Origin of the sequence: Oceanobacillus sojae, from assembly GCF_007991515.1 — a bacterium.
GTDB classification, from domain to species: domain Bacteria; phylum Bacillota; class Bacilli; order Bacillales; family Amphibacillaceae; genus Oceanobacillus; species Oceanobacillus sojae.
Genome location: NZ_BJYM01000012.1, coordinates 1 through 57671, shown reverse-complemented (window position 1 = coordinate 57671; position 57671 = coordinate 1). Strand labels below are relative to the sequence as shown.

At 36.9% G+C, this 57671-nt stretch carries 61 protein-coding genes and 8 tRNA genes (1 of these 69 running past the window's edge); 52 read left to right on the top strand and 17 right to left on the bottom strand.

The window, feature by feature from the left end:
* Nucleotides 1-971: the 3' end of a Tex family protein gene (locus tag OSO01_RS14390; protein WP_147211134.1), read on the top strand. The gene continues 1189 nt to the left of window position 1, outside the view; the window shows 971 of its 2160 coding nt (coding positions 1190-2160); the start codon falls outside the window, past its left edge; its stop codon occupies nt 969-971.
* 114 nt (nt 972-1085) lie between these two features.
* Here OSO01_RS14390 and OSO01_RS14385 read toward each other — a convergent pair whose 3' ends face one another.
* Entirely contained in the window at nt 1086-2573 is a 1488-nt protein-coding gene (locus OSO01_RS14385; RefSeq protein ID WP_147211133.1) for a catalase, read from the bottom strand.
* 455 nt (nt 2574-3028) lie between these two features.
* Here OSO01_RS14385 and OSO01_RS14380 point away from each other — a divergent pair, with 455 nt between their 5' ends.
* From OSO01_RS14380 to OSO01_RS14340, 9 genes are all read left to right on the top strand, one after another.
* A complete protein-coding gene (locus OSO01_RS14380; protein WP_147211281.1) occupies nt 3029-3481 on the top strand; it encodes a SprT family protein in 453 nt (150 codons plus the stop codon).
* Between the two features lie 253 nt (nt 3482-3734).
* Nucleotides 3735-3806 (top strand) — tRNA-Asn (locus OSO01_RS14375).
* An 8-nt stretch (nt 3807-3814) separates the two neighbouring features.
* Nucleotides 3815-3905, top strand: a tRNA-Ser gene (locus OSO01_RS14370).
* Nucleotides 3906-3921: 16 nt separating this feature from the next.
* Nucleotides 3922-3993, top strand: a tRNA-Glu gene (locus OSO01_RS14365).
* A gap of 28 nt (nt 3994-4021) precedes the next feature.
* Nucleotides 4022-4098, top strand: a tRNA-Asp gene (locus OSO01_RS14360).
* Between the two features lie 7 nt (nt 4099-4105).
* Nucleotides 4106-4180 (top strand) — tRNA-Gln (locus OSO01_RS14355).
* 235 nt (nt 4181-4415) lie between these two features.
* Nucleotides 4416-4491: transfer RNA gene (locus OSO01_RS14350), tRNA-Lys, on the top strand.
* Nucleotides 4492-4502: 11 nt separating this feature from the next.
* Nucleotides 4503-4590 (top strand) — tRNA-Leu (locus tag OSO01_RS14345).
* Nucleotides 4591-4602: 12 nt separating this feature from the next.
* Nucleotides 4603-4686: transfer RNA gene (locus OSO01_RS14340), tRNA-Leu, on the top strand.
* 218 nt (nt 4687-4904) lie between these two features.
* Here the strand turns inward: OSO01_RS14340 and OSO01_RS14335 are convergent.
* The 5 genes from OSO01_RS14335 to OSO01_RS14315 form a co-directional block, all read right to left on the bottom strand.
* Nucleotides 4905-5882 (bottom strand): dimethylarginine dimethylaminohydrolase family protein, encoded by a 978-nt coding sequence (locus OSO01_RS14335; RefSeq protein ID WP_147211132.1) that lies wholly within the window; start codon nt 5880-5882, stop codon nt 4905-4907.
* A 24-nt stretch (nt 5883-5906) separates the two neighbouring features.
* Nucleotides 5907-6506, bottom strand: coding sequence for a TetR/AcrR family transcriptional regulator (locus OSO01_RS14330; RefSeq protein ID WP_186813669.1), 600 nt, complete (start codon nt 6504-6506; stop codon nt 5907-5909).
* A 31-nt stretch (nt 6507-6537) separates the two neighbouring features.
* On the bottom strand, nt 6538-6852 hold the full coding sequence (locus tag OSO01_RS14325; RefSeq protein ID WP_147211130.1) for a DMT family transporter: 315 nt from the start codon (nt 6850-6852) through the stop codon (nt 6538-6540).
* A gap of 1 nt (nt 6853) precedes the next feature.
* The gene (locus tag OSO01_RS14320; RefSeq protein WP_147211129.1) at nt 6854-7207 is read right to left on the bottom strand and encodes a DMT family transporter; all 354 of its coding nucleotides are present in this window, start codon (nt 7205-7207) and stop codon (nt 6854-6856) included.
* Between the two features lie 1329 nt (nt 7208-8536).
* On the bottom strand, nt 8537-8953 hold the full coding sequence (locus tag OSO01_RS14315) for an ester cyclase (RefSeq protein ID WP_147211128.1): 417 nt from the start codon (nt 8951-8953) through the stop codon (nt 8537-8539).
* Between the two features lie 386 nt (nt 8954-9339).
* On the opposite strand from OSO01_RS14315, the gene OSO01_RS23755 reads away from it, so the two are divergent.
* The gene (locus tag OSO01_RS23755; RefSeq protein ID WP_246145172.1) at nt 9340-9516 is read left to right on the top strand and encodes a hypothetical protein; all 177 of its coding nucleotides are present in this window, start codon (nt 9340-9342) and stop codon (nt 9514-9516) included.
* Between the two features lie 38 nt (nt 9517-9554).
* Entirely contained in the window at nt 9555-9905 is a 351-nt protein-coding gene (locus tag OSO01_RS23750; protein WP_246145171.1) for a GNAT family N-acetyltransferase, read from the top strand.
* Nucleotides 9906-10124: 219 nt separating this feature from the next.
* Here the strand turns inward: OSO01_RS23750 and OSO01_RS14305 are convergent, their stop codons facing one another.
* The gene (locus tag OSO01_RS14305; protein ID WP_147211127.1) at nt 10125-10586 is read right to left on the bottom strand and encodes a hypothetical protein; all 462 of its coding nucleotides are present in this window, start codon (nt 10584-10586) and stop codon (nt 10125-10127) included.
* A gap of 255 nt (nt 10587-10841) precedes the next feature.
* Between OSO01_RS14305 and OSO01_RS14300 the strand changes: the two genes are divergently transcribed.
* Nucleotides 10842-11462, top strand: coding sequence for a CGNR zinc finger domain-containing protein (locus OSO01_RS14300; protein ID WP_147211126.1), 621 nt, complete (start codon nt 10842-10844; stop codon nt 11460-11462).
* Between the two features lie 148 nt (nt 11463-11610).
* Here OSO01_RS14300 and OSO01_RS14295 read toward each other — a convergent pair whose 3' ends face one another.
* Nucleotides 11611-12192 carry an NADPH-dependent FMN reductase gene (locus OSO01_RS14295; protein WP_147211125.1) on the bottom strand — a complete coding sequence of 194 codons (582 nt, stop codon included), beginning with the start codon at nt 12190-12192 and terminating at the stop codon, nt 11611-11613.
* A gap of 192 nt (nt 12193-12384) precedes the next feature.
* Here OSO01_RS14295 and OSO01_RS14290 point away from each other — a divergent pair, with 192 nt between their 5' ends.
* The 3 genes from OSO01_RS14290 (at nt 12385) to OSO01_RS23420 (ending at nt 14665) form a co-directional block, all read left to right on the top strand.
* Nucleotides 12385-12774: a winged helix-turn-helix transcriptional regulator gene (locus OSO01_RS14290; RefSeq protein WP_147211124.1), complete on the top strand. Its 390-nt coding sequence runs from the start codon at nt 12385-12387 to the stop codon at nt 12772-12774.
* Between the two features lie 326 nt (nt 12775-13100).
* Nucleotides 13101-14456: an allantoinase AllB gene (gene allB / locus OSO01_RS14285; protein WP_147211123.1), complete on the top strand. Its 1356-nt coding sequence runs from the start codon at nt 13101-13103 to the stop codon at nt 14454-14456.
* A gap of 50 nt (nt 14457-14506) precedes the next feature.
* Nucleotides 14507-14665: a hypothetical protein gene (locus tag OSO01_RS23420; protein ID WP_156985633.1), complete on the top strand. Its 159-nt coding sequence runs from the start codon at nt 14507-14509 to the stop codon at nt 14663-14665.
* 76 nt (nt 14666-14741) lie between these two features.
* Here OSO01_RS23420 and OSO01_RS14280 read toward each other — a convergent pair whose 3' ends face one another.
* Entirely contained in the window at nt 14742-15623 is an 882-nt protein-coding gene (locus OSO01_RS14280) for a putative RNA methyltransferase (protein WP_147211122.1), read from the bottom strand.
* A gap of 570 nt (nt 15624-16193) precedes the next feature.
* On the opposite strand from OSO01_RS14280, the gene OSO01_RS14275 reads away from it, so the two are divergent.
* From OSO01_RS14275 to OSO01_RS14255, 5 genes are all read left to right on the top strand, one after another.
* Entirely contained in the window at nt 16194-17063 is an 870-nt protein-coding gene (locus OSO01_RS14275; RefSeq protein WP_147211121.1) for an SDR family oxidoreductase, read from the top strand.
* 86 nt (nt 17064-17149) lie between these two features.
* Nucleotides 17150-17575 (top strand): DUF6157 family protein, encoded by a 426-nt coding sequence (locus tag OSO01_RS14270; protein WP_147211120.1) that lies wholly within the window; start codon nt 17150-17152, stop codon nt 17573-17575.
* A gap of 529 nt (nt 17576-18104) precedes the next feature.
* The gene (locus OSO01_RS14265) at nt 18105-18872 is read left to right on the top strand and encodes a class I SAM-dependent methyltransferase (RefSeq protein ID WP_147211119.1); all 768 of its coding nucleotides are present in this window, start codon (nt 18105-18107) and stop codon (nt 18870-18872) included.
* Between the two features lie 121 nt (nt 18873-18993).
* Nucleotides 18994-19704 (top strand): DNA alkylation repair protein, encoded by a 711-nt coding sequence (locus OSO01_RS14260; protein ID WP_147211118.1) that lies wholly within the window; start codon nt 18994-18996, stop codon nt 19702-19704.
* 2 nt (nt 19705-19706) lie between these two features.
* A complete protein-coding gene (locus tag OSO01_RS14255) occupies nt 19707-19892 on the top strand; it encodes a hypothetical protein (protein ID WP_147211117.1) in 186 nt (61 codons plus the stop codon).
* A 158-nt stretch (nt 19893-20050) separates the two neighbouring features.
* Here OSO01_RS14255 and OSO01_RS14250 read toward each other — a convergent pair whose 3' ends face one another.
* The gene (locus OSO01_RS14250; RefSeq protein WP_147211116.1) at nt 20051-20452 is read right to left on the bottom strand and encodes a VOC family protein; all 402 of its coding nucleotides are present in this window, start codon (nt 20450-20452) and stop codon (nt 20051-20053) included.
* A gap of 360 nt (nt 20453-20812) precedes the next feature.
* Nucleotides 20813-21907, bottom strand: a complete 1095-nt coding sequence (locus OSO01_RS14245; RefSeq protein WP_147211115.1) for a CdaR family transcriptional regulator — start codon at nt 21905-21907, stop codon at nt 20813-20815.
* 146 nt (nt 21908-22053) lie between these two features.
* On the opposite strand from OSO01_RS14245, the gene OSO01_RS14240 reads away from it, so the two are divergent.
* From OSO01_RS14240 to OSO01_RS14165, 16 genes are all read left to right on the top strand, one after another.
* Nucleotides 22054-23220 (top strand): glycerate kinase, encoded by a 1167-nt coding sequence (locus OSO01_RS14240; protein ID WP_147211114.1) that lies wholly within the window; start codon nt 22054-22056, stop codon nt 23218-23220.
* On the top strand, nt 23210-24334 hold the full coding sequence (locus OSO01_RS14235; protein ID WP_147211113.1) for a 2-keto-3-deoxygluconate permease: 1125 nt from the start codon (nt 23210-23212) through the stop codon (nt 24332-24334). Before OSO01_RS14240 ends, OSO01_RS14235 begins: the two co-directional genes overlap by 11 nt.
* Before the next feature lie 93 nt (nt 24335-24427).
* On the top strand, nt 24428-25702 hold the full coding sequence (gene larA / locus OSO01_RS14230; protein ID WP_147211112.1) for a nickel-dependent lactate racemase: 1275 nt from the start codon (nt 24428-24430) through the stop codon (nt 25700-25702).
* A gap of 161 nt (nt 25703-25863) precedes the next feature.
* Nucleotides 25864-26703 (top strand): ATP-dependent sacrificial sulfur transferase LarE, encoded by an 840-nt coding sequence (gene larE / locus OSO01_RS14225; RefSeq protein ID WP_147211280.1) that lies wholly within the window; start codon nt 25864-25866, stop codon nt 26701-26703.
* A gap of 97 nt (nt 26704-26800) precedes the next feature.
* Complete coding sequence (gene larC, locus OSO01_RS14220) at nt 26801-27631, top strand: nickel pincer cofactor biosynthesis protein LarC (RefSeq protein WP_147211111.1); 831 nt, start codon at nt 26801-26803, stop codon at nt 27629-27631.
* Nucleotides 27632-27665: 34 nt separating this feature from the next.
* Nucleotides 27666-28412 carry a nickel pincer cofactor biosynthesis protein LarB gene (gene larB / locus OSO01_RS14215; RefSeq protein ID WP_147211110.1) on the top strand — a complete coding sequence of 249 codons (747 nt, stop codon included), beginning with the start codon at nt 27666-27668 and terminating at the stop codon, nt 28410-28412.
* A 30-nt stretch (nt 28413-28442) separates the two neighbouring features.
* Nucleotides 28443-28907, top strand: a complete 465-nt coding sequence (gene larC2, locus OSO01_RS14210) for a nickel pincer cofactor biosynthesis protein LarC2 (protein ID WP_147211109.1) — start codon at nt 28443-28445, stop codon at nt 28905-28907.
* A gap of 146 nt (nt 28908-29053) precedes the next feature.
* Complete coding sequence (locus OSO01_RS14205) at nt 29054-29563, top strand: GNAT family N-acetyltransferase (RefSeq protein WP_147211108.1); 510 nt, start codon at nt 29054-29056, stop codon at nt 29561-29563.
* A gap of 60 nt (nt 29564-29623) precedes the next feature.
* Nucleotides 29624-31207, top strand: coding sequence for a nickel ABC transporter substrate-binding protein (nikA, locus tag OSO01_RS14200; RefSeq protein ID WP_147211107.1), 1584 nt, complete (start codon nt 29624-29626; stop codon nt 31205-31207).
* Between the two features lie 63 nt (nt 31208-31270).
* A complete protein-coding gene (gene opp1B, locus OSO01_RS14195; protein WP_147211106.1) occupies nt 31271-32200 on the top strand; it encodes a nickel/cobalt ABC transporter permease in 930 nt (309 codons plus the stop codon).
* A gap of 2 nt (nt 32201-32202) precedes the next feature.
* Entirely contained in the window at nt 32203-33039 is an 837-nt protein-coding gene (opp1C, locus tag OSO01_RS14190) for a nickel/cobalt ABC transporter permease (protein ID WP_147211105.1), read from the top strand.
* 7 nt (nt 33040-33046) lie between these two features.
* A complete protein-coding gene (locus tag OSO01_RS14185) occupies nt 33047-33862 on the top strand; it encodes an ABC transporter ATP-binding protein (protein WP_147211104.1) in 816 nt (271 codons plus the stop codon).
* The gene (locus tag OSO01_RS14180) at nt 33855-34631 is read left to right on the top strand and encodes an ABC transporter ATP-binding protein (protein ID WP_147211103.1); all 777 of its coding nucleotides are present in this window, start codon (nt 33855-33857) and stop codon (nt 34629-34631) included. The genes OSO01_RS14185 and OSO01_RS14180 overlap by 8 nt, the downstream gene beginning before the upstream one ends.
* Before the next feature lie 41 nt (nt 34632-34672).
* Nucleotides 34673-35638: an RNA polymerase sigma factor gene (locus tag OSO01_RS14175; RefSeq protein ID WP_147211102.1), complete on the top strand. Its 966-nt coding sequence runs from the start codon at nt 34673-34675 to the stop codon at nt 35636-35638.
* Between the two features lie 86 nt (nt 35639-35724).
* Entirely contained in the window at nt 35725-36099 is a 375-nt protein-coding gene (locus tag OSO01_RS14170; protein ID WP_147211101.1) for a VOC family protein, read from the top strand.
* A gap of 100 nt (nt 36100-36199) precedes the next feature.
* The gene (locus tag OSO01_RS14165) at nt 36200-36733 is read left to right on the top strand and encodes a GNAT family N-acetyltransferase (protein WP_147211279.1); all 534 of its coding nucleotides are present in this window, start codon (nt 36200-36202) and stop codon (nt 36731-36733) included.
* Between the two features lie 52 nt (nt 36734-36785).
* On the opposite strand, the gene OSO01_RS14160 is transcribed toward OSO01_RS14165, so the two are convergent.
* Together OSO01_RS14160 and OSO01_RS23945 are read right to left on the bottom strand one after the other, a co-directional pair.
* Nucleotides 36786-37424, bottom strand: coding sequence for an RIO1 family regulatory kinase/ATPase (locus OSO01_RS14160; RefSeq protein WP_147211100.1), 639 nt, complete (start codon nt 37422-37424; stop codon nt 36786-36788).
* Nucleotides 37424-37549: a hypothetical protein gene (locus OSO01_RS23945; RefSeq protein ID WP_281289855.1), complete on the bottom strand. Its 126-nt coding sequence runs from the start codon at nt 37547-37549 to the stop codon at nt 37424-37426. The genes OSO01_RS14160 and OSO01_RS23945 overlap by 1 nt, the downstream gene beginning before the upstream one ends.
* 455 nt (nt 37550-38004) lie before the next feature.
* On the opposite strand from OSO01_RS23945, the gene OSO01_RS23415 reads away from it, so the two are divergent.
* The 4 genes from OSO01_RS23415 (at nt 38005) to OSO01_RS14150 (ending at nt 41074) form a co-directional block, all read left to right on the top strand.
* Nucleotides 38005-38151 carry a hypothetical protein gene (locus OSO01_RS23415; protein ID WP_156985618.1) on the top strand — a complete coding sequence of 49 codons (147 nt, stop codon included), beginning with the start codon at nt 38005-38007 and terminating at the stop codon, nt 38149-38151.
* A gap of 124 nt (nt 38152-38275) precedes the next feature.
* On the top strand, nt 38276-40210 hold the full coding sequence (locus tag OSO01_RS14155) for an aconitate hydratase (RefSeq protein ID WP_147211099.1): 1935 nt from the start codon (nt 38276-38278) through the stop codon (nt 40208-40210).
* A gap of 14 nt (nt 40211-40224) precedes the next feature.
* Nucleotides 40225-40392 carry a hypothetical protein gene (locus OSO01_RS23410; RefSeq protein WP_175637143.1) on the top strand — a complete coding sequence of 56 codons (168 nt, stop codon included), beginning with the start codon at nt 40225-40227 and terminating at the stop codon, nt 40390-40392.
* Nucleotides 40393-40573: 181 nt separating this feature from the next.
* A complete protein-coding gene (locus OSO01_RS14150) occupies nt 40574-41074 on the top strand; it encodes a GNAT family N-acetyltransferase (RefSeq protein ID WP_147211098.1) in 501 nt (166 codons plus the stop codon).
* A 303-nt stretch (nt 41075-41377) separates the two neighbouring features.
* Here the strand turns inward: OSO01_RS14150 and OSO01_RS14145 are convergent, their stop codons facing one another.
* Complete coding sequence (locus OSO01_RS14145) at nt 41378-42121, bottom strand: SDR family NAD(P)-dependent oxidoreductase (RefSeq protein WP_147211097.1); 744 nt, start codon at nt 42119-42121, stop codon at nt 41378-41380.
* 260 nt (nt 42122-42381) lie between these two features.
* Between OSO01_RS14145 and OSO01_RS14140 the strand changes: the two genes are divergently transcribed.
* From OSO01_RS14140 to nikC, 11 genes are all read left to right on the top strand, one after another.
* Nucleotides 42382-43287, top strand: a complete 906-nt coding sequence (locus OSO01_RS14140) for a DMT family transporter (RefSeq protein WP_147211096.1) — start codon at nt 42382-42384, stop codon at nt 43285-43287.
* Nucleotides 43288-43348: 61 nt separating this feature from the next.
* Nucleotides 43349-44179, top strand: a complete 831-nt coding sequence (locus OSO01_RS14135) for an SAM-dependent methyltransferase (RefSeq protein WP_246145170.1) — start codon at nt 43349-43351, stop codon at nt 44177-44179.
* A gap of 165 nt (nt 44180-44344) precedes the next feature.
* A complete protein-coding gene (locus tag OSO01_RS14130) occupies nt 44345-45319 on the top strand; it encodes a LacI family DNA-binding transcriptional regulator (RefSeq protein WP_147211094.1) in 975 nt (324 codons plus the stop codon).
* Between the two features lie 13 nt (nt 45320-45332).
* On the top strand, nt 45333-46220 hold the full coding sequence (gene rbsK, locus OSO01_RS14125) for a ribokinase (RefSeq protein ID WP_147211093.1): 888 nt from the start codon (nt 45333-45335) through the stop codon (nt 46218-46220).
* 156 nt (nt 46221-46376) lie between these two features.
* A complete protein-coding gene (rihC, locus tag OSO01_RS14120; RefSeq protein ID WP_147211092.1) occupies nt 46377-47297 on the top strand; it encodes a ribonucleoside hydrolase RihC in 921 nt (306 codons plus the stop codon).
* A 30-nt stretch (nt 47298-47327) separates the two neighbouring features.
* On the top strand, nt 47328-48749 hold the full coding sequence (gene dcuC, locus OSO01_RS14115) for a C4-dicarboxylate transporter DcuC (protein ID WP_147211091.1): 1422 nt from the start codon (nt 47328-47330) through the stop codon (nt 48747-48749).
* A gap of 350 nt (nt 48750-49099) precedes the next feature.
* Complete coding sequence (locus OSO01_RS14110; protein WP_147211090.1) at nt 49100-50116, top strand: ABC transporter ATP-binding protein; 1017 nt, start codon at nt 49100-49102, stop codon at nt 50114-50116.
* Nucleotides 50091-51059 (top strand): ABC transporter ATP-binding protein, encoded by a 969-nt coding sequence (locus tag OSO01_RS14105; RefSeq protein WP_147211089.1) that lies wholly within the window; start codon nt 50091-50093, stop codon nt 51057-51059. Before OSO01_RS14110 ends, OSO01_RS14105 begins: the two co-directional genes overlap by 26 nt.
* Before the next feature lie 51 nt (nt 51060-51110).
* The gene (locus tag OSO01_RS14100) at nt 51111-52787 is read left to right on the top strand and encodes an ABC transporter substrate-binding protein (RefSeq protein ID WP_147211088.1); all 1677 of its coding nucleotides are present in this window, start codon (nt 51111-51113) and stop codon (nt 52785-52787) included.
* A 191-nt stretch (nt 52788-52978) separates the two neighbouring features.
* Complete coding sequence (locus tag OSO01_RS14095; RefSeq protein WP_147211087.1) at nt 52979-53980, top strand: ABC transporter permease; 1002 nt, start codon at nt 52979-52981, stop codon at nt 53978-53980.
* Between the two features lie 12 nt (nt 53981-53992).
* Nucleotides 53993-54928, top strand: coding sequence for a nickel transporter permease (gene nikC / locus OSO01_RS14090; RefSeq protein WP_147211086.1), 936 nt, complete (start codon nt 53993-53995; stop codon nt 54926-54928).
* Between the two features lie 164 nt (nt 54929-55092).
* On the opposite strand, the gene OSO01_RS14085 is transcribed toward nikC, so the two are convergent.
* Genes OSO01_RS14085 through OSO01_RS14075 form a run of 3 tightly spaced genes read right to left on the bottom strand, consistent with a single transcriptional unit; the run spans nt 55093 to nt 56931 of the window.
* On the bottom strand, nt 55093-56064 hold the full coding sequence (locus OSO01_RS14085; RefSeq protein WP_147211085.1) for a DUF4097 family beta strand repeat-containing protein: 972 nt from the start codon (nt 56062-56064) through the stop codon (nt 55093-55095).
* A complete protein-coding gene (locus OSO01_RS14080) occupies nt 56061-56618 on the bottom strand; it encodes a DUF1700 domain-containing protein (RefSeq protein WP_147211084.1) in 558 nt (185 codons plus the stop codon). Before OSO01_RS14080 ends, OSO01_RS14085 begins: the two co-directional genes overlap by 4 nt.
* Nucleotides 56611-56931 (bottom strand): PadR family transcriptional regulator, encoded by a 321-nt coding sequence (locus OSO01_RS14075; protein ID WP_147211083.1) that lies wholly within the window; start codon nt 56929-56931, stop codon nt 56611-56613. Before OSO01_RS14075 ends, OSO01_RS14080 begins: the two co-directional genes overlap by 8 nt.
* Nucleotides 56932-57671: the final 740 nt, after the last annotated feature.

The window sequence follows — 57671 nt, the reverse complement described above, 5'->3', positions numbered from 1 at the left end:
TGTTAACAAATAATAAGTTGGATATGCCGTATATTATTGTGAATGAAGCTGGTGCAAGTGTGTACTCTGCATCTGCTCTGGCAAGAGAAGAATTCCCTGATCTGCAGGTAGAGGAAAGAAGTGCTGTTTCTATTGCAAGAAGGGTGCAGGATCCGTTAGCCGAGCTTGTGAAAATTGATCCAAAGTCTATCGGTGTCGGGCAATATCAGCATGATGTCAGTCAAAAAGAACTGTCCAATTCATTAACATTTGTAGTAGAGACAGCTGTTAACCAGGTCGGTGTAAATGTAAATACAGCCTCTTCTTCCCTTTTACAATATGTATCCGGATTAAGTAAAGCTGTTGCGAATAATGTGATTAAACGGCGGGAAGAGGAAGGGAAGTTTACGAATCGGAAGCAGTTAAAGAAGATTCCGCGGCTTGGTGCAAAAACATATGAGCAGGCAATTGGTTTCCTGAGAATTGTAGACGGAGATACACCGCTTGACCGTACACCTATTCACCCGGAAAGCTATCCACATGTAAAAGCTTTACTAAACAAATTTGATTTAGATGAGCAGGCATTGGGCACAGAGCCTTTACAGCAAAAGATTAAAGAAATGAATAAACAAGCTGCAGCAGAAGAACTGGGGATCGGTTTGCCGACTTTGGAGGATATTCTTGAAGCATTAAGCAAGCCGGAACGCGACCTGCGGGATGATTTTCCACAGCCATTATTGAAGAAAAATGTCATGAATATGGAAGATTTAAAGCCTGGTATGGAGCTGCAGGGAACGGTTCGTAATGTGGTTGATTTTGGAGTATTCGTTGATATCGGTGTGAAACAGGACGGGCTTGTGCATATCTCTAAGATGTCAAAGCAGTTCGTTAAGCACCCGATGGATGTTGCATCTGTAGGTGATGTCGTTACTGTCTGGGTGGACGATGTGAATGTCCAAAAAGGCAGAATTGCGCTTTCTATGATTCAATAAACATAGTAGTTAGTAAAAAGGAAAGGAACTTCAGCAACTTGAAGTTCCTTTTCTAATAAAAAAATGAAGACTCTCGCCTTACATAAGGGAGAAATCCTCATTTTTTACTTGTGATTATTTTACAGATGCTTCGTTTGCTGCTTCCACTTCATCAAGAGAGATGCCAATTGCTTCTGCAACACCTTTACCGTAATCTGGATCTGCTTTATAGCAGTTGTTGATGTGGCGAAGTTTTACTGATTTTGATGCAGGAGCAATATCATCTGCTGTATTTTGGAAAAGCAGTTGTTTCTGCTCATCAGACATTAAACGGAATAACTTACCTGGCTGTTCATAGTAAAGACTATCATCTTCATCAAAGTCATAGTAATCAACATCTGCACCCAGCTGTAATGCAGGCTCCTGATGCTCTTTGCTATCTTCCCACTCACCATATTGGTTCGGGCTGTAGCTGACTTGTCCACCTTGGTAAGGCATCACACGCATTGCTCCATCACGGTGATATGGATGGAAGTTTTTCGCGTTTTTAGGGTAGTTAACCGGAATTTGCCAATGGTTAACACCAAGACGGTAACGCTGTGCATCTCCATAAGAGAATAGACGGCCTTGTAACATTTTATCTGGAGAGAACCCGATTCCAGGTACAATGTTAGTTGGAGCAAATGCAGACTGTTCTACCTCTTCATGGTAGTTTTCAGGATTTTTATTAAGCTCTAATTCGCCAACTTCAATAAGCGGGAATTCATCTTTATACCATACTTTCGTTAAATCAAACGGGTTGTAAGGCATATTTGCAGCTTCTTCTTCTGTCATTACTTGAATATACATTTTCCATTTAGGAAAATTGCCTTCTTCAATATTCGTATATAAATCACGTTGGTGACTTTCACGATCTCCACCGACAATTTTTGCAGCTTCTTCGTTTGTAAGGTTTTCAATTCCCTGTTGTGTTCTGAAGTGGAATTTCACCCATACACGCTCGTTATCTGCATTGTATAAGCTGTAAGCATGACTGCCAAATAAATGCATGTTACGATAAGATTTTGGAATACCGCGGTCAGACATAACAATTGTAACTTGGTGAAGTGCTTCTGGTTGATTTGTCCAGAAGTCCCAGTTTGCATCAGCATTTTTCATGTTTGTTTTTGGATCACGTTTTACAACATGGTTTAAGTCCGGGAAACGTTTAGGATCTCTCATAAAGAATACAGGGGTGTTGTTACCAACTAAATCCCAATTACCTTCTTCTGTATAGAATTTCATAGCTGTTCCGCGGATATCACGCTCAGCATCAGCTGCACCACGCTCACCAGCTACTGTGGAGAAACGGATGAACATATCTGTTTTCTTACCAACTTCAGAGAAGATTTTTGCTTTTGTATATTTTGTAATGTCGTTTGTAATTGTTAATGTTCCATAAGCACCAGATCCTTTTGCGTGCATACGACGTTCAGGAATTACTTCACGATCAAAGTGTGCAAGTTTTTCAAGGAACCAAAAGTCTTCCATTAATAATGGACCACGTTTACCGGCCGTTTTGGAATCATCATCATTTGGAACAGGAGCACCAAATGCAGTGGTCATTTTTCTTTTTTCACTCATAAATAGTTTCCCTCCTAAGTATATATTAAATACAATTATTATAATAACATAATAACTAGTAGATTGCTATTAATATTCTGTGTTATTTATATGAATTTTTATTAATAGTATAATTGAGTTCTGTGTTGGCAGTAAAAACGTATCTATTAACAAACAAAAGAAAAGTTTTATATTCTTTTGTTAAGAAATAAGTTTCTAAATGAAAGATTCTATTTATTCTCAATTAGATAAACTAAATGAGAATTGAATTTTGATATAAATCATATTATAATAGAATAGATGTTCTTAAAAATATTTCTGTTTATTAATGAGTGAGCAGGCTCGCTTTTTAGGGGAGACTGCTAAAAGGGTATAATCAATGATATATAGGAAGTAAGTTTTTGAATTTGCGATAAGGCAGAGAAAAATTCTGCAGAATAAAGTGTGATTTTATTTTTCAGGAGATGAAATATATGATGAGTCCCATTTCAGATAAGGAATTGTATGAGCTGGTAAACCAGTTGTCAGAGACTTATTTTAATAAGCCGTTCATTGATAAAGTCCAGTTTAATGCCCGTTTACGGACTACTGGTGGAAGATATATTCCGAGCAGACGGATCATTGAATTAAATCCTAAATATGTCTTGGAATTTGAAAAGGAAGAACTTTACGGTATTATTAAACATGAACTTTGTCATTATCATCTGCATATTGAAGGAAAGGGCTATGGGCACCGCGATAGGGATTTCAGAGAATTGCTTGCAAAAACAGGTTCTCCCCGTCACTGTAAACAACTGCCTTCTGAACAGAAACGTTACCGCTATATATATGAGTGTCAAAAATGTAAAGCTGTTTATAAAAGAGTAAGAAAAGTGGATGTGTCCAGGTATCGATGCGGCAAATGCAGAGGGAAATTAAAGCTGGTTTAAATTTTTTTGAAATAAGTATTGACGAATAATATTTTCCATGATAAATTAATGAAGCTGATACGAAATGACAGTCTTCTTTCTTGAGAATAACCTGTCTTCAGACATTGTCGAATTGCACAGAGTTTTGGTTAACTTTCTAGGCAAAGAAAAACTTTTAAAGTTTTTGTTGACAAAAAACAGGATATATTGTATGATATTTCTTGTTGTTGCGTAATTAAGATATTACATAGCAAGTGACTGTATACTTTTACATTCCACAGTAGCTCAGTGGTAGAGCAATCGGCTGTTAACCGATCGGTCGTAGGTTCGAATCCTACCTGTGGAGCCTTTAATGGAGAAGTACTCAAGTGGCTGAAGAGGCGCCCCTGCTAAGGGTGTAGGTCGTGTAAGCGGCGCGAGGGTTCAAATCCCTCCTTCTCCGCCATTTAAATTTTCATAATGGCCCGTTGGTCAAGCGGTTAAGACACCGCCCTTTCACGGCGGTAACACGGGTTCGAATCCCGTACGGGTCATCTTTCTAAAAAATTAAAATAAATAGTTGGTCCGGTAGTTCAGTTGGTTAGAATGCCTGCCTGTCACGCAGGAGGTCGCGGGTTCGAGTCCCGTCCGGACCGCCATTATAGTTGGGCCATAGCCAAGCGGTAAGGCATCGGGTTTTGATCCCGTGTACCCTAGGTTCGAATCCTAGTGGCCCAGCCATTTTTATTTTTAGAAGGAGTACATGCTAATACTATTCACGTTAATAGTATTTTTTTATTTCAAAAGCAGTATTTTATTTAGGAGCCATTAGCTCAGTCGGTAGAGCAACGAGCAAAGCTTCCACCGAATAAGCTTCGAGTAACCCCGAAGCATATACTTCAAAGCGAGGGCTTGCAGATGCAGGGGTCCGCCAAAATGAGAAGCACTAAATAAAGCAATACTCCATTTAACATAGGAGCCATTAGCTCAGTCGGTAGAGCATCTGACTTTTAATCAGAGGGTCGAAGGTTCGAATCCTTCATGGCTCACCATTTTATTTTTTGCGGATGTGGCGGAATTGGCAGACGCGCTGGAATCAGGCTCCAGTGTCCGTTAAGGACGTGGGGGTTCGACTCCCTTCATCCGCACCATTTATATTCTATGCGGTCATGGCGGAATGGCAGACGCGCCAGGTTGAGGGCCTGGTGGGTGAATAACCCGTGGAGGTTCAAATCCTCTTGACCGCATCATATGTATAAATCATTCATATCAAGGGTTTTAGACCTTTGATATTTTTTTATGCACTCATTTTATGGGCACTAAAATATATGTTGGGGAAGAGAAAGAATTCAAACAATAAAAAAACACTTCTTGAAAAATTAAGAAGTGTAGAATATGTTGATAAAATAATTATTTAGTTTTTTAGATAACTGTAAAACGTAAATGTTTTAGTATAAATCTAAATTTACTCATTGAACCGTAATAAAGGTTGGGTTGTACAGCGGAAAGAACCGCCAAAACCTCTGGAAATACGGTAATCAGTATACTCAACCGTTACCCCTTTTTTGGTTAATTGCTCACCAATGGATTGAAATTCCATGTCCGTTACGTATACATCTTCATTTATAGGTAAACCATTTGTTATTAATTTTTGCGCATCCTCCAAAGAAACAGATATTTTATCCCAATTTTTTAGAGTTTCCGGGATATCTTCGAGAAACGCTTCTTCGCAAACTATCATTAAACCATCTTTGACTAAGCTTAAAGCGCAGTCTAAATGCAATATCTTAGGATGAAGCGGTACTTCGGTAACCGTGTATCCGAAATTTGATAAGAAATTTCTTAACCAAACTATGCCTTCATGATTAGAGGCAAGTCCTGATGTACCAACGAAAATTTCTTTGTTTAGAACTAATACATCACCACCTTCAAGAAAAGGACCTTTCATATTAAAAAAATCACCTGATCGATCTGCTTGCGGTACTGACAGATAAAGGCACTTATTTTTTTCAGATTCTTGTTCCAGAATATGTCTTATAGGCATTACTTCTTTTTTTCTATGACCAAGTTTCATACTTCCCTCAATAATCATTTGTCCAATAACAAAGAAAGGGTCTCTTGCAAAGAAATTACTGTAGCCATCTTCCTTTCCTTCTACTTTTTCTTCTTTGGTAAGCAGTCTAGGACGTAAAATTTCAACTTTATATTTTTGAAGTATTTTCTCAAAATTTTCTTTTTCGACTTCCCACTTATTTTGTAAAGCTGGGAAAGCATCTGCAATATCTTTTCCTTCAGCACCTTCTAAAGCTTTTAACGAGTCTTCAGTCAGAAATTGCTCTGTTTCTTTATTGATTCTAGCTGGTAAAGAAAATTGTGATTGTGCTAAAACTACTCTTTTTAGCGGGGCAAATTCGCTCTCAACGAAAATCTGGTTACTTTTCATCTTAGTTATATTTCCTTTCTTGAATTATTTTTTTTCCTTTGCATTAGCATGAATACCGTTCCAAAAAACAGACCATATGGTGTTTAATCTATGTTCATAACCTTCATAAGGAGAACTCATCATATAGAAAAGCATACCGTCCAATAAAGTGGTAAATGAAGTCACTACTGCTTCTTCGTCTATTAAGTTATCCGTTTTATCATTTCTTAAGATAGAAAAAACAAGGTTTCGAATTGCTTGTTCTACTTCTTTGTTTTTAGCTGTTATAAGATCTTTGAAATTTTCCGGAGGGTAAATTCCATATCTTTTTAGAAAGAGACCTTTCTCATTCATATAATAGTATTTATTCAGCTCAACTAAAATATAATATAATTTTTTTTTCAATGGAAAATCCTTAATAACGTAGGATTGTTCTTTGATAAAACTTAAATAATCTTCAATCACAAAATTTACAATTTGTTCGAAAAGAGCTTGTTTACTTTCAAAATAAGCATAAATAGAAGGAGGTTTAATTTTTACATTTTTGGCTATATCTTTAAGAGATGTCTCCTCATAACCATAGGAGGAAAACAAGCCTAAACCTTGTTCTAATATCCTTTTTTTTGTTTCTTCCCCTTTTTTCAATGAATTTTTCACCTCATTTTGATAACGTTCATCAAGTTATTAATTTTAAGCTTACTATACAAAAAATAATTCCCGCAACTAAAACAAGCTTTTTCGCATTTTTTGGTTCTTTAAATAAAAACATTCCCAGTAAAACACTTCCTGATGCACCTATGCCTGTCCATATACCATAACCTATACTAATAGGTATTTCGATTAATGAAACGGAAAGAAAGAAAAAACTTAAACACATAAATAAAATAAAAAAGATGGTAGGTTTTAATTTTGAAAAACCTTCCGTTAATTTTAGATTAATAATACCTCCAACTTCAAAAACGCCAGCTAATATTAAAAATAACCAGTACATATTACACGCTACCTCCTGTATTTTCCTCTTCTTCGGGTTCGTCTGAAATTAGTTTAAGTCCAATAATACAGCTGATTAAAAGAACAACCAGCAAAATTTTAGTTAAACTCACTGAGTCTCCTAAAAGTGTCATCCCCACTAGAGCTGTGCCAAAAGCGCCTAAACCAGTGAATACTGCATACGCTGTTGAAACAGGCAGTATTTTTAATGTTTTAGCGAAGAACCACCAACTAAGAATTAATAATATAATTGTCGGGATAACAATTTCTATTCTAGTAAAACCTTCTGAAAAGCCAAGTCCAAGCGCCCAACCAACTTCAAAAATTCCACCAATAATTAAATACAACCAAGCCATAATAATCTCTCCTTTTTTGTATTGCAGCTAACTAACGGTCGTTAGATTTTAATGATAAAAAATTATATTATTTTTATATAAAAGGTATTACCATCTTTAAAACAACTCCTTTAACTATAAAACTAACTAACGTACGTTAGATTTTATACAATTTAAATGAACTTTGCAAGTACAATGTTTAAATTATTTTAAATAAAATAGGGGTTTGTTATAGTGATAAAAAATGAGTAGAGGGTATCGTGTGATGGACAAAATATTAGTAATGGCTGATACAGAGTCATTTACATCTAATCTATTTCAAAAAGCTGCACAATTATCAAAAGGGATGGAGACTCTTTTTGAGGTAATCCTCTTCAAGTAAATGAAGAAGAAAATTCTAACAAAGCAGAATTAGAATATACGATTTCTGAAATACATAAATTAAGTAAAAAGTTTGAAGCAAATCAAATTCATATAAAAAAAGTGAAAATAATCGTGATATATTTCTTAGCCTAAAAGCATTTATTAATAAACATACTTTCACTCAGTTAGAGTTACTATGCATATAGAAGATTCATACTGGAAAGTAATTATTTATGGACCTTTTAAAAATTTCTTAATCAGTAAAATGCCTTATATTAGATTTACATTTTTTTATCTTCGTAACAATTGAAACACTATAATTAATCTAATGAGCAAGGGAAATATGCATATTTACATAAAACGGAAAGTAACAACTCTTATTCATTAACTTTTGAAAGGAAATTGGAAGATGATATCAAGGGCGTATTTTTTAAGAAGGTAGCCACCGATTTTGACAGTGACACACTTATGAGTTGAACAGATGAATTAAAGCAATATAAAATCACTGTTGGCAAAGTAAGCGAAAATAAGAAGTATCCTAAGTTAAAAAGATGAAAATTAAAATCCGCATGATAATTATGTTTATTCAAAAAATATTTGGTTTTGTTTATTGTTGCCGTTTTGTTGACTAAATCAGTGTGAAGATAAGATAAATGAAGTAATGAGAATAAATTAAAGTACAGTATTAACGGTTTTGGTACATATGATACGGTCGAACGAGATGGAGGGTCTGGTGGGTGAATAACCCGTGGAGGTTTAAATCCTCTTGACCGCATCAATAGGTAAATTAAAAAATATCAAAGGTTTCAAACCTTTGATATTTTTTTGAACTCATTTTTCTATTTGAAATGGGTGCTTTTTTGTTAACTAATGCTTCCTTGTATTGAAACACATGTACCTTATAAGGGGGTTCTATTTGTTGTTTTTTTAAATGCAAATTAGCATTAGATTATTAAATTTTAAGTGAATGCAAAGGAAAAAATATCATTAAAATACTTCCAGCTGATTCATAAACTCTATAACATCGGAAGAAACCCAATAATCTTTGATTTTACCATTTTCAATCCGAAAGATGTCGGTTCCGTCAAAAGAAACAAGTGTTCCTTTCTCAGCTTTTGCTTCTACCATATTACCATTATAAGTACCTTTAAAATTCCAGCGGGCAGAGACATAATTCCTTTCTTCAATTGGCTGAATTACCAGCGACATTTGTACATTTTCAAAATAATATTTAGCAGATTCAACAACATCCATTAATGCTTTTACTCCTTTTGTACTGTTCGAATCTTTACCATCTGTTCTCGCTTGGTGAACTGTACAATTATCATCTGTAATATTATGAAGAATAGATATGTCTTTGTTCCAGGCATCCATCCAAGCTTGGTAGATTTCTTTTCCGTTCATATAAAAACTCCTCATTTTATAATAGAATTTTGATATCTACATTCAATTCTAATTATCCTTTAAGTGATGTGCAAGCTGCATAATGAATCCTTCTTTATTATGAATGTTTTCTTTAACTTTAAAAGAAGGAGGATTATTAAATTCCCAAAATATTATTGGATAGTAAGATATTTACAAAGTTATTTTTCCTCCTGATTATGCGGACTCCAACAGGAATCTCTATGCAGCTTTGAAATTAAATTACATAATGTTTGTAAAATTTGATACAACAATGCTGGCAGATTCGATCTTGAAATAATGCAACAAATGGGCTGTTTAATTGAAGTGATGTTTCAACCAGTTACTTTAATATTGCTTAAGATAAAAAGTTCAAAAGGAGTTTTTTAATGAATGTACTTAGGAATTTTCCCGATTTGAAAACAGATAGATTGATCTTGCGAAATATAGGTAAAGAGGATATTGAATTTATTTATCAGCTATTCAGTAACGAAAAAGTATGTGAATTTTTATATGATGAAGAATTATTTACGACCAAAAATGATGTGGCAGCATTCGTTGATTAGAATTCAGAGCCTGAAAGAAAAGATACAACCGGTGGGTATTGGTCACAAAAGATAACAAACATCAACGAATCGGCACGTGTGGTTATGACTGCTGGGATAGAACGAACAATATAGCTGAGATAGGGTATGACTTAGGGTATGAATACTGGGGACAGGGCTATATGAAAGAGACATTAATAAGTGCAATTGAAAGTGGTTTTAATAATATGGCATTAAATCGAATTACCGCATATGTTGCTTTAGGAAATATCAATTCTACTAGATTATTAGAAAGGCTCGGATTTAAGAATGAAGGTATTTATAGAGACAAGCATTTATTTAGAGGAAAATATTATGATCATTACTCCTTTTCCTTGTTAAAAAGTGACTGGTACCAACTTCGAAACTGATTTATTTTAAACCATCAGCTGTCTGGTACTTTCACGGAATAACATAAGAGAATATAATCAAATTTTATTGTAAAACGACATCTTTACAATTTTCAAAGGAAAAGAGGTTCTTAAATGACTCCCTTTCCCTTTGGAAATATCCAGGTAAAATGAAACTATTAAATGGTGTGATTAGGAAATATCTGTTATAAATTAATGAATCATAATGATTAAAAAAAGCTAACTCTTGATTACTTTTAACATTTGTCGAACAGCTCCAAGATGATATGCTGAATGGGCCAAAGAAGCCAATGCTTCTTTGGAAAGTGATTCATTCCATTCAATAGCATCGACCCTCTCCAAAAATGTTACGTATTCATGACGTAATCCTTCCTGAATTTGATTCCATCTTTTCTCATCAACTAAATTAATCTGCCAGCTTTCTCCCCAATTCATTTCTGGCTGCTTACCATCTTTTAAAATGATATTCGTTCCCCATAAATAAAAACGCGTATGATCAGCATGAGCAGCGATTGTTGAACCATTAACTGCAATGGAAGCTTCATTTGCGGATAACTGTTCCAGGGTCCCGAAGAATCCGCTGTTTGGCCGTGATTCAGTAAACATACTTCCTTCACCTGATGGTCCCTCGAATGTTTCCTTTACCATCGTCTTAATTGCATTTTTTAACACTTCAATCATCTTCATCCCTCCAATAAAATTTGTAATGCATACTCTGAATAGTTATTAGTATTAAACTCTTCATAAGATTATTAATTGCAGTCCGATTACAAAAGAATGCATTTTTATAAGCGTTTTCAGATGATTTTAGATTAAAATATGAAATTGATCTTGTTTGAATATAACCTTCTAAATAAATTTTGATAGTTATATTATAAAAAGATTGATTATAACTGTCAATACCATTTATAATGGTTATAAAAAGGGGTGCAGAAATTGTCTAAGATAAGCACAGATACAGGGAATTTTATCGGGGAACGTTTATGTTTAGATTTTGCCAATACTGTTAGCTGGCATAACAGCGATAACCCAAAGGAACGGTTAATAAATTATGGGAAATTAGTGGAGTGGAGTCGATATGCAGATATTTTAAGCAGTCCTCAACAAAAGAGATTACATGAAAAGGCAAATCATCATCCAGATCAAGCTGCAAAGGTTTTAGAAGAAGCTATCGAATTAAGGGAAGCTATTTTTCGTTTATTTAGATCAATTGCTGCTGGTTTAGAAACCAATCCACTTGATCGTGCTATTTTAAATACATATTTGACAAAGGCGTATAGTTTGGCAGAAATCGTTCCAAAAGAAAGTAAGTATGCTTTAAGCTTTCAAAAAGGAGAACACGAGCTTGATTATATGCTTTGGCCAATTATGCAGTCAGCAATAGATCTTTTACTTTCGGAAAAATTGGACAGGATAAAGCAGTGTGAAGGAGAACCGTGCGGATGGTTGTTTTTTGATTCAAGCCGAAACAAAAGTCGCCGTTGGTGTTCGATGGCAGATTGCGGGAATCGGGAAAAAGCGCGAAGGCATTACAAGAAGAAAAGCAATCTTAAATAAGAAATTATATTTTATTCAAAAGATACATCATTATTGCAGTGAAGCAGCAGGGGACAATTAATAGTGGATATAGTAAACAAAGGAGCTATTATCATCAAATGTATAACCGTGTATTTGACGATAGCTCCTTTTATTTGTACATTAAGATTTACACTAAGGCTTTTTCTTTTCTAACAGATTTAAGTGCGTTTGACCAAGCAACAACATCATCAATCATTTCACCAAATCTTGGTTTATGAACCTCCATTGGTTTGAAAGTTGCCATGTTTTCAAAGTCATTAAATAAGCTGAATGCACCTTGTGGTTCTACCGTTGCAATTTTTAAGTTTGATAAAGTAGTGCGTAGTGCAAGGGAAGCTGCGATACCTAGAGTGGAGCCGTAGCTTACGATGCCTGCTGCTTTATGATGCCACTCTGAACCTAAATAATCTAAATGATCTTTAAGACCTGACGGGAAATTTTTATTATATTCAGGCGTAACAAAAATAAAGCCATCAAACGAATCAATTTTTCTTGACCAGGTACTTTGCTCTTCTGTTGCATATTCTTTATTTGTCATAAGCGGCGGAATTGCTTCATTGAAGCGTCCAAGACCACTTTCTTTAATATCAACAATTTCGAATGTTGCATCCACATCTCTATTATCTGCAAAATCTTTGATCCATTCTGCAACCTGTAAATTAACACGTACGTCACGTGTGCTTCCTGTAATAATACCAATTCTAGTCATGTTGTAACCCTCCGTATAAATTTATATAAAATGAATCAAATAATAAGTTTGTATTAATTTGATTACTAGAGTTATAATAAACCTAAAGTTTCTTTTTGAGAAGAAGGCACTTTAAATAAACCTAGTTTCTTTTAGGAAACCAATTGATATAAAAGGATTTCACGCATATCTTTATAAAGGAGAAATTTAAAAATGGCGAATCTAACTGCCGGTGAAAATTGTGGAGAGCTTCAAGTTGCATTAGATATTATTGTTGGTAAATGGAAACCGATTATTTTATTTCATCTTATGGAAAATGAAAAATTACGTTTTAGCGAGCTGCAGCGGGCTATTCCGGAAATCACTAAAAAAATGTTAACCTCACAATTAAGAGAGTTAGAATATAATGACATTGTTCATCGTGAAGTCTACCAACAAGTGCCCCCAAAAGTAGAATATTCGATGACGGAATATGGACACGGGTTAACACCATTGCTAGTATCTATGAGGAGCTGGGGGACGGAGCATCTCAAGCATTTAAAGGAATTGCGTGGGGAAGATAAAGATAATGAGGAGCAGGAAGGAAAAGCAGGCTCAAACTAATTGTAATATTAGGGGAAATGATTTTCTATTTAAAAACATGTATTTAGCTTTGTTATTTAATACGTGCTCATTTCAATGGTGGAAAATAAGCGCTTTCTATATGAATATTCCTTCCTGCTCACAAGTTTTCACAATATAAATAGACTGATAAATACTGCTTCTGCTGTTAATTCAAGGATTAATAATCCCATAATATCAATGTCCAAAAAGTAAAAAAAGCCGTTGCCCTTAAGTCAGATATCATGAAAAGATTTCGAAGTATAACAACGATAACGATAACGGTAACAATTTCTCTTGATCTCGTTTTATAAAGAGGGGGAATCAAAATGTTAGATTTAATTATTCGGAATGGTGAAGTAGTATTAGCTGATGGTCCGAAAAAGATTGAAATTGGTATTAAAGACGGGAAAATTACTGTGATTGCCGAGGAAATTACTGAAGCATCTGCAGACATACTAGATGCTTCCGGACAGTATGTGCTGCCAGGTATGGTGGACACGCATGTTCATATTAGTGAGCCCGGGAGAACGGAATGGGAAGGGTTTGAAACCGGATCAAAGGCATTAGCTGCCGGGGGTACGACAAGCTATGTGGAAATGCCTTTAAATGCATTGCCAGCTACAACAAATAAAGCAGCACTTGATTTAAAGCTGGAAGCAGCTAAAACACAAAACTATGTTGATTATGCTTTCTATGGCGGGCTTGTACCAGGAAATATAGATGATCTGGAAGAATTGGATAAGGCTGGAGTTCTTGCATTTAAAGCATTTCTATCTAGTGTTGGCAGGGATATTCCGGGTGATTTTGAAAGCGTTGATGATTTCACCTTGTATAAAGGCATGAAAAAGCTGGCAGAATTAGATCAAATCCTTTGCCTTCATGCAGAAAATTCGGATATAACTTCGAAACTAGAGGCAGAATTCATCCGTGAAGGAAAGGTTTCTGCAATGGATTATCCGGATGCACGTCCAGTATTTACAGAGGTTGAGGCAGTACAGCGCGCATTATTATTTGCAAAAGAAACAGGATGCCGGCTTCATATCGTCCATATTAGTACCTCTGAAGCAGTACAGGAAATTTTAAAAGCTCGCGCAGAAGGTTTAGATGTAACCGTAGAATCATGTCCGCATTACTTTGCAATGTCTGCAGAGGATGTAGAAGAGATTGGCGCATATGCAAAATGTCAGCCGCCAATAAGAAAGAAAGCAGAGCATGACAAGTTATGGGAAGAATTATTAAATGGCAATATTGATTGGTTAACATCTGATCATTCACCGTGTACACAGAACTTAAAAACAGAGGCCAATAATTTTTTTGAAGCATGGGGCGGTATCAGCGGAGCGCAGAATAATGTTGACTTAATGTTCGATCTTGCAGTAAAGCAGCGCGGACTTCCTATTGAAAGATTTGTCGAACTCATCGCAACAACCCCTGCTAAGCGTTTCAATTTAACAAACAAAGGTGAAATTGCAATTGCAAAGGATGCGGATATCATTTTCTTGGATCCGGATGAGTCTTATACTGTAACAAGAGAAAATTTATACTATAAGAACAAGCACAGCGCCTATGAAGGAAGAAAAATCGGCTGCCGTGTAACCAAAACAATCTTACGGGGAAATGTTGTATTTGACCTTGAAAAGGGTATTATTGGTGAACCAAAAGGTGAACTATTGACAAAATAATAGCCATTTTAATTGTTGAGTATTACTTTCTCATAGAACAAAAGATTGATGTGGAAGAGCTGTATAAGAAGGATGGACAATTCTCTGAAACAAACAAGGCTGCAATTATTGCTCTGGTTTTAGCTGCAGGATTAGCATTTATTCAAGTAGATCTGGCCTGGATTATTGGGTTTGTAGCTGCTGTTATCTATGAGAAAAATAATAACTAAATTACTAATATCAAGATAAAGAGAACCCTATAAAACAAAACGGACAGGTTTGTTTTATAGGGCTTTTAACTGTATATTATCGTTTTTTGCCAATTAATATTTCTAAATCAACGGTTATTTGAGTTGTATCTTCATCCAAGAAGGATTTAACCTGTTCCTTTGGCGCCTCCCACGATAAGGGAGTCATTTCAACCAGCGATTGAATGGATAGTTTATCAAGAAGAAGAGTATAACTTATCCTTGAATTATCCACCATTTGAAAATTTTCATTAAATCTTACAACAGTATCTGTATTAGAATAGGATTGTTTTTCAGGCTGATTGAAAATAATTTCTCTTAGTTCTTTTAAGTAGCTGGTTTGCGGAACAACTTTTATTAATAAACCATCCGCTTTTAGGACTCTGTTAAATTCATTATAATTTGATGGTGACAAGATGTTCAGAATAACATCGAATTGCTCATTCATAAAAGGTGTATTCGCAAGATCACCAACAGTCCAAATCTTATTGGCATAGCTTTTAGAAGCCTCCAGAATCCCTTCTTTAGAAATATCAATCCCTACTCCTGTTACTGTTTTTTGATATTTAGAACGAATACTCTCGCAAATGTTAAAGAGATGCGAACCCTCACCGCATCCCGTATCAATTAACGAAAGACTTTCCCTTTCAATCGCAGCATGCTTATATATCATTTCAGCAATTGCTTGAATTAACGGTTCGAAAAAGCCGGCCTCTGTAATCAGTTTCCGCCGTGCCTGGAAAAGACTCCTGTTGTACATACTTTTCACCGGATGGGACATCAGGTTGATATATCCTTGTTTTGAAAAGTCAAAGGTATGATTATTTGAGCAGATTAAATTTTTCAGCTCGAAAACCCTCATCGATGAGTTACAGACAGGGCATTTAAAAATAGCTTCAGAATGGCTTGCATATTCTGCAGCCAATGTTCTTTTATTCATTTAGCCACCTCATTCTTTATTTAGACAGAAAAAAGACATAGACAAATAAACCCTTATCATACATGCAAAAAAAATATGAACTGGGTTTGGAAATAATCTACATCTAGTTATTAGCTATAAAGAAGAGGTTGAAAATACATAAAAAAACTCCTTTAAATTTAAATGAATTATAGAAATCTAATTCATGAATATATTAGCATAACTGGGCTTTTGATTCAAAAGGAAATAATCGTATAAATTTAAATTTTCTGTTATTATTGATAGATAAGCGTACCTTAAATTGTAAAATAATAAACAAGCTAGAATGAATTATTCTGTATTTGGAGGAGGTCGAAGTGAACTTGCGATTTTTATTTATCGTTTTGATATCATTTCCTTCGTTTTTGTATTAATAGGATGTCAACCAAAGAAGGAAATGCTGATGATTGAGACATACGATATAAATGCAATTTCTATTTCGGAATCAACTAGTTTTGGTAAATTTAATAATGATTTTTTTACAACTGAAGAAACCACACAGGAATTAAGAAAGGCTTTAAATCTCTAGGGTAAAAAAGAAGGAGGATACAGATGGAAGGAAAGACTATCTTAATAACAGGAGCTAATTCAGGTATTGGATTTGCAACAGCGCGCATTTTAGCTGAACAAGGCTGTCATATTATTTTAGTGTGCAGGAATGAGAAAAGAGGCGAAGAAGCACGTCAATATATAATGGATGCTACTGGCAACAGGGAAATGGACTTGCTGGTTGCTGATCTGTCCTCACAGCAGGATATCAGAAGGCTGGCAGAGCAGGTTAAGCAGCATTATTCAAAAATAGATGTTCTTATAAACAATGCGGGCGGTGTATTTGGTCAGTATCAAGTCAGTGAGGACGGTTTTGAGATGACCTTTGCCGTCAATTATCTGGCTCCGTTTTTATTAAGTCATCTGCTGCTTGATAAATTAAAGGCATCCGGGTCAGGAAGAATCATTAATATTGCGTCCGTCATGCAGGATAAAAAGTTTAATCCGGATGATGTAATAAACCAGACTTCTTCCAGCTATTCAGGAATGCAGGCGTATAAAACTGCAAAAACAGCCATTCTTATGATGACGTATTATATGGGGAAAAGATTGGCAGAGAGTGGTATAACTGTTAATGCACTGCATCCGGGATTTATATATACACCGCAGGCAACACGAATGTCGCCAAAATTATTTAGACCATTAATGAAGTTATTCTCAAAAGATCCTGAGCAGGGCGCAACTTGTCCGGTTTATTTAGCTGTATCCAGTGAGATAGAGGGTGTTACTGGAGAATTTTTTAAAGATAATAAGACAGAGCAGACATCACCCATTTCGTATAATGAAGAGCTTCAAAAGACTTTATATACCAAAAGTATGCAGTGGACAGGCTTGAAGACAGATGATTTCACAGAATACGAATTGATACGATAAGAATTTATGCAAAGCTCCGTTTTGACGGAAGATTTACTAACTTAACTATATGATTAAGAAAATATCAATAGCAGGGAGGCAAGCAAATGGTAAAGAAGGATTTGAATTATTATCAGACGTTTATAACCGTAGCCCCGGATAGCACGGCAACAGCCGGACAGATTCCTGCAGCCCGTGGTAAGAAGCCGACGAAAGTGCAAATTGAATATGAACTGTTATCCGCTAATCCTTATACCTATAGCCAAAGTGAGCTGCTCTTTGAGGTACATGTAAGGCATAAAGAGATTTCAAAAGAAAATCTAGCTGCGGAAGAAGAGGTTTTTTTTGCAAAATCCCAAGCTTGTTTACGAAGTTCTACCTTGCCGAAGAAGCTGGGCTGGGGAATTCATTTTAACAAAGAAGGAAAAATTGCGCTTTACGGTATCGGGACACCTGAGTATAAGCAGTTTTCTGAGAATGAGAGTGGAGAGTTAAAAGTATTCCCAGCCATGCGAAGCAGCAGGAAAAAATAATGGACGATCATAGAGAAAGATGAGGAAATATCCCACAAAATGTTTACTTATTAATCGTAAAAAAACAGCTATATCAAGGTTCCTTAGCTCTTGATATTTTTATGTATTTATTTATTTATTTATTATGATTTTTTGCATTGATAAAAAACATCGTTCCAGCTAAGAAAATAAATAAAGAGATAAAAATTGCTATACTGGAATACTTATTATCAAATATTGTACTATCGATTAAATGAACTAACATTATCAATACAAGTGATGCATATAAACCATTCACATATTTCATTTATTTGAGACCTCCTTTGTCTTCATCAGTGGATGGAGAGGTTATAGGCGTGCTTTTCTTGTGAAAGAATATTTAAGTCGAGTTAATTTTATATTTCAAATTCTAACATAGCTGTTTTTATATAACAAAAGTCTGGGCCAGACTATTCGAAATATTGTTAAATACTGAATGGTAATAGTAATTTATGTTGCAGTGATCCAATGACGATTCAAAAGAATCTTTATAAAAGGAGCGGGAGATACTGTGGAAATAAAAGATCCTTCTTTTAACTATGATGAGCATGGACAAAAATATTCGGGTTATAGACAAACAGACCGAAGAATTGCAAAATATGTTTATGAAGCCCTTGGCTCAGCAAAAACGGTATTGAATGTAGGTGCAGGGGCAGGATCATATGAGCCTGAAGACAAGTATGTTATAGCGGTAGAACCATCGGGTGTTATGCGGTCTCAACGTCAAAAGGCACAAAAGGTTCCTGCTATCAATGCCACCGCAGATTCTTTGCCATTTGATGATAATTCCTTTGATGCCGCTATGGCAATGGTAACAGTTCATCATTGGCCAGATATACGTAAAGGATTGCAAGAGTTAAAGCGAGTTACAAGAGAGAAAATCTTAATTATGACCTTTGACCCGAAAGCCCTGGATAATTTTTGGAATGCATATTATTTCCCAGAGCTGATTGAAGTAGAAAAAGCACGTTATCCCACGATGGATTTCATTACAGAAGCGCTTGGGGTAGAATGTACCATTCAATCTGTTCCAATTCCTTTTGACTGTGCAGATGGATTTCAAGAGGCATTTTACGGGAGGCCTGAAGCCTTTTTAGAAAAAGAAATCCGGCTGTCGCAGTCAGCATGGGGATTTTTACCTGAAGGAATGGAAGACAAGTTAGTAAAAAGACTCGAGCGTGATCTTAAATCAGGTGAATGGGATAAGAAATTTGGAGAGTTTAGAACAAAACCTGCTTTTACTTGTGCACTTCGACTAATAACAGCTGTGCTGCGATAAAAATAAAATATATGCTGATTTATAAGAAAAAATCCCCTGTAATCACTTTTTATATGAGAAGAAATGAGATTATAAGCCCTGTTTTTTATTTTAAATGTCAAATAAACAAAGGTGTAAATAAATGAACTATGAATACACGCAAATAATTCATGACTTATTATTGAAGTATGCAGACAGTAATGAGGCTGTAAAAATGAAAAGATATATGCGTAACCAATATGAGTTTTACGGTCTTAGAGCTCCGCAAAGAAAAGAATTAGTAAGGTCATTAATTAAAAAGCAAGGCACTCCGCAAGAAGAACATTTTCGAGAAATCATTCAGGAGCTCTGGGAATTCCCGGAAAGAGATTACCAAAGTATCGCCTTAGAATTGCTGGATCGAAAAATAAAACATTTCAAAGAGAAAGACATTGAACTATTGGAGTATCTCGTCATCAATAAATCCTGGTGGGATACAGTAGATTGGATTGCAACGAAACATGTTGGGCATTATTTTATGCAACATCCGCAGAATAAAAAAGCTGTCACTGGTAAATGGATAGATTCGGAAAATATATGGCTGCAAAGAACAGCAATTTTATTTCAATTAAAATATAAAAAACTGACAGATGAGGATCTTCTGTTTAGATATATCAATCAATGTCTGGGATCAGAGGAGTTTTTCATTAATAAGGCTATTGGATGGGCGCTGAGAGAATATTCCAAAACAAATCCACAGTCTGTACTTGAGTTTGTTGATAAAACACCATTGTCTAGGCTCAGTAAAACAGAAGCATTGAAAGCTATTAAGAAAAATAAAGGAAATGAAGAGAAAAATAGTAAGGGGGGATGAAAATGCTTAATATAATAAAGTCATATGTTTATTTGTTTCTAGGCGTTATTGCAGGAGTTATGATTGTAAGCGTGCTCCGTAACGGAGAAATAAATTGGGGACTAATTGGCGCGATAACCGCTTTATCTGTTTTAGGATTCTTTGCTTTTTTATTTATACGGAAAGGAATCGAAGGAGAGAAATCATGAAGCAATAGAAAAAAGTTGAAGAATGCTTTGTTTTATGGACATGTAAGGTCCTTCGCATAGACAGATTTTAAATTTTTTTAGAAAATCATCAACACCATCGGATGGCATTCCTTTAGTGTTGATGATTTTCTTGCTTCATAATAGCTATAAGTTTTGAGTTAATTGTGTTGTATTAATGGTTGATATAAATCTAATTGATTCCCATACAAATCCTCGAACCCAACTCCTATACCTCCAGGAACAGTTTTTGGTTCTCCGTGAAACCTAACTCCTCGAGCTTTCATTTCTCGGTAATCTTTTTCAATATCATCTGATTCAAACATTACCAGAATGTGATTTGCAGATTGCTTGCCGATTAATGCAATACTTTCTGGAGTGTCGGCTGTCACCAATTCCAATTTGGTTTCATTATTCTTAGAAGGAGATACAGTAAGGTAGTTCCACCCGGGTGAAAACTCCATATCATCACAAATTACAAAGCCTAGTTTGTCTGTATAAAATGCTTTGGCTTCTTCTTGATCTTTCACAAAAATGCTGATCTGTGCTGCTTTCGTAAACATAAGATTCTCCTTTCGTATTATTTCATCTTGTAAATACGATAATAGCATCACTTCATAGCTGATGTTTCTTTTCCATTGCTGTTTTTTTAAGATGCTAACATGCCATAAGGAAATGGAAAGTTCGAAATGTTGATTATAAGTTGCTGATTAACAAACAGTGCAATTGAGTTTACATAAATTAGTTCTAACAAAATGATAAAATAACTGTTATCTGAAGAAATTCAACATTTATCATCAACATATATCGATTCGATGTTTAAACCATTTATTGCAATCGTTTAGCACAACTCAATAGAAGAACAGCCAGATACTGCATAAAAATTTTTTAGTAGTATTAAACTATCCTGACCACATCTCCCGCTACTTATTTTGTTCATGAAGCCATAATGCAACCTGTAAAATGAGGCTATCATTAAATATCTTTGGATTATATCCTGTTTCATTTGCTATATTATTTATCCGGTAAAGCAGTGTATTTCGATGTAGAAATAGAGCGTCGGCAGTCTTTTGGATATTTAAATCATTTGCAAAAAATGCTTTTAACGTTATTGCCTGCGTTTCGTCTAAACGTTTTAAAATCCGCTTAGAAAATCTTTCTCTCAGCGTTTGGTCAAGCTGGTAAAGTAATGCTCTTACTTCTATTTGGCTGAATGAAATAATTTCAATTGTCGGTTCGCTTATTTTTAAGGCGAGCTCACAATCAAAGTAAGCCTGGTAAAATTGGTGTAATTCATGGAAGGCTAAGCTGTAGGCTATTCTAAATTTGATCCGCTTTTTATGGAATAACTCATGCAGCAACTCTACTTTTCGCAATGCCTCGGTTTCTTCAATTTCTGACGCAGCAATAAATAGCTGATTAAGGTTTATAAATCCAGCTATGACATAACGGTTACCAAATAAATTCTCTATTTTTTGAATGAACTCTTGTTTTTGGATGGCGAGGTTATCTATTTGAATGACAAATACCATGAATGGAGGTTCTAACTTCATTTTAAGCATATCAAGTCCTTGCTGGATTGTTTTATAAGATGAGCTCCTTTTTAACAGCTGATCAATAATCATCTCTTTTGTACGTTGCTTCCATTCAAGCTGAGAAGTAATAAATTCCTGATCAATCATCAGCTCTGTAGTCATCTTTACCAGCTCCCCGATATCTTCCATATCATCGGGGTCGCCGGTAACCCCGATGACTCCAATGATATTCTCACGAAAGACGATGGGGAGATTAATTCCAGGTTCTGAACCTTTCCATGCTTCCCCCTGATCAGGATAAATAGTGAGTGTTTCTCCGCTTTTTAACACTTCTACGGCTCCCTCATGAACGGTGTGTAATCTTGATTCATCCCGAGTGGCAATAATCTCTCCTCTAATGTCCATAATATTGACATTTCTATTTAAGCGTAAAGAAGTTTCTCTGACGATTACATTGGCAATTTCCTTTGTTAACATATCCATGTTTTATTCTCCTTTAGCTGTATCATACAAAAATGAGCATAATATTTCCTCTTTTTTTGTATGATATAGCTATATACAAATTAAGTCAAGATTCGTATAATTTAAATTACATATTAATGAAAACGCTTACCAAGGGAAGTGATTTAATGAAAATTATCGTCGCTCCAGACTCATTTAAAGGAAGCTTAAGTGCAGTCGAAGCAGCTAATGCCATAGATAAGGGTATCAAAAATGCTTTTCCAGAAGCAGAAACAGTGTTGATTCCCGTAGCTGATGGCGGAGAAGGGACATTAGAAACACTTGTGGCTGCTACAAAGGGAGAGATAAGGAATGTGGTTGTCATTGACCCATTAGGGAATAAAGTTGAGGCCGGATACGGTGTTTTAGGAGATAAGAAAACATGTGTCATTGAAATGGCAGCAGCTTCAGGGCTTACTCTGATTTCTAATGAAGAGCTTTCACCTTTAGAAGCAACAACTTACGGGACAGGACAGTTAATTAAGCAGGCTCTCGATGATGGTTTTACTTCTTTTGTAGTTGGATTAGGCGGTTCCGCTACGAATGATGGAGGAGCCGGTATGCTCCAAGCGTTGGGATTAAAAATTTCAGATGCAGATGGAAATGAAATCGGATATGGAGGGGGTTCTTTAGACAAAATTGCTTCGATAGACACAAATTCATTTGATTCAAGAATTAAAGGTTGTAAATTTTTAATTGCCTCTGATGTAGAAAATCCATTAATTGGCTCAAACGGAGCCTCTCATATTTTCGGACCACAGAAGGGGGCAACTCCAGAAATAATAGCACAACTTGATCAAAATCTAGCACATTGGGCCAATCAAGTTGCGAAGGTCACAGGAATCAGGATGCACGATATGCCAGGTGCAGGAGCTGCGGGCGGTATTGGGGGAGCTTTCCAAGCTTTCTTTCCTTGTGAAGTAGAAAGGGGAATAGACGTTGTTCTGGAGTATAGTAACATAAATAAATTTTTAACAGGAACAGATTTAGTCATTACCGGTGAAGGGAGAGTGGATGAGCAAACTGCTTCAGGTAAAACGCCGATGGGAGTTGCGCAAATAGCAAAGATGCAAGGAATTCCAACAGTTATTATGGCAGGGTCAGTAAGTGAAGATGCAGCCGTACTTCATGATTTTGGTGTTGTAAGCATCCACAGCATTATTAATAAACCAATGACTTTGGAAGAAGCTGTAAGAAATGCAGCTGTGCTCTTGGAATGGAGTGCTGAACAAGTTGTACGCTCTTATTTTCATTCTATTAATTATATAAAAGGGGGAGCGATTTATGAAAATTAAGGATACGATTGAAAAAGTACCTGGAGGGTTAATGGTAGTCCCGCTTCTGCTCGGAGCTTCTTTAAACACAATTGACCAAATGCATATTCCGGCAGTGATGAGAGTTCTTGAATTTCTTGGTGCACCGCAAACGGAAGAAGGATACTATGAGTTTTTAAGAATTGGCGGATTTTCACAAGAATTATTTAAAGATAGTGCACTCGTACTGATAGCTTTATTCCTGTTCTGCGTTGGAAGCCAGATGAACCTGAAAGTTGGCGGAAAAGCATTGAAGAAGGGTGTACTACTGACTGGTTCTAAATACGGAGCAGGAGTAGCTGTCGGAATGGCTTTTGGAATCTTCTTTGATCCGATTACCGGATTATTTGGACTGTCAACTCTTGCGCTAATTGCTGGAATGACAAATAGTAATAGCGGAATGTATGCTGCTTTGACTGGAAAATTTGGAAATAGATCGGATGTTGGAGGCCTTTCTATTCTAGCTATCAATGATGGACCGTTCCTGACATTAGTTGCACTAGGCGTATTAGGAACAGCTTTCCCGATGATTTCATTTATTGCTGTTTTACTTCCGATTGGAATTGGAATGCTTTTAGGAAATTTGGATCCAAAGATCAGAGAATTTCTTAAGCCGGGTGAGTCTGTTACTATTCCATTTTTCGCATTTGCGCTGGGGGCAGGCATGAATTTAGCAAACTTCTTTAACCCTGCTGTACTTACAGGCGGCTTAACACTAGCTGTTCTGACATTTGTTTGTTCAGCTGGTACTGGTATCCTTGTGTTTAAATTATTTAAAGAAAAAAGTTATATTGCACCAATTTCAGAAGCTTCTACAGCTGGCAATGCTGCTGCCACACCTGCAGCTGTGGCAGCAGCAGCGTCTGTAGCCGTTGGAGCTGGAGCGATGACACAAGCAGAATTTGAAGCGATCCAGAGCATCGTACCAATTGCAACTGCACAGATTTCTATATCAACAATTACGACTTCGCTGCTTTGTCCTTTAGGTGTTATTATGATGGATAAGTATCAAAGAAGAAAAGGGATTGATGGTACAAGGGAAGATTTGGGGTTAATAAGGAATGAAAATGAAACAAAACATGCGGTAAACGACTGATATTTTAGGGATGTGTTTTGTTTTACCTACAGCTTTCTTTTAAATTTCAAGAACCTGCAGGATTCAAGCTATTAAATGAAATGAGGTTTTTACATGAAAACAGATCTATTATATGGAAAGAATGGAATTTCATTAGATTTACCTGAAGACGCTTTGCTTATTGAACCAACCAATTTGCCAAAATTAGAAAATGATAAAGAAGCAATCAGACAGGCTCTGCGAAATCCAATTGGAAGCGAGTCTTTGAAAGAATCTGTAAAGTCAACAGATACAGTAGCCATTGTTATTAGCGATATTACAAGACCAACACCAAATCATATCCTTGTCCCATTACTAATTGAAGAATTAAATCACGTTCCGCTGGAAAACTTTGTTATTATTAACGGGACTGGAACACATCGTGACCAGACAAAAGAGGAATTTGTACAAATGCTAGGAAGCTGGGTTGTAGATAATATACGGATTATAAACAACCAATGTCATGATAAAAATACACTTGTTAACCTTGGCAAAAGTAAATTTGGCTGTGATGTCTATCTGAATAAAGACTACGTGGAGTCTGATTTTAGAATTGTTACCGGCTTTATTGAACCACACTTTTTTGCAGGATTTTCTGGCGGACCAAAAGGAATTATGCCAGGAATAGCGGGAATTGAAACAATTATGACATTCCACAATGCAAGAATGATAGGAGACCCTCTCTCCACATGGGGGAATATGGAGAATAACCCTGTTCAAGATATGACTAGGGAAATTAATGCGATGTGTAAACCTGACTTTATGCTAAATGTTACATTAAACCGGGAAAAAGAAATTACTAATGTATTTGCGGGTGAACTGTATCAAGCACACGATGAAGGTTGCGCTTATGCAAAAGACCATGCCATGTTCCGATGTGATAAGCGGTTTGATGTTGTTATTACATCAAATTCCGGTTATCCGTTAGATCAGAACTTGTATCAAGCTGTAAAAGGAATGAGTGCTGCGCATAAAATTGTAAAAGAAGGCGGAGCGATTATTGTGGCATCAGAGTGTTCTGATGGTCTGCCTGATCATGGGAACTATGCGAAAATTTTTGATATGGCCAGGAGTCCGCAAGATTTGCTGGACATGATTAATAATCCAGAATTTAAAATGTTTGACCAGTGGCAGGTGCAAAAGCAGGCAGTGATTCAGGTTTGGGCAGATGTCTATGTCTATTCAACGTTATCCGATGAACAAATAACCAATACAATGCTAAAGCCAACTCATGATATTGAACAGACATTAGAAGAATTAAAGGAAAAGCATGAGGAGTCTATGACAGTCGCTGTTCTTCCACTTGGCCCGCTGACAATTCCTTATGTTGAAGAGAAAGTAAATTCCTAAGCTGAGAAGTTGTATATTGATAATAGAATTGAATCTGTTTGACAACTAAACGAAACAAAAGGTAAGATTTTTATTATAAGTATCTATATTTCGATTTGTATAAATTTTGTAAAAATAAAACGAATACCCCCTATCTAGTCAGGGGAAATGAGGTGAGTAAAATGATGGAAATCTGTGATAAAAATCGTCATTTAGGTAACACATTGAGAGAAATGGGCCGTGTAATGGTTGCGTTTTCAGGAGGTGTAGACAGTGCTGTCGTTTTGAAAAGAGCTCAGCAAGAGCTGGGAGATAACGTCTTAGCAGTTGTGGTGGCATCAGAAATGTTCCGTGAATCCGAATTTAAAGCAGCTGTTCAATTGGCTGAAGATTTAGGTGTGAAAGTATATCAAACAGAAATAAAGGAATTGGACAGCCCACAAATTACAGCAAATAATCCAGATAGCTGGTATTACAGTAAAAAAATGCTCTACATGCATCTTAATCAGCTGGCCCAAGAATTAGGTTATCCATATGTTTTAGACGGAATGATTATGGATGATGAGGAAGATTTCCGTCCAGGATTGAAAGCGAGAACGGAAGAAGGAATTCGTAGTGTACTTCAGGAAGCGAATATTTATAAATCGGAAGTCCGTGAACTTGCCAAAAAACTCAATCTTCCTGTGTGGAACAAATTAGCTTCTTGCAGTTTAGCATCCAGATTCCCATATGGAACAAAATTAGATAGGAAAAAAGTGAATCAAGTTAATCAGTCAGAACTTTATTTAAAGCGTATCGGATTTGAAGAAGTTCGCGTACGTTATCATGATAACGTGGCACGTATTGAAGTAACAGCGGATAAAATTGTGGAATTACTGGAAAAACGCATGGAAATTCAGCATAAACTGGAATCTCTTGGCTTTGACTATGTGTCTGTGGATTTACGTGGTTATCGTACAGGCAGCATGAATAAAGTATTACCGGAAGCTGCTGCAGAACAAAAACACGTTGCCAACGCATAAAATAAAAATACTTGTTCTTTACGTGAAAAAGCAGTTGAAGCAACTGCTTTTTCACGTAAAATAGAAAGTCAGAAATTACATAAAAAGGAGTTTTGTTATGAAAATTTTATATTTAGATTGTTTTTCTGGAATCAGCGGGGATATGACAATAGGAGCACTGCTTGATGCTGGCGGAGATTTTTCTCATTTGCAGAAGGAATTACAGAAACTGCCTTTGCAGGATGAGTATGAATTGAAAGTACATAAAATAGTGAAGAACGGTATTACGAGCACGAAATTTGATGTTATATTGAAAAATGGAGAGCATGTGCATTCTCGACATGGTCATAGTAAACATACTCACAAGCATTCCCACGATCACGATCATAAACATCACCACCATGATGAAGATGATCATCATGGACATACCCACCATCATCGTTCATATCGGGATATTGTAAAAATGATTCAGGAAGCAGATCTATCAGAAAAAGTAAAATCTATAGCATTAAGTATCTTTAAAAAAATTGGTGAAGCGGAAGGTTGTATCCATGGTGTACCGTTGGAGGATGTTCATTTTCATGAAGTTGGAGCAGTCGATTCAATAATAGACATTGTTGGAACTGCTATTTTAATAGAAGAGCTTGATATTGATTATATTAAATCAGCACCTGTCCCCACGGGATCCGGAAAAATCCACATTGACCATGGGATTTACCCTGTCCCTGCACCAGCTACTTTAGAAATTCTACGCGGGGTGCCCATTGCGCAAAGTGACTTGAAAGCCGAGTTGACAACGCCGACTGGAGCAGCATTTGCTGCTGTATTAGCAAATGAATTTTGTGATCTTCCTTCCATGAAAGTGATGAAGGTAGGCTATGGTGCCGGAACAAAAACATTCCCGGACCATCCAAATGTACTTCGGATTATTCTGGGTGAACAAGCATAAGCGATTAAAAAAGTTTGAGAGAGTAGGACATCACATGGAGGAAATTTTAAAGGAAGTTCAAAATGGAACATTAAGCATAGATAACGCAAAGAAAAGATTGGCAACATATGAAGATCTGGGTTTTGCAAAAGTTGATCATCATAGGAAAAAGCGTCAAGGCTTTCCGGAAGTGATTTACGGAGAAGGAAAAACAATAGAACAAATCACTGCCATTCTCCGAGCAATAAAAGCAAAACAAAATGATGTTTTAATTACAAGAGTTTCTCAGGACAAGGCAGAAGTAATATTAGAAAGTCATCCTGAACTAACTTATCACGATATAGCGCAGATTCTTTCATGGAAAGCAAAAGAGAAGAAAGAAAATAAAGAAGGCTTTATTGCCATTATTTGTGCAGGGACATCTGATTTGAGGATTGCGGAGGAAGCAGCGATTACAGCTGAGGTATTGGGAAGCAATGTGCGCCGATTTTATGATGTTGGTGTAGCCGGAATTCATCGTTTATTAGACCAGGCGCAGATGATTCAGGAAGCAACGGCTTCAGTAGTTGTTGCAGGGATGGAGGGAGCACTTCCGAGTGTTGTTGGCGGCCTTGTTTCTCATCCGGTCATAGCAGTACCGACAAGTGTCGGCTATGGTGCGAATTTTCAAGGCTTGTCTGCACTGCTGACAATGCTGAACTCCTGTGCGAGCGGTATCAGTGTGGTTAATATTGATAATGGCTTTGGCGGTGCATATAATGCTGTACTAATTGATCGGCTGGCTCAAGGGAAGGAAAAGTAGCATTAGTTAATTAAGAAGGGAGTTTTCTGCTTGACATCAAAACATCCTCCAAACCATGAACATATTGATGATAATATGATGAAAATGGAAGTGAATCTGGATGATATAACGGGAGAGTGGCTTGGGTTTGTAATGGACCGTTTATTTGAAGCCGGGGCAAATGATGTCTTTTATACGCCCATTTATATGAAAAAAAATCGACCGGGTATATTATTGCAATTACTCTGTTCTAGTCAAGCTTTATCTAAAATAAAGGGTATCTTGTTACAAGAAACGACAACGCTTGGAATCCGCTACTATCCAATAACCGTTCATCGGATGGAACGAAGATTTATTAAAGTAGAGACGGAGTGGGGCCCTGTTACGGTAAAACAAGGAATCTCCAAAGGAGAGATTTTCCAAAGTTCACCAGAGTACGATGACTGTAAGAATATAGCTGAAAAACATCATATCCCATTAAAACAGGTGTATGAATCCGTTTGGAAGCAATTATAGAAATTTATCCAGGCTTTTTAACTTTGAAATAGTTTAAAGGATGTATGCTTTTATCTAAAAGTGGCAGCTCATAAGGCGTAATAAATTTTTAAGTAATTATGCTGGAGTTTTATGAGATAGTAAAGAAATGGAGACGTTAATAAGAAATGTCTGTAAAATATAGTATTAAACAGGTAGAAACAAAGGAAGCTGCACAAGTAGCAGAATTTATGAAATCCATTCGAAAAGAATTGTTTCCAATGTTGAACCATAATCAATTACCGGCGGATTTGGTTCATGTTCATACATATTATTTGGGTAGAAATGATTCTGCGTTATTTGCCACTATAAGTGAAGAAGGAGAGGTACTTGGAACCATAGGGTATTTACCCTACGATAATCGGTTTGAGTATTTGCAGGATTATTATGCGCAAATACAAACGACAGAATTGGTAAGATGCTATATAGATCCCGGATATAGACGTTTAGGAATTGGCTCCGCTTTATATAAAACTGCTTTAAAATCTATTTGTGCAGCTGGTTATGAGAAGATTTACCTGCACACCCATCCATTTCTTCCAGGCGGGGTCCCATTCTGGAAAGCGCTGGGTTTTGAAGAAAAGCTGGCTGAACCGGATCCGATTTGGAAGACCTTACATATGGATAAGAAGCTGTAAAGACGGTTCAGTGTCAGATACTTCATTAGGTATAACACCAAGAGAATTAGGAGAACTCGAATGAGAAAATTTAGTATAGTACTGCTTGCAATATTGTTTTGTCTTTTACTGGTAAGCTGTAGTAATCAGGATAATGCAGAAATAGCTAAAGAGGAAATTGTATATGCCAGCTCTAAAGATATTCGTGATATTAATCCGCATTTATATAGTGGAGAAATGGCAGCCCAAAATATGGTATTTGAATCATTGGTTATTAATACGGAAGATGAGGTGGAGCCTTGGCTGGCGGAGAGCTGGGAAATTTCAGATGATGGTATGGAATATATATTTCATTTAAGAGAGGATGTTACCTTTACAGATGGAGAAAAGTTCAATGCTGAAGCAGTAAAACAAAACATGGATGCAATTCTGGATAATGAAGAACGGCATGCCTGGCTTGATTTAGTCAATTTAATAGAAGAGAATATAGTTGTTGATGAATATACCTATAAACTGGTCCTGAAGCATCCGTATTACCCAACATTAACTGAATTAGGACTTACACGTCCATTTCGTTTCTTGTCTCCAAATGATTTTGTGGATGCAACAACAAGAGATGGAGTTGATGGTTATTCAGGAACCGGGCCCTGGATTCTAACAGAGCATAATGAGAATCAGGAAGCAGTATTTACTGCAAATGTAGAGTATTGGGGAGAACAGCCGGAAGTTGACAATGTAAGGTGGAAAGTGATGCCTGACCATCAGACCATCCTGCTTGCACTTGAAAAAGGGGAAATTGATCTGATTTTTGGTTCTGATGGAGATATGATCGATCTTGACTCATTTTCAGCTTTGGAGGAGCAAGGGAAATATATAACGGAAATGAGTGAACCAATTGCTTCAAGGGCTATTTTATTGAACTCCAATCGTCCAATTACGAAGAATGTTGATGTGAGAGAAGCTTTGCAATATGCGATTGATAAACAATCGATTGCTGATGGTGTTTTAAACGGGACTGAGTCTGTTGCACCTACACTGCTTTCTTCAACAGCTCCTTATAGTGATCTTGGACTGGAGGCGCGGGAGTATAATCCCGATAAAGCGAGTGAATTACTAGATGAAGCCGGTTGGAAATTGGATGACAGCGGGTACCGGTATAAAGATGAGGAGAAATTAGAACTCAGCTTGTATTATAATTCAGACAATGCTCAAGAAAAGACAATTAGTGAATATATTCAGCATGATTTGAGAGAAATAGGTGTAGACCTGCATATAACAGGGGAACAGAAACAAGCATTTTTAGACAGGCAAAAATCTGGAGAATTTGACCTGCAATATTCTTTATCATGGGGCACGCCTTATGATCCACAATCCTATCTGTCATCCTGGAGAATTCCGGCACATGGTGATTATCAGGCGCAAATAGGATTAGACAGGAAAGTATGGCTGGATGAAACAATAACAGATTTGATGATTGAAAATGATGAAGCTGAGAGAGAAGCTATGTATGATGAGGTATTATCTTATATTCACGATGAATCCGTGTATATTCCACTCGTGTATTCACGTACAAAAGCTGTTCATCGCCCAGAGCTGCAGGGAGTCACTTTTAATGTTTCTCAGTATGAAATACCATTTGAAAAAATGTATTTTGAAGCGGAATAAGCCAAAAAAGCGGATTTCTATCCGCTTTTTTGGTTCTTTAGCGTAAGAATGTAGGTGAACTAAATGAAGCGTTATATTATTAAAAGATTATTAAGCGTCATCCCTTTATTAATTGGAATATCTTTTTTAGCTTTTATTTTAATTAATTTAAGTGAAAGTGATCCAGCTGAAGTAGCACTGCGCGTAAATGAAATCACACCAACCGATGAAGCTGTTGCACAAATGCGGGAGGAGCTGGGTCTTGATAAATCTTTTATAGAAAGATACTTAACGTGGGTGACAAGCAGTATCAAAGGCGACTTTGGAAACAGTTTTATTAATAATAAACCAGTGATAAATGAAATAGTACAAGCTTTACCGGCAACGTTACTGCTTGCGCTGGTTTCCTTCATTATTATTGTTGTTATCAGCGTCTCCGCATCCATTATATGTACTATTTTTGAGGAGAGCTGGATTGACCGTACGATTCGCGGACTTGTATTTATAGGCGAAGCTATGCCGGGCTATTGGATTGGACTTTTACTTATGTGGTTTTTCTCTATTAAGTTAAATTTACTGCCGACAAGTGGAATGACTTCATGGGCATCTGTTATCCTCCCTGGGGTAACATTAGCACTTGCTTATATTTCAACCTATGTAAGACTATTACGGAATAATATGGTACAAAACAAAAGTGAAAATTTTGTTTTGTACGCAAAAGCGCGGGGAATGAAAAAGAGAATTATTTTAAAGCGTATTTTTAAAAACTCCCTTCAAACAACAATTACAGCGCTGGGAATGTCTATCCCAAAATTAATTGCAGGTACGGTAATTGTAGAAAATATTTTTGCGTGGCCAGGAATAGGAAGACTAAGTGTGGCGGCGATTTTTAATTATGATTATCCAGTTATCCAGGCGTATGTTTTTCTGATGGCGGTATTATTTGTTGCTTGTAATTTGCTGGTAGACATCGTTACTGCTATGTTAGATCCAAGAATGAGAAAAGAGGTATAATCATGGGGACTCTAAATAAATTGATACAAAATCGTTTCGCCATGATTTGTATCATTTTTCTAGTCACTGTGGTATTAACAGGGTTTTTTGCACCGTGGCTAGCACCGCATAATCCAGTTGATGTGAATGTAAAAGAAAAGCTTGCGGGAATAAGTACGACCTATCCAATGGGGACGGATCAACTAGGAAGGTGTATTCTTTCAAGACTGCTTTATGGTATTCGCACTACTGTATTAATTGCATTTATCACAATGGCGGCAACGATTATAATTGGTACTTTAATTGGTGGAATAGCAGGATTATTTCGAGGGAAAATAGATGAAATAATAATGCGAATCTGTGATATTTTTATGTCTTTTCCAAGTGAAGTAATGATTCTTGCTATCATCGGAATGATGGGACCGGGAATTACTAATATCATTATTGCCAGTATTATAGCAAAGTGGGCATGGTACACCCGTATGATTCGATCGATTGTAATAAAATATACAGATAAAAATTATATTCAATTTGCACGTGTTTCTGGTTTCAGCAGATGGCATATTTTCAGAAAGCATATTATGCCGAACGCCACTGGTGAAATAGCTGTGCTTGCTACCCTTGATATTGGTTCCGTTATTTTAATGATTTCAGCTTTATCATTTTTAGGTTTAGGTGTACAGGCACCAACGCCTGAATGGGGAATGATGCTAAGCGAAGCCAAGAACGTTATGATTATACATCCAGGGTTAATGCTTCCGCCAGGTATAGCAATTCTTTTTGTTGTAGCAGCTTTCAATTTCTTGGGAGACAGCTTACAAGATGCCTACAACGTGAAACATAGGAAAAGATGGAGGTGATTAATTAATGCTGCTGGAAGTGAAAAATTTATCGATATATGATGCAGAGACGAAAGACACTATCGTAGAGGACATCTCTTTTACATTAGAACAGCAACGTAATCTGGGAATTGTCGGAGAAAGCGGCAGCGGAAAATCAATGACAGTAAAGGGAATATTAGGTCTTGTTGCTCCCTGGATGAAAGTTTCCGGTACAGCATATTTTGAAGGGGAAGATATGTTAAAGATGAAGGCAAAAGCAATGCAAAATATACGAGCTCGACATATCAGTATGATTCTGCAGGATGCAATGTCTGCATTTGATCCCTTAGATACGGTTGGAAAACAGATGATGGAAACCTTATGCGAACATTTGAAAATATCCAGGAAAGAAGCAAAACAAATATCCTTGAATGAACTGGGAAGCCTGGGAATTCAAGAAGCATCACAGATGATGAAGAAATATCCGCATCAATTGTCTGGCGGGATGCTGCAGCGATGTATGATTGCCATCGCAGTTGCTATAAAGCCTGATGTTATCATTGCCGATGAGCCAACAACTGCGCTGGACGCAATTACACAAAGTGAAGTCATTGCCACATTTCAAAGGCTACACGCCCAAAAGAGAATAACCTTTATTTTTATTTCTCATGATCTTGGAGTAATCCGGCATTTGACCGAGGAAGTGCTTGTAATGAAAGATGGAAAATCTGTGGAATATGGCAGGACGAGGGAGGTATTTCGCTATCCTCAAAATAAGTATACAAAGTATTTGGTAGATACAAGATTAAATCTGGCCTGTTCTTTCGAAAAAATAATGAGAAAGGGTCCTTACGATGCTTGAAATGAAAAATGTCTACAAAAGTTACCCAAAAAAAGGAACAGGTTTTAGAAAGGAGAAGCTATCTGTATTAGCTGATTTGTCATTTCAGATAAATACTGGGGAGTGGGTCGCATTATTAGGTGAAAGCGGCAGCGGAAAAAGTACATTAGGCAGACTGATATTGGGCTTGGAAGAAGCAGATAGAGGCAGCCTGCTGCTGGAAGGGAGAAATGCAACCGCATGGCGGAAAGAAAATAGAGGACAAATGAGCGTTGTTTTTCAGGATTATACGTCATCCGTTAACCCTGCATTCAGGATAAAAGATATTATCAATGAGCCTTTGAAGGTATCCTGCCGAAATAATTGCATTCGCGAAACTACGAAAAGTTTAATGGGAAAAGTCGGTTTGCCTTTATCATTATTGAATCGTTACCCTCATGAGTTAAGTGGGGGGCAGCTGCAAAGGATATGTATCGCAAGAGCGATTCGTACAAATCCGAGGTTTTTAGTTTTAGATGAAGCAGTCAGTTCATTGGATATTTCTATTCAGACTCAAATTCTGGATTTACTCCATCAACTCAAAGAAGAGATGGATATAACCTGTCTATTTATTGCCCATAATCTACAAACGGTTACTTATCTCTGTGATCATGTAATATTTTTAAATGAAAGAAAAATTGCTGAACAGATAGAGACAAAAAAATTGGCAGATGTTCAGAGTGATTATGCAAAGCGGCTATTGGCATCTGCGGTTCAATTTAATGGTTTAGATGAGGAATTAAGAATTTGAAGAAATAATCGATAATGTATCTAAGCAGGGGGGGTTAATAGATGTCGATTGATAATCTTAATGGTTTAAGCAATAATTTAAGAAAAATTGAAAGAGAATTTAAACAGATAATAGAACCTTATCGCACCGATTTGTGGAGATATTGTTTAAATTTAACGCAATCACCATGGGATGCTGAGGATCTGGTTCAAGAGACACTATTAAAGTCTCTGTCGGTGCTGGCAAAATTATTTCAGTCCGTAGATACAAAAGCTTATTTATTTAAAATCGCTACAAATTTATGGATTGATCAGAAAAGAAAACAGAAGCATATTGATTTACCTTATAATGATTTGCTGTTTCAAGATATAAGTGCAACAGAATCATTTCAGCTTATGGAAAACCTTAGTGAATTAGTGAGTCACTTGACTCCAACTCAATATATAGCACTTGTTCTAACGGAGGCTTTTCAGTTTAAAGGAAAAGAAGCTGCAGAGATTATGTCCACCTCTGAATCTGCTGTATATACAAACATAAGCAGAGCACGACAGACTTTACGTGACATTTCAAATCCAGAAATAGCTGCTGCTTCCAAAAGAACAAAGCCGATTAATAATATTTCTCCAACAGCTGCTGTGGAATTATTACTGAAGGGCTTTAGAAATAAAAATCCAGAATTAATTGCCTCCCTCATGGATGAAAATGTCATCACGGATATTACCCATTCAGGGTTGGAATATGGTAAAGATGAAGTGGAGAAGAATTCATTAAAAGATTGGGCTGAAATTGTTCAGAAACAACATGAAATTGTTTCGGATTATATTGAGTTATGGGGACGTCCAGTTATTATAGAGTTAGAAAGAAAACTAGATACGCATCTTTATCTTAATAACATTCATTATGTGGAAATGAATAATGATAAGATTACTTATTGGAAGTTTTATTGTTTTTCGTGGGATATGATGCAATTAGCAGCTAAAGAACTGGATGTAAAATTGAATGCAGCATATTTTTATCATATTTTTTAAAAGAAAAACAAATTTGGCTGTAAGGTTTTCACTCTCAAAAACGTTATATAAGCTGAAGGAATTTTAAAATAAAGAGGAGTGAAAATATGAGCAGTCCAATAATGAATAAAATGAACACGATTTTTGTACATGTCAGTGATTTGGAGAGGTCAGTAAAATGGTATGCAGAATTACTTGGTCAGGAGTATGATTTAACTGCTGTAGAAAGACCGGTATATAATATCAAAATTGCTGATCATACCGGTTTAACTTTGGATGCTGGTCCGGAGGGGATTACAAAAAGGCAATCGTCCAGTACGTATCCAATATTCAATTTCCATACAGATAATATTGAGGAGTCCTACGCCTATGTAAAAGAGTCAGGATATGATGTTGAATCAGAAATTACCCGCCTTGATGATTTTTCATTTTTTACAATTTGTGATCCAGACAGGAATATTATTATGATTTGTACTGGCTAATTTTTTGAGATGTAAAGCTTTACTATCAGCTATTTAGCTTAGGGAAAGCTGAAGTGATATAAGAAAAGGAGCTGTTTCAGCAGTGAGAAAAAATGAGGTGATGAATGAAACTCCCAATATGAACCTTAATACGGAACGAATCTTTTTAAGACCAGTCATTGCCGAAGATATGAAAGAGTTTTACGAAATAGTGAAGAAAGACAGTGTAGGAAAATGGCTTGGTATAGGAAAAGGCATGTCGTTGGAAGAAACAGAGCAGTACGTGAGTAAAATTATAAAACATTGGAATCAATATGATTTTGGCGTATGGGCGGCAGTAAATAAATCCAGTGGGAAAATAATGGGACATTGCGGCTTAAGGTATATTGATGATACAGAGGATATAGAGATTATATACCTGCTTGATCCTGGTTTTTGGGGGATGGGATATGCTTCAGAAGCAGCGGACAGTGTAATTAAATATGCATTTCAATCGCTTAAAATTGAAAAGCTGACTGCACGTGTAAGGATAAATAATATGAAATCAAAGAAGGTAATAGAAAAATTGGGATTTCAATTTATCGACGATAAGCATTATAACAATCGTAAGCTATCTTACTTTGAATTGTTTCAGGAGAATTTGATTAAATACTAGTAAAAGGTAAATGATTTTGAATTTCTAAAGTGTTAAAAAGGAAAAGAGCCGGCTATCTCACTCTTTTCCTTGTTTTAATAGGTAAATACTTATATAACCGGTATAATTTTGACACAGCGTACATAGCCCATTTGGGGATTTTTTTCGGGAAAAATGGATGTTGATAATACCGTATATATCCGCTTTTTAGGTCCTCCCATTGGGTACACATTTTCTTTTGTGAAAAGCGTGCTACATCAATAATACGTACTTTATCTTCCTTTGTAAGGATAAGATTATGCAGATGAATATCTGAAGGATTTAATCCTGCTGCTTTTGCAAATTCTAATCCATTGTCAACATGTTCAATATAGTGTGGCTTTAATGGGATTCCTTCTGCCAGGCATTCAAAGAATGTCTTTCCTTCAATAAAATCCATAACCAAGTAATTGGTTCCTGCTTCATATACAGTGGGATAATAAGGATTCCCATTTAAACTTTCGTAGTTTTGTTTTTCTTGAATTGCTGTTTTTTCAAAAGTCGGGTAAAAAATTTTAATCACTCTATTTTCATTTTTTATTTTGAATACAGCAGCACTTCTTCCTGTTCCATGTAACTTTAAGTCATCGTGATGTCTGAGTACTTTTATACGTCCATTTCTTTTAGCAAATAAAACAGTGGATGCTAAATCATTGTATCTGGACTGATTCATTATTTCTTAAAACTGCCTTTTCTTTTTGCTAACTCTTTTTTGATGACAGGAAGGGCATGTTTTTGTGCCTGCTTAATTCCTTCTTTTACCATTTTAGATTTTAGAAGCTTTGTTAGTCTTGACATCTCTTTTCCTCCTTGAAGTAAGTGTGGCAAAAGCTAACAAAAAAGACCTTTGCCCACATAATTTGGACAAAGGTCTCGCAAGCAACGAAATGAAACTGCTGCCAGCAGTGCCGAGGATTTCTCCTGTAATGACGACAGCTGCTATTATGCTACTCCCCTTTGGGATTTATTTCAAATTTAATATTTTAATTTATTATATAGGGCTAGTACGATAAGTGCAAATTTTAAAGTAATAAAATTTCTGATGAAGAATATTCCTCCCATTTTAATGATGAAATAGAATAATGTGAATGCCGAGGTTATATTCATCATTTTCTGTGTTTTCTTGAGGAGAAGACACGTATAAAAGACACTGAAAGGAACGGTGAAGCGCGCTGGAAAAATGGTTTTTTATTTGCTCTGACAGGCTTTGTAATGATGTTTATTGTCAGCTTTATTCTTGGAGGGGAACCTTATTGGATCAATATTATTGGTTTTGGGACAGGTGGATTTATTTACGGAGTATTTATTCATCCAATGATGGAGAGGAAAATGAAGTATTGTCGTACTTTAAAGAGCGTGAAGACAAGAATGATAAAATGATTATTCTATGTATAAAATAGCTTTGTCAAAAAAAATGGATTGCTCTTAACACAATAATATACAGTTTAACTTCATTTGATATGTGTAATAAATACTATATAAGCATATTCTAATCAGGACAGTATATTTTAAGGAGGAAGCAACATGCAGCTTAATGCAGCTCAAAAATTAATTCATGATCATTTGCTGTCAGGAGAGATGAAGGCCGGAGAAGAAATTGGAATAAAGATTGATCAGACATTAACGCAGGATGCTACAGGTACGATGGTGATGCTGGAGCTGGAAGCAATGGGAATTGATCGGGTGAAAACAGAGGCTTCTGCACAATATGTAGATCATAACTTGATTCAGGAAGATTTTCGTAATGCGGATGACCATTTGTTTTTAAGAAGTGCAGCACAGAAATTCGGGATTTACTACAGCAGGCCGGGGAACGGAGTCAGTCATCCTGTTCATATGCAGCAGCTGGCACGCCCCGGGAAAACCTTATTAGGGTCAGATAGTCATACATGTGCGAACGGCTGTATGGGAATGCTGGCAATTGGTGCAGGTGGAATTGATGTGACAATGGCGATGACAGGAGAACCTTATTATGTAAAAATGCCCCGTATTATGGGGGTAGAGCTTACAGGGAAGCTTCCAGACTGGGTCAGCGCTAAAGATGTCATTTTAGAAATGCTGCACCGTCATGGCGTAAAAGGCGGAGTCGGCAGGATAGTTGAATATTATGGACCGGGTATCAAAGAATTATCTGCTATGGATCGGCATGTTATTGCCAATATGGGTGCTGAGCTTGGGGCGACTGCAACCGTATTTCCTTCTGATAAAGAAGTGAAGCGTTTTCTGAAAACACAGGGACGTGAAGATCAATGGGTAGAATTAAAAGCGGATAACGGAGCGACATATGATGAACATGAAAAAATTGATTTATCTGCGCTGGAACCATTGATTGCAAAACCATCAAGTCCGGGTAATGTTGTACCAGTTACAGAAGTTGCAGGAGAAGCTATATATCAGTCTTATATCGGCTCCTCGGCCAACCCGGGATACCGCGATTTCGCGATTGCCAGTGAAATTGTTAAAGGGAAGCAGGCTGCTAACGGGATTTCTTTTGATATTAATCCAACCTCCCGTCAGTTGCTGGAGCAGCTTGTAGAGAATGGACATATTGCAAATCTTTTGTCCGCTGGAGCCCGGATGCATCAGGCAGGCTGTAATGGCTGTATTGGAATGGGTCAGGCTCCGGCTACAGGACGAAACAGTTTACGTACAACACCAAGAAACTTCCCGGGCCGATCCGGTACAAGAGAAGACAGTGTCTTCCTATGCAGCCCGGAGACAGCAGCCGCTTCTGCATTAACAGGTGTTATTACAGATCCAAGGACATTAGATATTTCTTATCCGAAAATAAAAGAGCCAACTACCTTTTCAACAAAAGGAATGCTGGAAGCACCACCGGAAGATAACAGTCAAATCAAATTGGAAAAAGGACCGAATATCACCGCTATACCAGATTTTCAGCCAATTGAAGATAACTTCGACTTGCCTATTTTATTAAAAATGCAGGATAATATTTCAACAGATGAGATTCTTGCCGGCGGTTCCCGAGTATTACCATTTCGCAGTAATATTCAAAGAATCAGTACTTTTGCGTTTGAGATTATTGATGAGGATTATTACGAAAAGGCCATGAAAAAACGTGATGATGGCGGCCATATGGTGGTAGCAGGCTTTAATTACGGACAAGGATCAAGCCGGGAGCATGCAGCGCTCGCACCACGTTACCTCGGATTAAAGGTTGTACTTGTGAAAGATTTTGCCCGTATTCATCTGCAGAATTTGATCAACTTCGGTATTTTACCGTTAACGTTTGTGAATGAGGAAGACTATGATCTGCTCCATCCGGAGGATATACTTGAATTTCGTCATATCCATCAAACAATTCAAAATCAGCGTACATTTGATATAAAACTGAAAGGAACAGATCGCACGATTACCGTCCAGCATGACCTTACCAAACGGCATCTTGAAATCCTGCTGGCCGGCGGGATTATAAATTGGATTAAAGAAAAACAATAGAAAGGAAGTCAGCTATGGGATCTCAGAAACACGCCTGTAAAGCTTGTGACGGGACTGGGTTATTAATGGACGACGAACAGTGGCACTATACATGTACCGTTTGTCATGGTGACGGGTTTGTTGCCGCTGTAGAAAAGACGGAAAAGCTGCAGGTAGATGAAAACCACAGAGTAATTGATTAATTTGAAGCGGCCGGAGCAGTGCTGTTCGTTTTTACAGTGCTTCTTAATCCGGCTGCTTTTATTATGTTTAAAATAAAAATTTTAAATCCTATCGACAGGAATCTGCTCTTGTGAAATAATATATAAAAAATCCCGTGGTCATATATATTGGTGTGGCACATAGAGAGAGGATGCTGTTTTGATGATACATATTGCTTCGCTGCAAATGGAGGATGAGGATAAGCTGTATGCATTTGAATCAAATAACAGAAATTACTTTGAAAAATTTGTTCCTTCCCGGGGCGATGATTATTATCAAAAGGATTATTTTCGTGACAGGCTTAAAGAATTACTGAAAGAACAAGCTGATAAGCAATCTTATTTTTATTTAATTAAAGATACCAATGGAGAAATTTTAGGAAGAATAAATTTAACAGATATTGATTATTCTTTGAAGAGCGGTTTTTTAGGATATAGAGTAGGAGAAGCTTATACAGGAAAAGGAGTCGCAGGACAGGCATTAGAGCTTCTTAAAAAAGAAGCAAAGATGCTGAAATTGAAGGAAATCAAAGCGCAGACAACTGCTGATAATATAGCTTCTCAAAAAGTATTGAAAAAAAGGGGTTTTGAAGAAATAAGCAGAGAAGAAACTACTTATGAAGGGAAGCATCTCACTTTTGTATACTATCAGGCTGACTTATAATTTAGAAGACAGCTTTAGATCTTAATAAAATTTTAGCAAGTGTTAGAACAGAAAGAAAGACATTCTATGGGATATTAGTAGCACATGAAATATCTATTTAGCGGGTTCAGAATAGATCTGCTATATTCTCCAACCAGTACCTGAAGCGGTAGTGGTTTTTTATTTTTAAAAAGTCTTGAATGAAATTCAGAATAAGCATATCCTCTTTTAATAATTATCTATCCCATTTAGAGACTTGAAATAGAGAGGTGATTTATCAGCCTCTCTATTTTCTTGCATGATGGAAAATATATAAGCTTCTAATTAAACATCCGTACCTAAAGTAAGCCCGCCGTCCACCACAATTTCTGCGCCGTTACAATAAGCACTCTCGTCAGAAGCAAGAAAAGCAGCTACTTGAGCTATATCATTAGCTTGGCCCAGTCTCCTTAATGGAATGGCATCAGCTTCATTGATATTCAGATTACTGCCGCTCACCATATTTGTTTGAATAACACCTGGATGGATAGAATTCACTCTAATCCCTTTTGGACCTAATTCGATTGCAGCAGATTTAGAAAGGTTGGAAACAGCTGCTTTTGATGCTGCATAAGCAGCTGCGTCGTTGATTGGCGCAAAAGCAGAGATGGATACATTATTAACAATAGACCCTTTTTGCTGTTTTTCCATGTAAGGTGCGACTGCCTTTATTCCCATAAAAACACCGAGCTGATTCACATTGATTAACTGTTGAAAATCTTCCACAGATGTATCTAACAAAGGTTTTTTAATGAAAATACCGGCATTATTAATAAGTACATCTATTTTATTATAAGCTTCGATAATAGATTGGACAGCAGCAGTCCAATCAGCTTCGTTTGTCACATCCAATTGGACAGGAAGACTTTGATTCTTTCCGATTTCTGCGGAGAGTGCTTCAGCATCCTCAAAACTTCTGGCTCCTACTGCAACTTTTGCACCGAGTGAAGCGAAGTGTTTAGCAATACCTTTCCCTTGTCCGCGATTTGCTCCGGTTATTAGTACGACTTGATCTTTTAAATTTGGCATAATTTCTCCTTTGGTCTCAATTATTTTCAATTAGAATTTACCATAGTTTGTCTGTTTGTAAAATTTAATTGCTTTACTAAGGAGAGAATGGAAGGATGGACTCTTTTATGAATTGAATAGATGTCAAAAATGCATTCAGCATGCTATTATTATTTGGTAATGATCTTATTTATATTATTAATGTAAGAGGTGATTTTGAAATAGAAATGCTTGACCTCTTCTTAACAAAACAGAACGCAATCTCAGAGGAGGGGTAATAATTGAAACAGGGAACCATTAATCTACTATTAGTTATCACAATTATCTGCATATCCTTATCGGCAATACTTGTGAAATTATCGGATGCACCTTCTACCATCATGGTAATGTATCGGATGTTTTTAGCATGCGTATTAATTTTTCCTATGGTTTTTAAATATCGAAAATCATTTTTAAAGATAAATAGAAAAGAGTGGATAGCCATTGTATTTGCCGGAATTTTTCTGGCTGGCCATTTTGGATTATGGTTCGAGTCGTTAAATCATACGTCAGTGGCAAGCTCTACTTTGATTTTAGCGCTACAGCCTGCAATTGCTTTAATTGGAGGTCTGATTTTCTTTAAAGAAAAATTAGATATACGTATTGTAATAGCAATGGGAATTGCTTTTATAGGTGTCGTTGTTGTTGGGGGAGGCAGCTTAGGCAGCGGCAGTTCAGCTTTGCTGGGAAATATTTTATCCTTCCTGGCTGTTGTTTCTGTGGTACTTTATTTAATGATTGGTCAACGAAATGTAAAATCAATTAATCACTGGGTATACAGCTTTTTAGTATTTCTGGTAGCAGGGATTACGGTTGCTGTGTTTAATCTTATTGGCGGAATAGCTTTTACAGGTTATACTTCAAATGATTGGCTGGTCTTTATCATGCTAGCTATTTTCCCGACCGGGGCACATATTATTTTTAACTTGCTGTTAAACTATGTAAATACAACAACAGTTTCTATGAGTACATTGGGAGAACCGGTTGGTGCATCTATCCTGGCTGTTATTCTTTTACATGAGATGCTTACTCATGTAGAGATGATAGGCGGCGTGCTGATTATTACCGGGATATTTTATTTCCTGCGGCTGCAGGCTGGATCGAAACAGCCTGTACCAAAGGAATCGGATAGAATATACAATGAGTAAGAGGGTGGACATTATTTTAGTTCATCCTTTTCTAATAATAAAAGACTGGAGGAGTATATCATTGAAAGAAAATAATTTAAAAAAAGCAAGGAAAATCATTGAAAAATACGATATATACAAAAATGATCCAATCCAGGAAATCCAATTGGCTCACCGGATCCATCTAGTGGAAGCTTTTGATATTAAAGAGGGGATGCATGTGCTGGAAATAGGATGCGGGCAAGGGGACACAACGTTGGTACTTGCAGATGCTGTCGGGGAAAGCGGAAGAGTAACAGCCATTGATATCGCAAGTAAGGAGTATGGAGCGCCATTAACTTTGGAAGAGGCGGCCAATCGAATAATGCGAACTTCACTTGGGGATAGAATTTCTTTTCATTTTGAAACGGACTTTTTAGCCTTCGAGGAAGAAACAGCCTTTGCCTTTGACGCAGTCGTTTTATCGCATGCTTCCTGGTACTTTGAAAATGAACAGACTCTTATTGATTATATTGATAAAGTAAAGGAGATAGCGAATCAAATCTGCTTTGCAGAATGGGATTTGGATTATACAAGAAGCGGGCAACGGGCACATTTTTTAGCGGCATCATTATTAGCACTTCACAGCAGTCAAATCGGAAATGGTGGAAATATTCAATGCCTGTTTGGAAAAAGACAAGTGAAAGGAATTCTGGAGAACACAGGATTTCAAATAACCAGGGAGACCATTATTGATGCGGCATACCTTCAGGATGGAGGCTGGGAAATCAACGAAGCAAATGATATCCGGACTGATTTTGATCAAAATGGAGAAGCATATCAATCTCTTATAAATATTTATTATCATTTAATGAATCATCAGCAAGAGGAAGCAAAATCATTGGATAGCTTTGTTATCTGTGCGAAGCGGTAAGAAATTAGCTGTAATGGATGTATATACTTCATAAAATATTAAAAAGAAAAATCATTGACAATGAAATGAAATCGTTTTACAATATTGTGTAACGGGTTACATAAATCCGTTTTAAATTTATAATTGTATGTAACGGGTTACATAAATAATAGAAGGAGGAATGTTATGGCGACTATCCGAGAGGTTGCAAAGCTTGCCGGCGTATCTGTTGCTACTGTTTCCCGTGTGATGAATAAAAATGGATATATCAATGAAAAAACAAAAGAAAAAGTAGAAGCTGCAATTAAAGAATTAGATTATCGGCCAAATGATGTAGCCAGGACTCTTTTTAAGGGGACGTCTAAAATGATTGCATTATTTGTACCGGATATTATGAACCCCTTCTTTCCTGAGCTGGCTCGGGCGGTAGAGGATACTGCAAATAAGTCGGGTTATACTTTTATTCTTTGTAATACAGACAACAACCGGGAAAAGGAAATGAAATATCTGTATGCCCTTCTGCAAAAAACAATTGGCGGTGTGGTAATGGTTTCAAGCTCTATTCCTTTAGAAACGCTAAATAAAGTAAACGTTCCAATTGTTGCTTTAGACAGGGAAATTGTGGATATGATTTCTGTTACGGTGAATAACCGGACAGGTGCAATAGAAGCAGTAAGGCATCTGCAGGAGTCAGGCTGTAAAAGGATTGCACATATAAGTGGTCCGGAAGATACAACAAGTGCAGTAGAACGTAAAAAAGGTTATTTGGAAGCAGTGGAACAAGAGAATTGGTTTTCAGAAGATTTTATTACCTCGGGAGAATATACCTTTGAGGGCGCCTATCAGGCAGTAAAGGAATTAATAAAAAAACACCCTGAAATTGATGGCATTTTTGCTGCGAATGATTTAATGGGGGTGGGCGTCTTAAAGGCTGCTGAAGCTTTGAACCTGCGTGTTCCAGAAGATTTATCTGTTATTGGATTTGATGGAATTGAATTAGGGAAAATTACAACACCGGCACTGACAACGATGGGGCAGCCCATTTATGAAATTGGACAGCGGGCTGCTGAAATAATTATTGACCGGATGGAAAATAAGCAGAAGGAAGTTACTTCTGAACAATACACTGTTCAATTAATCAAAAGACAATCAACAAAGTAAGGGAATGAATTGTATGAAAAAAAATCCAAGAGTCTGTGTTGTCGGAAGTATCAATATGGATATGGTAACAACAACGGATAAAGTGCCTGAACAGGGTGAAACGGTTCTTGGTGAGTCGTTTACAACTTACCCCGGCGGTAAGGGAGCAAATCAGGCAATTGCAGCAGCCAGACTGGGAGCTGAGGTTGTCATGGTTGGAGCTGTTGGTGATGATGCATTCGGAAAAAGCCTGAAAGAAAGATTTCGTAATGAAGGCGCTAATGATGAAGCAATTATAACCGTTTCTCATGAATCAACAGGTGTAGCAACCATTATTCTTTCTGATGGTGATAATCGAATTATTGTTGCTCCAGGCGCAAATAAATATGTAACACCGGAAATGGTGAAAGATAAACAGGAAATTATTCTTTCCTGCGATATCATATTAATGCAATTTGAGATACCGATGGAAACGATTGAATATACGGTAGAACTTGCATATAAGCATGGTATTCCTGTTGTTATTAATCCGGCCCCATATAACAAGGTTATGAAGAAAGTTGTAGAAAAAGCAACGTTTATTACACCGAATGAATCAGAGCATTCGGCAATGAAGCAATCCATAGATACTTTATCTATAAAAAAGAAGATTATAGAGACAAAAGGAGAGCACGGTGTTGCCTTCACCTTACCGGATGGGGAAGAGAAGACAATTTCTTCTTTTCAGGCAAAGGTAAAGGATACTACTGGAGCAGGAGATACCTTTAACGGAGCCTTTGTAACGGAATATGCAAAAGAAAAAGATATAGAGAAAGCAATTGAATTTGCGAATGCCGCAGCCTCTTTAGCTGTAGAGAAAATGGGAGCTCAGGAAGGAATGCCGACAAGAGCAGAGGTTATCAAAAGAATAAAGAGTCAATAAAGCAGCAAGGTTTTCTCTCAGGTAAGAACAGTAATTATACAGAAGAAAGATGCAGGCATCTGTTAAGCCGGGAGAGAAGATGTCCTGCTTATTATAAAAAAATATTTTTAAAGCATTGAACAAAATTCAACATAGAAAAATATTGGAGGAATTGTCATGAATAAGAAACCAGTTATTATTGATACAGATCCAGGAATTGATGATGCAGTTGCGCTGGGAATTGCTTTATACAGTGAAGAACTCGATGTCCGCTTAATTACAACGGTAAATGGAAACGTCAGCTTAGAAAAAGTTACGTATAACATGCTCCGATTAATGAAATTCTTTGATAAGCAGGTTCCTATTGCCAAAGGTGCTGCAATACCATTAATCGTTGATCCAGTTGATGCCAGTGATATTCATGGAGAGACAGGCATGGATGGTTATGATTTTGAAGAAGCAGATGAAAGCCTTCTTTTAGATGAACATGCTGTAACTGCGATGAAGAGAGAGATTCTAACAAGCGATGAACCAGTGACACTTGTACCGATTGGTCCATTAACAAATATTGCATTGTTATTTAGAACTTATCCGGAAGTGAAGCAGAACATTAAGGAAATTGTCATGATGGGAGGATCAACAGGCAGAGGGAATTCCTCGGTAATGGCTGAATTTAATATTTATGCAGATCCAGAAGCTGCTAAAATCGTTTTTGCAAGCGGTGTCCCTATTGCTATGGCTGGATTGGATGTTGGTCTAAAAGCACTTGTTTATCCGGAAGACAGCGAAGTTTTAAAAGATATGAATAAGACAGGAAATATGATTTATCATTTGTTTAAAAAATACCGGGGTGGAAGCTTCAATCATGGTTTGAAAATGTATGACAGCTGTGCAGTTGCTTATTTGCTAAAACCGGAGCTGTTTGAAGTAGCACATTCCTATGTCGATGTTGAATTAGATGGTGCTTTAACAAAAGGAACAACCGTTGTTGATTTAAAAGGAAAAATGAATAAAACGCCAAATGTAAACGTTTGTGTTGATATTGATGCGAAAGAATTTAAAAAATGGTTTATGGAAAGCATTCAAAAATGTAATTAAGCATTAACCATTCTTCGGAGGGAAGACATCATGTTAGATAATCTTATTATGTACGGTTCCGCTATTTTAGCTGTTGTCGTTATTGTCTATATGCTGATCAAGAAAATGGATATTAAAATTGCCTTATTTTTAATGGGAATTGTTCTGCTTTTGATTAGTTTAGCAATGGGAAAAGATATTGTATTTCAGGACTTTCAGTCTACCGGCTCAGCCCTGCTCGATCCATTACAGGTAATTGTTGAACAGTTCAAAGCAACACTGAGCTCAGCTGGATTAATTATTCTTATTCTTGGAGGATATACCGCTTATATGTCTTCCATTGGTGCAAATGATTTAACCGTTCAAGTATTGACAAAACCTATTAATAAAGTAAAATCGGTTTATTTTCTAGTTCCACTTACATTTTTGCTTGGAAACGTTTTATCTTTGGTTATTCCAAGTGCGTCGACTTTAGCAATTCTGCTTCTTGCAACCTTGTATCCTGTATTAAAACAAGCGGGGATGTCTACATTAAGTATTGGTGCTGTTATTGCCACCTCAGCAACGATCGTACCGACACCGCTGGGCAGTGATAACGTTGCTATTGCAGAGGAACTTGCTAAATATCCTATGTTTAATGATATGACAGTAACACAATATGTATTTAGCTATCACGCGCTTGTATCGATTCCTACCATTTTATTTATCGCGTTAGTTCACTATTTCTGGCAAAAACGAATGGATAAAAAAATGACGGCAGCGGAGTCAGAGGAACAGGTGGAATTAAAAGATATTGAAAAGGTAGAGGGTAGTAAACTTTATAAAACAGTTTATTCGATTCTTCCAGTATTTCCGATTATTATTTTACTCGTTTCTTTTATTGTTGAAATGACAACCTCAGCTACGATAGCTGTTAATGTAGAAATTGCTGTGTTAATTTCATTTATCCTGGCAATTGTCTGTGAATTGATTCGTCATCGTAAGGCGAAAGAGGTCTTTGCGAGCACAGAGAAATTCTTTACAGGAATGGGTAATATGCTCCCAGTTGTAGCATTACTGGTTGCTGCTTCTGTCTTTGTTGCAGGTTTACAATCGATTGGTTTGATTGACACATTGCAGGAAACAATGCAAAGCACACATGGCGAAGGAAACGGATTTATTCTGCCGCTTATTTTAGTAGCTGTCACAGCGTTAATAGTCCTGTTGAGCGGGAGCGGCATTGCCTTATTCTTTGCAATGGTTCCGCTGGTTGTACCACTTGCCGAGGCAGCAGGTATCAGCCCAATTGCTATCAGTGTTCCAATGGGAATGGCAGGGAACTTATTCCGGGCCGTATCCCCTGTAGCTGCTGTTATCTTAATTGTAGCTGGAACGTTAAAATTAAATCCAATTCATATTATTAAGCGTACTTCTGTACCGATGATATCAGGTGTTGTGTTTATGTTTGTGCTATCTATGATTCTTTTCTTGTAAAAGGATAAAATGAAGTTTGCTTCTATTAGAGTTTTACGAACGTTTATCTATGATGAAATTTTAAAAGGCTGTTCCTGATTGCCAGGGGCAGCTTTTTTTATGTATGAAAATTAATTTTAAATAATAATGATTATTCCGAAAATATATATTTAGATGAAAAAAATAGCAATATACGAATGTTTAAGTATATCTTCCATATTATAACTTAGGACAACTTTTGTTAAATAGATTCATAATATTTATTGATTAAAAATTTAGAATGTTATGTACTGTGGCGTGGATTTTAAGATCAGCTATTATTACTTTTCTTAGAATTTATTAATTCAAAGAATAAAACAGGGGGAGTATGAATGTCAGAGATAGTCTTGGAATTAAAAGAGTTACATACACATTTTTTTACTGATAATGGAGAAATACCTGCAGCAAATGGTGTAAGCATTAAGGTACACAAAGGAGAGGTAGTAGGTATTGTTGGAGAATCAGGAAGTGGAAAAAGTGTTACTTCTCTTTCCATTATGCAGCTCATTCCCAGCCCGCCGGGAAGAATTGTGAGTGGTGAAATAAATTTCAAGGGAGAAAATCTTGTAAGATCTTCTGAAAAGCGGATGAAAAAATTACGGGGAAATGAAATATCAATGATATTCCAAGAGCCGATGACATCGCTAAACCCGTTGTTTACCATTGGAAATCAGCTGATCGAAGCAATTCGTATTCATCAAAAAATAACGAAAAAAGAATCAAGGCAAAAAGCAATTAAGATGTTGAAACTTGTTGGAATCCCCAGAGCTGATGCGATCGTGGATGAATACCCGCATCAGCTTTCGGGCGGTATGAGACAAAGAGTCATGATTGCGATGGCGATGTCCTGTGATCCAGAGTTATTGATTGCAGATGAACCAACCACGGCACTGGATGTTACAATCCAGGCACAAATATTGGATTTAATGCGGAATTTAAATAAAAAAGAAAATACGGCTATCTTGCTGATTACACATGATTTGGGAGTAGTTGCAGAGATATGTGACAGGGTTGTTGTCATGTACGCCGGGCAGGTAGTAGAACAGGGGACAACCAGAGAAATATTAAAAAATCCACAGCATCCTTATTCTCAAGGATTGATTAAGTCGTTACCTAAGATTCATGAAAGAGAGCAAAAACTGTATTCCATACCCGGGATAGTTCCGAAACCGAAAACAGGAGGGATTGGATGCAATTTTGCTCCAAGATGCGAATTTGCCTTTGAACGCTGTTTTCATGAAGCTCCAGAGCTTTACTCTTTGGAAGATAATCGAAAAAGTAGGTGCTTTTTACATGATAACAACGAAGGGGAGGTAAAAAAACATGCAAAATCCGATATTGAAAGTTGAGGGTCTGAAGAAATATTATGATATCAAAGGTGGACCACTCGGAATAAAAGTCGGTGAGGTAAAGGCGGTAGACGATGTATCATTTTCAGTCATGGAAGGAGAGATTCTGGGGATTGTAGGTGAATCAGGGTGTGGTAAATCTACTACCGGAAAGTCTATTTTGCGCCTGGTGGAACCCACAGAAGGCAAAGTTGTATTTAACGATAAAGATATTACGAATTTAAATAATAATGAAATGCGTAAATTGAGAAGAGATATGCAAATTATATTTCAGGACCCCTATGCTTCTCTGAACCCCAGACATACAGTAGAAAAAATAATTGGTGAACCGTTGTTAGTGCATGGTATGAAATCTGCTAAAGAACGGATTGAAAGAATCCGGGAGCTATTAGAGGTTGTTGGTCTCAGTCCTTATCATGCAAAAAGATATCCACATCAATTCAGCGGAGGTCAGAGACAGCGGATTGGAATTGCCCGGGCACTTGCCAATAATCCCAAATTAGTTATATGTGACGAGCCGGTTTCCGCATTGGATGTATCTATTCAATCGCAAATACTTAATTTAATGGAAAAATTGAAGGATGAATTTAATTTAACGTATATCTTTATTGCACATGACCTAAGTGTGGTTAAGCACATTAGTGATCGAATCGGTGTGATGTATTTAGGAAGAATGGTTGAGCTGACAAATAAAGACAGCCTCTATGATAATCCAAAACATCCTTATACGCAGGCCTTGCTTTCCGCTGTCCCGCTGCCAGACCCTGATTTGCGGAGAGATAGGATTATTTTGAAGGGGGATGTGCCAAGTCCTGCTAATCCTCCATCTGGCTGCGCCTTTCATACAAGATGTCCTTACGCTTCAGATATTTGCAAGGAAGTAAGACCTGAATTTAAATCTGTGGAAGATAATCATTTTGTTGCCTGTCATTTATATGGATAAGCAGGCTGACAGAATATTATTTTTATAAACTAAAAATGAGGGGGAATAGGAATGAGGTTGAAATATTCACTTTTTATTGCACTGCTGTTTGCTGTTTTATTGGTGCTGGCTGCATGTACAGGAGATGGCGGACAAAAAGGAGAGGATACCGCAGAAAATGAAGATCCGGCTGCAGAGGGCGACGAAGGAACAGAAGCTGAAGGTGCAGAAGGAGATCAGGTGTTGATATTTGCTCGAGGAGGGGATTCGGAAAGTCTTGATCCGGCGAGTACAACGGATGGAGAATCCTCTCGTATTACAAAGCAAATTTATGAAAGTCTTTTGGAGTTTGACAAGGATTCCTTTGAGATTATGCCGGGACTTGCCCATGACTGGGAGGTTGCTGATGATGGGTTAAGTTATACCTTCTATTTGGAAGAAGGTGTCACCTTCCATGATGGAACTGATTTTAATGCAGAAGCTGTAAAGATTAACTTTGAACGCTGGGCAGATCCTGAACATGCATATGCCTTTGCGGATGATGGCTATGTTTATTCCATGTATGGAACGATGTTTGGAGGATTTAAGGGGGATGAGAATCATGTCATTGAAGAGATTAATGTAGTCAATGATCATGAAATCGAATTTATATTGAGTCAACCTTTAGGGTTTTTCCTGCAAAATATGGCTATGACCTATTTCCCGATTACTTCACCTGCCGCATTAGAGGAATATGGTGCCGCAATTAATGAAAATCCTGTTGGAACAGGACCGTTTAAATTTGTCAGCTGGAGCAAAGACGACTCTATTGTACTGGATAAATTTGAGGATTATCGTAAGGACGGACTTCCTAAATTAGATCGAGTTGTATTTGAAGTAATTCCGGACAATGCTGCCCGCCTGATTGCTCTCCGGTCTGGAGAAATTGATATTATGGATGGGTTAAATCCTGATGATGCAGCAAGTGTAGAAGCGGAGGAAGGTCTGGAACTGTATGAACGGGAGGAAAATAATATTGGATATGTAGGATTTAATGTCCAAAAAGAGCCGTTCGATAATAAGGATTTAAGGCATGCAGTCAGTCATGCCATTGATAAAGAAGCTATTGCAAATGCATTATATGCTGGATATGCGACACCTGCTTCTGTTCCGCTTCCTCCTAGTTATATGGGTTATAACGATGAAGTAGAGAGTCTGGAGTATGATCCGGAAAAAGCTAGTGAATTATTGGCAGAAGCTGGCTATGAAGAAGGTTTGGAAATCGAATTATGGACCATGCCTGTAGCAAGACCATACATGCCAGATCCAGAAACAGTCTCAGAGATTATCCAGAATAATCTTGAGCAAATTGGTATAACAGTTACGATTGTCAGAGAAGAATGGGCTCCGTATTTGGAAAAAACGATGAACGGGGATCATCAAATGTATATGCTCGGCTGGTCAGGAACGAACGGGGATCCTGATTACTTCCTTAGCAGCTTATTGCATGGTGATAATGTAGGAAGCAGTAACAGGGAATTTTATGCCAATGATGAAGTGGATGGGCTTTTAAACCAAGCGAAATTATCTATAGACCAGGATGAGCGGGCTTCTTTTTATCAGCAGGCGCAGGAAATTATTGCAGACGATGCGCCAATGGTTCCTTTAGTACATTCCAGACCGGTGCTTGCGACAACAAATGCTGTAGAAAACTATGTACCGCATCCATCGACAAGCGAATCTTTAGCAGAAGTAGAACTGGTTGACTAATTAATAGAAATAAATAAAGGAGTCCCTTTTTCTACTGGAAATCTATCCTTCTCTTAAAAATCAGCTGATAAGTGCAATAATGATTTCTTTGATTCTTCAAGAGGAGGGATGCAGGACTTTTAGTAAGGGGCCTCCATTTCTTTACTCTCGGAAAGAACTAAAACTACGTAAAGTAGAATAGAGGTGAAATCATGGTTTCCTATATTATCCGACGATTATTGATGATGGTTCCCGTTCTGATTGGTATGACATTAATCACCTTTTCCATTGTTCATTTGATACCTGGAAATCCGGCCCAAGTCATCTTGGGAGAAACTGCCAATCAAACAGCAATAGAAAATCTGGAAGAAAGTATGGGGCTCAATGAACCTTATCTGAATCAATATGGATTATATGTAAAAGATCTGCTGCAAGGGGATCTGGGAACTTCCTTGCGTTCCAATGCAGAAATATCTGCTGAAATTTGGCCTTATATTGCTGCTACGTTTGAATTAACGATTTTTGCGATGCTTTTTGCAGTATTTATAGGTGTTAATGCAGGAATTATCAGTGCCTGGAAGCAAAATTCCTGGTTCGACTTTCTTGCGATGCTTTTTGCTTTAATTGGTGTTTCCATACCTGTTTTTTGGCTGGCGTTGATGGAACAATGGATTTTTGCTCAGGAGCTTGGATGGTTTCCGGCATATGGCAGGCAGGACAACAGAGATCCGATGGCGCCGATTACTTATTTTTATGTACTTGATTCACTGATTCATTTGGACTTTTCCAGAACAGGTACGATACTGAAGCATTTAGTTCTTCCAAGTATTGCATTGGGTACAATTCCAATGGCTATTATTGCCAGAATGACAAGGTCTAGTATGCTGGAGGTTATGAAATCAGATTATATTCGTACAGTACGTGCAAAAGGTTCAGGGCAATTTCTTATTATATACAAACATGCATTAAAAAATGCAATGATTCCGGTGTTGACTGTTATCGGTCTGCAGGCAGGAGTCTTATTAGGCGGTGCCATTTTAACTGAAACAATTTTTAGCTGGCCGGGGATAGGAAGATATGTATTTGAAGCAATAAATTATCGGGATTATCCAGTTATTCAGTCTGGCATTTTAGTTGTTGCATTTATTTTTGTTATTATCAATCTTGTTGTAGATATTCTATATAAAATCATTGATCCAAGGATTAATTATTAAGGGGGAGCTGTGATGAAACGACATGAGAGAAAACCGAAAGACACTGAGCAGCCACTAACGAACCCCATAAATAGAGAAGAGCCGGCAGATGAGGAGCAGTTAGAGGCGATATCTTCCTGGAGAGATACCTTTCGGCGCTTGAGAAAAAATCGTTTTGCTGTGGCCGGCCTGATTATTATTATTTTCTTCCTTATACTTGGACTTGTTGCACCGCTTCTTACATCATATTCATTTCAAGAACAAAATCTGGCCAATCGCCTCCAGCCTCCTTCTGGTGAGCATTGGATGGGAACTGACGATTTAGGAAGAGATATATTTACCAGAATAGCTTATGGAGCAAGAGTCTCGTTGCAGGTTGGTTTTTTTGCTGTTACAGGTGCTTTGGTATTCGGGACATTGCTTGGGATTATCGCAGGCTATTTTGGACGCTGGGTCGATATGATTATCTCCAGGGTATTTGATATACTTCTGGCTTTTCCAAGTATTTTACTAGCTATTGCAATTGTTGCGATTCTTGGGGCTTCCTTGCAGAATGCACTCATTGCAATTGCAATAATTAATATCCCGATCTTTGGAAGGATTGTTCGATCCAGAGTCATTAGCTTGCGGGAAGAAGAATATATTATGGCCGCCAGGGCGCAGGGAATGAAAAATGGCCGGATTATCTTCCGGCATATTTTACCCAATAGTATTACGCCAATTATTGTTCAGTCCACGCTTGGCTTTGGGACTGCCATACTAGAAGCAGCTGCACTTGGATTTCTTGGGCTTGGGGCACAGCCTCCAACACCAGAATGGGGACAAATGCTTGCTAGTTCCAGGGAATTTATTCAGCTGGCTCCATGGACATTGCTTATGCCGGGACTTTCTATCATGCTTGTTGTATTAGGATTTAATTTGATTGGTGACGGGTTACGGGATATTTTGGACCCTAAAATGAGAAATTGATACAGTTAATGTTTGCCGGGGAAAGACATGCCTTCACAACTTATAGAGTCTGCTGTACAGGAGAGGCTGGTCGGATAAATGTTTATAAAAAACCTCTAATCTGTTATTAAATTTTTTACACAGATTAGAGGTTTTTTAGAGCAGCAGATCAAATCATCTTTTGTCTATTCAATCGTAATTCCACCGTTACTTGTATGAGCTTTAATCAATGTCTCCCCATTTCCGTAAGTGATATCCCAATCCTTAGAATCAAATACGCGAATGGTTCCGTTATTTGTACGTAAATCAAAGGTTGCATTTTCAGGCTTTTTATTAGAAATAATAGTGATTTTTCCATTACTTGTTTCTAAATTCATTGGATAATCAAATCCTTTTGCCGCAATGGATACTGCTGCATTATTCGTTTTTGCTGTAATTTCCCCGGAAATATTCTGTAAATCAACCTTCCCATTTGTCGTTTCTACATTTACATTTCCTTGTATAGAATCCAAGGTCAGCTTTGCGTTATTTGTATTTGCTTTCACTTCGCCAATAATATTTTCTAAGGTGATTTTTCCATTTGAAGTTCTAACATTTGTATCTCCTTGTATATTATCCAATTCAATTTTTCCGTTGGATGATTGCAGATTGAATAAAGAAGTTTCTATATCTTCACCTTCAATTCGGCCATTACTTGTATGGAGCTGCAGTTCATCAACTTGCAGATGAACTGCAGCAATTTTTGTATTCGTTGTCTTCACTTTTATTTTATCTATTGTATCCTCAGGCACAAAAATTTTTAATGTAGCTTTGGAACGAAACAAAAAATCTAAATCGAAGAAAGAGAAGGAGGTTTCTTCGATTTGAATTGTTAATTTATCTCCATCAACTGAAGTAAGGATCTCTTGATCTTTAATCTTTTTTCCTGTTGCAGTATATTCTGCCCTGGGTTCTTCGCTGTTAGCTGCTTGAAGATGTATTTCTGTATTTTCAGCATCCACTTCAATTTCATTTATTTCATTAGCATTGATAGGAATAGATTCGGATTCTTCATAGAAAGCAGACTGCTTGTAAGATGAAAAAGTAGCAACCATGCCAATAATTCCGATAAGAAGCAGGAATATTGCTAAAATGATAATTCGTTTTCCATTTATCATGCTCGATCCTCTCCTTTTACCAAACGTACATTGAAAGCAATATACCTAGAAAATATGCGGATAGCTGCATTTGTAACATAATTGATTACGATAAAGATTAATAATCCTGATCCTGCCAGTGTAATGGAGGAAAATAGTTCAAATAGATAAAATGATTCAGGATGGATAATCCATTGAACACCTGCTATAAAAAGTTGTGCAACAAAAGAAAAAGCAATAACCCATATGCCCAAAATCGTCCCGGCAATACCGATAGAAGGGCCGAGGATAATAATAAGATTGAAGAAAAAGAGTCCAATGATTATACCTATTCTGGGAAATTGGTTTTGTTCAGAATGATTTACCGGCACTTTTTCATATTGTTGTGTGGACTGCAGGTCTTTCGCAATCTGTTGGGGAGAACCCAGCGAACGAACAATCTCTTCATCTGTTTTTCCTTCTGCCCGCCCCATTTCAAAATGCTCTTCAAAGTCTTGAGTAATCTCTTTTTGATCTTGTGATGATAAGTTTCTTAAGTAGTAGCGAAGTTCTTCTAAAAAATCTAATTTATTCATTATTCTCCTCCTTCATTAATGAATCAACGCCTCGCGTGAATTTCTCGTATTCTTCTTTAAGTTCCAGGAGGTAATCTTGCCCTTCATTTGTTAAATGATAATATTTTCTGCTCGGTCCTTCTGTGGACTCTCTAAGGTAAGTTGTGCAGTACCCCTGTTTCAATATTCGGCGTAATACTGGATAGACAGATCCTTCCGATATTTCGATTTTATCCGTAATACGTTTAATCAACTCATATCCATAGAAATCTTGTTTATCAAGCAATACTAATACACAGAGTTCAAGAACCCCTTTTTTTAATTGTGCAGACACTAAAGTCACCCTCTTTATAGGTTAGGTAATAAGCTGATTCATTTTACTATAGCATTTTGTTCAGTACTATTCAATAACAAGTAGTGGTGTTATTATTTTATGGCTTAATTTACCTCTATAGAAGTATGTGTTTAAAAAGTACAATGAAAGGAATTAAGAGTTTTAAGGAAGCGGAGAAGGAGTAACAGTTTTGATAAACTGAGTAATTGGAAATGTTTTAGATGGGGAAGTACCCGTGCCGCCAAAAACATTTGTGATAATTTTTACGTAGTTCATATGATATGAGCGATTTTAGTAGAAGGTCATTATCTTACCATGGCTATTTTATTGGATTTATTGACTCTTCTATAGAAGAAAGAAAAAGCTTAAAAGAAATAGACTATTATATTTAATGGGTGAAAGATAGCATGCAGGTATTTGCAGCTTAATTTTACTTCAATAGCGAACAAAGGTTTGATGCTGGAAGTTCAGGTGATTTTTACTTTATAATTTATGAGGCTAAAAGTTTAAATTTCTGAATTGAAATAACTATCAATAATAGAAAGGGGAGTCTTTTTTGAAAGAATAGTTTGATTATATTTTTTTGAGGATTTCCCCTTGCATCAATGATAAGGACATGCTATAGTATTAAAAGTCGATTGATTGCACAGGTGGTTGAGAGATTGATTGGAAAATTAACTTTTAAAAATTTATTGCATTGATTTAAGAGATGTGATAGTATATAAAAGTTCGTTTATAAT

What these genes read in the sequence shown, in the direction of transcription:
- OSO01_RS14385 (WP_147211133.1), bottom strand. Translation starts at nt 2,573, where the DNA reads ATGAGTGAAAAAAGAAAAATGACCACTGCATTTGGTGCTCCTGTTCCA.
- OSO01_RS14380 (WP_147211281.1), top strand. Translation starts at nt 3,029, where the DNA reads ATGAGTCCCATTTCAGATAAGGAATTGTATGAGCTGGTAAACCAGTTG.
- OSO01_RS14335 (WP_147211132.1), bottom strand. Translation starts at nt 5,882, where the DNA reads ATGAAAAGTAACCAGATTTTCGTTGAGAGCGAATTTGCCCCGCTAAAA.
- OSO01_RS14325 (WP_147211130.1), bottom strand. Translation starts at nt 6,852, where the DNA reads ATGTACTGGTTATTTTTAATATTAGCTGGCGTTTTTGAAGTTGGAGGT.
- OSO01_RS14320 (WP_147211129.1), bottom strand. Translation starts at nt 7,207, where the DNA reads ATGGCTTGGTTGTATTTAATTATTGGTGGAATTTTTGAAGTTGGTTGG.
- OSO01_RS14315 (WP_147211128.1), bottom strand. Translation starts at nt 8,953, where the DNA reads ATGAACGGAAAAGAAATCTACCAAGCTTGGATGGATGCCTGGAACAAA.
- OSO01_RS23755 (WP_246145172.1), top strand. Translation starts at nt 9,340, where the DNA reads ATGAATGTACTTAGGAATTTTCCCGATTTGAAAACAGATAGATTGATC.
- OSO01_RS14305 (WP_147211127.1), bottom strand. Translation starts at nt 10,586, where the DNA reads ATGATTGAAGTGTTAAAAAATGCAATTAAGACGATGGTAAAGGAAACA.
- OSO01_RS14295 (WP_147211125.1), bottom strand. Translation starts at nt 12,192, where the DNA reads ATGACTAGAATTGGTATTATTACAGGAAGCACACGTGACGTACGTGTT.
- OSO01_RS14290 (WP_147211124.1), top strand. Translation starts at nt 12,385, where the DNA reads ATGGCGAATCTAACTGCCGGTGAAAATTGTGGAGAGCTTCAAGTTGCA.
- allB (WP_147211123.1), top strand. Translation starts at nt 13,101, where the DNA reads ATGTTAGATTTAATTATTCGGAATGGTGAAGTAGTATTAGCTGATGGT.
- OSO01_RS14280 (WP_147211122.1), bottom strand. Translation starts at nt 15,623, where the DNA reads ATGAATAAAAGAACATTGGCTGCAGAATATGCAAGCCATTCTGAAGCT.
- OSO01_RS14275 (WP_147211121.1), top strand. Translation starts at nt 16,194, where the DNA reads ATGGAAGGAAAGACTATCTTAATAACAGGAGCTAATTCAGGTATTGGA.
- OSO01_RS14270 (WP_147211120.1), top strand. Translation starts at nt 17,150, where the DNA reads ATGGTAAAGAAGGATTTGAATTATTATCAGACGTTTATAACCGTAGCC.
- OSO01_RS14260 (WP_147211118.1), top strand. Translation starts at nt 18,994, where the DNA reads ATGAACTATGAATACACGCAAATAATTCATGACTTATTATTGAAGTAT.
- OSO01_RS14255 (WP_147211117.1), top strand. Translation starts at nt 19,707, where the DNA reads ATGCTTAATATAATAAAGTCATATGTTTATTTGTTTCTAGGCGTTATT.
- OSO01_RS14250 (WP_147211116.1), bottom strand. Translation starts at nt 20,452, where the DNA reads ATGTTTACGAAAGCAGCACAGATCAGCATTTTTGTGAAAGATCAAGAA.
- OSO01_RS14245 (WP_147211115.1), bottom strand. Translation starts at nt 21,907, where the DNA reads ATGGATATGTTAACAAAGGAAATTGCCAATGTAATCGTCAGAGAAACT.
- OSO01_RS14240 (WP_147211114.1), top strand. Translation starts at nt 22,054, where the DNA reads ATGAAAATTATCGTCGCTCCAGACTCATTTAAAGGAAGCTTAAGTGCA.
- OSO01_RS14235 (WP_147211113.1), top strand. Translation starts at nt 23,210, where the DNA reads ATGAAAATTAAGGATACGATTGAAAAAGTACCTGGAGGGTTAATGGTA.
- larA (WP_147211112.1), top strand. Translation starts at nt 24,428, where the DNA reads ATGAAAACAGATCTATTATATGGAAAGAATGGAATTTCATTAGATTTA.
- larE (WP_147211280.1), top strand. Translation starts at nt 25,864, where the DNA reads ATGATGGAAATCTGTGATAAAAATCGTCATTTAGGTAACACATTGAGA.
- larC (WP_147211111.1), top strand. Translation starts at nt 26,801, where the DNA reads ATGAAAATTTTATATTTAGATTGTTTTTCTGGAATCAGCGGGGATATG.
- larB (WP_147211110.1), top strand. Translation starts at nt 27,666, where the DNA reads ATGGAGGAAATTTTAAAGGAAGTTCAAAATGGAACATTAAGCATAGAT.
- OSO01_RS14205 (WP_147211108.1), top strand. Translation starts at nt 29,054, where the DNA reads ATGTCTGTAAAATATAGTATTAAACAGGTAGAAACAAAGGAAGCTGCA.
- nikA (WP_147211107.1), top strand. Translation starts at nt 29,624, where the DNA reads ATGAGAAAATTTAGTATAGTACTGCTTGCAATATTGTTTTGTCTTTTA.
- opp1B (WP_147211106.1), top strand. Translation starts at nt 31,271, where the DNA reads ATGAAGCGTTATATTATTAAAAGATTATTAAGCGTCATCCCTTTATTA.
- opp1C (WP_147211105.1), top strand. Translation starts at nt 32,203, where the DNA reads ATGGGGACTCTAAATAAATTGATACAAAATCGTTTCGCCATGATTTGT.
- OSO01_RS14185 (WP_147211104.1), top strand. Translation starts at nt 33,047, where the DNA reads ATGCTGCTGGAAGTGAAAAATTTATCGATATATGATGCAGAGACGAAA.
- OSO01_RS14180 (WP_147211103.1), top strand. Translation starts at nt 33,855, where the DNA reads ATGCTTGAAATGAAAAATGTCTACAAAAGTTACCCAAAAAAAGGAACA.
- OSO01_RS14175 (WP_147211102.1), top strand. Translation starts at nt 34,673, where the DNA reads ATGTCGATTGATAATCTTAATGGTTTAAGCAATAATTTAAGAAAAATT.
- OSO01_RS14170 (WP_147211101.1), top strand. Translation starts at nt 35,725, where the DNA reads ATGAGCAGTCCAATAATGAATAAAATGAACACGATTTTTGTACATGTC.
- OSO01_RS14165 (WP_147211279.1), top strand. Translation starts at nt 36,200, where the DNA reads ATGAATGAAACTCCCAATATGAACCTTAATACGGAACGAATCTTTTTA.
- OSO01_RS14160 (WP_147211100.1), bottom strand. Translation starts at nt 37,424, where the DNA reads ATGAATCAGTCCAGATACAATGATTTAGCATCCACTGTTTTATTTGCT.
- OSO01_RS23945 (WP_281289855.1), bottom strand. Translation starts at nt 37,549, where the DNA reads ATGTCAAGACTAACAAAGCTTCTAAAATCTAAAATGGTAAAAGAAGGA.
- OSO01_RS14155 (WP_147211099.1), top strand. Translation starts at nt 38,276, where the DNA reads ATGCAGCTTAATGCAGCTCAAAAATTAATTCATGATCATTTGCTGTCA.
- OSO01_RS23410 (WP_175637143.1), top strand. Translation starts at nt 40,225, where the DNA reads ATGGGATCTCAGAAACACGCCTGTAAAGCTTGTGACGGGACTGGGTTA.
- OSO01_RS14150 (WP_147211098.1), top strand. Translation starts at nt 40,574, where the DNA reads ATGATACATATTGCTTCGCTGCAAATGGAGGATGAGGATAAGCTGTAT.
- OSO01_RS14145 (WP_147211097.1), bottom strand. Translation starts at nt 42,121, where the DNA reads ATGCCAAATTTAAAAGATCAAGTCGTACTAATAACCGGAGCAAATCGC.
- OSO01_RS14130 (WP_147211094.1), top strand. Translation starts at nt 44,345, where the DNA reads ATGGCGACTATCCGAGAGGTTGCAAAGCTTGCCGGCGTATCTGTTGCT.
- rbsK (WP_147211093.1), top strand. Translation starts at nt 45,333, where the DNA reads ATGAAAAAAAATCCAAGAGTCTGTGTTGTCGGAAGTATCAATATGGAT.
- rihC (WP_147211092.1), top strand. Translation starts at nt 46,377, where the DNA reads ATGAATAAGAAACCAGTTATTATTGATACAGATCCAGGAATTGATGAT.
- dcuC (WP_147211091.1), top strand. Translation starts at nt 47,328, where the DNA reads ATGTTAGATAATCTTATTATGTACGGTTCCGCTATTTTAGCTGTTGTC.
- OSO01_RS14110 (WP_147211090.1), top strand. Translation starts at nt 49,100, where the DNA reads ATGTCAGAGATAGTCTTGGAATTAAAAGAGTTACATACACATTTTTTT.
- OSO01_RS14105 (WP_147211089.1), top strand. Translation starts at nt 50,091, where the DNA reads ATGCAAAATCCGATATTGAAAGTTGAGGGTCTGAAGAAATATTATGAT.
- OSO01_RS14100 (WP_147211088.1), top strand. Translation starts at nt 51,111, where the DNA reads ATGAGGTTGAAATATTCACTTTTTATTGCACTGCTGTTTGCTGTTTTA.
- OSO01_RS14095 (WP_147211087.1), top strand. Translation starts at nt 52,979, where the DNA reads ATGGTTTCCTATATTATCCGACGATTATTGATGATGGTTCCCGTTCTG.
- nikC (WP_147211086.1), top strand. Translation starts at nt 53,993, where the DNA reads ATGAAACGACATGAGAGAAAACCGAAAGACACTGAGCAGCCACTAACG.
- OSO01_RS14085 (WP_147211085.1), bottom strand. Translation starts at nt 56,064, where the DNA reads ATGATAAATGGAAAACGAATTATCATTTTAGCAATATTCCTGCTTCTT.
- OSO01_RS14080 (WP_147211084.1), bottom strand. Translation starts at nt 56,618, where the DNA reads ATGAATAAATTAGATTTTTTAGAAGAACTTCGCTACTACTTAAGAAAC.